Genomic DNA, 57119 nt, shown 5'->3' on the forward strand with positions numbered 1-57119 from the left:
CCCTCGCCGCGCGCCGCCGCGCGCACGTCCGACGGCGGCCGCACCTGGCACCCCGCCACCACACCCCCGCCCGCCTACCGCTCCGGCGTCGCGTGGCTCCCGCACGGCCGCACCGCCGCCCTCGCCGTCGGCCCCACCGGCACCGACCTCACCACGGACGCGGGCCGCACCTGGCGGACCGTCGGCACCGGCTCCTTCGACACCGTCGACTGCGCCCCGGACCACGGCTGCTGGGCCGCCGGCGAGAAGGGGCGGGTGGCCCGCCTGGAGCACTGAGCAGGCGGTGCGCGGTGAGGGTTGGCAGGGTGGGTACTCGTTCACCGCACTCGAAAGGAAGTGAGCGAGCATGCCACGCGGTTCGAGCTCCAAGCGGGAGCGCCAGTACGAGCACATCAAGGAGAGCGCGAAGGACCGGGGCGAGAGCACCGGCCGCGCCAAGGAGATCGCGGCGCGGACGGTGAACAAGGAACGCGCCCGCGCCGGCGAGTCGAAGACCGCCAGCCGCACCTCCACCAAGGACATGTCCTCCGGCGAGCGCGGCGGCCGGCGGTCGGGCCAGGGCTCCCAGGGCCCCACCTACGACCAGCTGTACCAGGAGGCCAAGCGCCGCGGCGTCGAGGGCCGTTCGAACATGAACAAGAGCGAGCTGCAGCGCGCGCTGAACAAGTGAGGCACACGCCGTGCGGGGCCGGCGGGACCGGCTGACCCGCCGGCCTTCGCGCTGCCCGTAGGCTCGGGGCCACCATGACGACCGTACGCATCCCCGAGAACTGGCCCGCCACCGAGGAACAGGCCCGCGCCGTCCAGGACGAGCTGCGCGCCCGCGTGATCCTGGACGAACCGGGACCGCCGCCGGGAGCGGGCCGTGTGACCGGGGTCGACGTCGCCTACGACGACGCACGCGACGTCGTGGCGGCGGCAGCGGTCGTGCTGGACGCCGCCGGCCTCGACGTCGTCGCCGAGGCCACGGCCGTGGGCCGGGTGTCCTTCCCCTACGTGCCCGGGCTCCTCGCCTTCCGGGAGCTCCCCGCCGTCCTCGCCGCGCTCGACGCCCTGCCCTGCCCGCCCGGCCTGGTCGTCTGCGACGGCTACGGCCTCGCCCATCCGCGCCGCTTCGGCCTCGCCAGCCACCTCGGTGTGCTGACCGGCCTGCCCACGATCGGCGTCGCGAAGAACCCGTTCACCTTCACCCACGACGAGCCGGGCACCGCGCGCGGCAGCAGCTCCGCGCTGCTCGCGGGCGCCGAGGAGGTCGGCCGCGCGCTGCGCACCCGGGACGGCGTCAAGCCGGTGTTCGTCTCCGTGGGCCACCGGGTGTCCCTGGCCGGGGCCTGCGCCCACACCCTGGCGCTGGCCCGCGGTTACCGCCTCCCGGAGACCACCCGCCGGGCGGACGCCCTGTGCCGCAGGGCGCTGCGCGAGGCCTGCTCCGCCTGACCTTCCCCAGGCCGGCGGCCCACCTCGCGGTACGGAGAGTCGTGTACGCCCGCCCCGGCTCGCCCGCCCGGGCGCTGCTCAACGCGGTCTTCTCCCCGGTGACTTCGAGAAAAGGAGAGGCGGCGAGTCATCGGACGGAGGGAGAGACGCGCCCGAAGGGAGCGGGCGATCCCGTACCGGCTGAGTACCGGCTCTGAGTACCCGTACGGATGTTCCGCCCACCCGCCCCGGGCAGGCTGAGCGCATGACAACGCACCGTGCTCCGAAGCCTGTTGCCCACCCCACCCAGACCGTGGAGCGGGCCGTCACCGTCGGGCTGGTCCTCGCCGTGCTGGCGGGGCTCGCGTGGATCGCCGGGATGATCTACACCATCGCCGAGTGGCCGCTGTAGGCCGCCCCGCGTCCCCTCAGCGGGCCGCCGCGACGCGGAAGCGGATGCCCGCCGCACGCAGCCGGTCGATCAGTGCGTCGCCCATCGCCACCGCCGTGGTGACCTGGCCGGCCGTCTTCGGCAGCTCGTCGAAGGCCAGGCACAGCGCCGACTCGGCGAGCATCTTCGCCGTCTCGCCGTACCCGGGGTCACCGCCCGAGACCTCCGTGTACACCCGCCGGCCGCCGCCCTCCCCCACGAAGCGCACCGAGAACCAGCTCTTCGCCCGCTTCTCCGGACCGGGCCCGTCGCCGGGCTTGACCCGGTCGGACAGCCACCGCCGGGCGGGGGCCAGTTGGGCCGCCGCGACGAGCGCACCGAGGGCCGCGACCGAGCCCACCGCCACGGGCAGATGCCGCACCGCCGCGTAGTGCCGGTAGCGGAAGTCCGGCCCGTACCGGTCGAGCGCCGCCGCCGAGCGCCGCACGATCTGCGGATCGATGGTCGGCAGCGGCAGCGCCCACGCGCCGACCTCCTTGGCGAACCGGGGCGCGCCCGCCGGCGCCGACGCCCGCCGGCCCACCAGCCGCGGCTCGTGCCGCCGCCGGTCCCGCGCGGCGGCCGCCATCTCCCGCTGCCGGGCGAACTGGTTGAGGGCGGAGGCGAAGGTCCCGCCGGAGAAGGCCCCGCCGGCGCTCACGAAGCCCTCGACGCTCAGCGGCACGCCCTCGGGGAGCTGCCGCACGGTGAAGTACACGCCCAGGTCGTGCGGGACGGAGTCGAAGCCGGCGGCGTGCACCAGACGCGCCCCGGTCTCCCGCGCGCGGGCGTCGTGCCGGACGTACGTCAGGTCCACGAACTCCGGCTCCCCGCACAGGTCCAGGTAGTCCGTCCCGGCGTCCGCGCAGGCGGCGACGAGTCCCTCGCCGTAGGTGACGTACGGGCCGACCGTCGTGGCCACCACGCGCGCGTGCTCGGCGAGGTCGCGCAGCGAGGCCGGATCGGAGACGTCCGCCCGCAGCACGCCGACCTCCGCGCCACCGGGCAGCCGCTGCCGCAGCCGCTCCAGCTTCCCGGCGCTGCGCCCGGCGATCGCCCAGCGCAGTCCCTCCGGCGCATGGGCGGCCAGGTACTCGGCGGTGAGCGTCCCGGCGAAACTGGTGGCTCCGAAGAGCACGATGTCGTACGGACGGTCCGTCCTGCTTTGCCTGTTCATGACACCCCTCGGTCGTCCAGCCCGTGCCCCTGTCGGTGGCCGAGGCTAGCGTGAGGAGTGCGGAGCCCGACAGCAGGGGCTGGTCCGTGTGCCAGATCGCTAAGCGCTTGCTCGTTCAGGCCTTGTGCCGAGTGGAACACGTTCTTAGCATCGCTGGTGTTACATCGGTTGTGTCACAGCGCTGGGGGCTGGATGACCACGGCAAGGACGCCAGGAAACGGCCCGCTCACCGGCGTGCGCGTCGTCGAACTGGCTGGTATCGGGCCCGGCCCGTTCGCCGCCATGCTCCTGGCCGACCTCGGCGCCGACGTCGTGCGCGTGGACCGGCCCGGCGGCCCCGGGCTCGGCATCGACCCGGCGTACGACGTCACCAACCGCAACAAGCGCTCCGTGGTCGTCGACCTCAAGGCACCGGACGGCCCGGGCCGGGTGCTCGCCCTGGCCGCCCGCGCCGACGTCCTCGTCGAGGGCTACCGCCCCGGTGTCGCCGAGCGCCTCGGCGTCGGGCCCGCGGACTGCCATGCACGCAATCCCCGCCTGGTCTACGGCCGGATGACCGGCTGGGGCCAGGACGGCCCGCTCGCCCACCGCGCCGGGCACGACATCGCCTACATCGCCCCCACCGGCGCCCTCGGCCTGACCGGCGGCCCGGACCGGCCGCCGCCGGCCCCCGCCAACCTGCTCGGCGACTACGCGGGCGGCGCCCTCTACCTGGTCGTCGGCGTGCTCGCCGCCCTCCACCACGCGCGCGCGACCGGCACCGGCCAGGTCGTCGACGCCGCCATCGTCGACGGCACGGCCCATCTCACCGCGATGATCCACGGCATGCTCGCCGCCGGCAGCTGGCAGGACCGGCGCGGCGCCAACCTCCTGGACGGCGGCTGCCCCTATTACGGCACCTACGAGACGGCCGACGGCGGGTACATGACCGTCGGCGCCCTGGAGCCGCGGTTTTACGAGGAGTTCCTCACCCTCCTCGGCCTCGGGGACCGGTCCGCCGCCCGCACGGACGTCGCCCTCTGGGGTGACCTGCGCGAGGAGATCGCCGCCCGGTTCAAGAGCCGCACCCGGGACGAGTGGACGGCCGTCTTCGACGGTTCCGACGCCTGCGTGGCACCCGTGCTGTCCCTGCGCGAGGCCCCGCACCACCCGCACCTGGCCGCCCGCGGCACCTTCACCGACCACGGCGGCATCACCCAGCCGGCCCCGGCCCCCCGTTTCTCCGCGACACCGACCTCCGTGCGCACCGGCCCGGCCCGGCCGGGCGCCGACACGGCGGACGTCGCCCGGGAGTGGGACGTTCCCGGGCTGCTTCCCCCGTCCCGCACCCCTCAGTGAAAGGCCTCCTCGTGAGCACCGAAGCGTACGTGTACGACGCGATCCGCACCCCGCGCGGGCGCGGCAAGGCGGGCGGCGCCCTGCACGGCACCAAGCCCATCGACCTGGTCGTCGGTCTCATCCACGAGATCCGCGCCCGCTTCCCGGACCTGGACCCGGCCGCCGTCGACGACATCGTGCTCGGCGTCGTCGGCCCGGTCGGCGACCAGGGCTCCGACATCGCGCGGATCGCCGCCATCGCCGCCGGACTGCCCGACACCGTCGCCGGCGTCCAGGAGAACCGCTTCTGTGCCTCGGGCCTGGAGGCGGTCAACCTGGCCGCCGCCAAGGTCCGTTCCGGCTGGGAGGACCTGATCCTCGCCGGTGGCGTCGAGTCGATGTCCCGGGTGCCGATGGCCTCCGACGGCGGCGCCTGGTTCAACGACCCGATGACCAACCTCCAGGTCAACTTCGTGCCGCAGGGCATCGGCGCCGACCTCATCGCCACCATCGAGGGCTTCTCCCGGCGGGACGTCGACGAGTACGCCGCCCTGTCGCAGGAGCGCGCCGCCACCGCCTGGAAGGAGGGGCGCTTCGAGAGGTCCGTCGTCCCCGTCAAGGACCGCAGCGGACTCGTCGTCCTCGACCACGACGAGCACATGCGCCCCGGCACCACCGCCGACTCCCTCGCCAAGCTGAAGCCGTCCTTCGCGGACATCGGCGAACTCGGCGGCTTCGACGCGGTGGCGCTGCAGCAGTACCACTGGGTGGAGAAGATCGACCACGTGCACCACGCGGGCAACTCCTCCGGCATCGTCGACGGCGCCTCGCTCGTCGCGGTCGGCTCCAGGGAGGTCGGCGAGCGCTACGGCCTCACGCCCCGCGCCCGGATCGTCTCCGCCGCCGTGTCCGGCTCCGAGCCCACCATCATGCTCACCGGCCCCGCCCCCGCCACCCGCAAGGCCCTCGCCAAGGCCGGGCTCACCATCGACGACATCGACCTCGTCGAGATCAACGAGGCGTTCGCGGCGGTGGTGCTGCGCTTCGTGAAGGACATGGGCCTGTCCCTGGACAAGGTCAACGTCAACGGCGGCGCGATCGCGCTCGGCCACCCCCTCGGCGCCACCGGCGCGATGATCCTCGGCACCCTCGTCGACGAACTCGAGCGCCAGGACAAGCGCTACGGCCTCGCCACGCTGTGCGTCGGCGGCGGCATGGGCGTCGCCACGATCGTCGAGCGCATCTGACCCCCTCCCGACGGATCACACGGAGCACCTCCACATGAGCACTGAGCCCACCACCATCCGCTGGGAACAGGACCGCACCGGCCTCGTCACCCTCGTCATCGACGACCCGGACCAGTCCGCGAACACCATGAACCGGGCGTTCCGCGACTCCCTCGCCGCCGTCACCGACCGCCTGGAGGCCGAGAAGGACTCCATCCGGGGCGTCATCATCACCTCCGCCAAGAAGACCTTCTTCGCAGGCGGCGACCTGCGCGACCTCATCCGCGTCACACCCGAGACCGCCCAGGAACTGTTCGACGGCGGCATGGCCATCAAGCGGAACCTGCGCCGCATCGAGACCCTCGGCAAGCCCGTCGTCGCCGCCCTCAACGGCGCTGCCCTGGGCGGCGGTTACGAGATCGCCCTGGCCTGCCACCACCGCGTCGCCCTGGACGCGCCCGGCTCCAAGATCGGCTGCCCCGAGGTCACCCTCGGCCTGCTCCCCGGAGGCGGCGGCGTCGTCCGCACCGTCCGCCTGCTGGGCATCGCCGACGCCCTGCTGAAGGTCCTGCTGCAGGGCACCCAGTACAACCCGCGCCGCGCCCTGGACAACGGCCTCGTCGACGAGGTCGCCGACACCCGGGAGGACATGCTCGCCAAGGCCCGCGCCTTCATCGACGCCCACCCCGAGTCGCAGCAGCCCTGGGACCGGCCCGGCTACCGCATCCCCGGCGGCACCCCCGCGAACCCCAAGTTCGCCGCGAACCTCCCCGCCTTCCCGGCCACCCTGCGCAAGCAGACGGGCGGCGCCCCCTACCCGGCTCCGCGCAGCATCCTCGCCGCGGCCGTCGAGGGCGCCCAGGTCGACTTCGAGACCGCGCAGGTCATCGAGGCCCGCTACTTCGTCGAACTGGCCGCGGGCCAGACCTCGAAGAACATGATCCAGGCGTTCTTCTTCGACCTCCAGGCCGTCAACTCCGGCGCCAACCGCCCCCAGGGCGTCGAACGGCGCCAGGTCCGCAAGGTGGCCGTCCTCGGCGCCGGCATGATGGGCGCGGGCATCGCCTACTCCTGCGCCCGCGCCGGCATCGACGTCGTGCTGAAGGACGTCTCCCTGGAGGCGGCCCTCAAGGGCAAGGGCTACTCCGGGAAGCTGTGCGCCAAGGCCGTCACCAAGGGCCGCACCACCCAGGAGAAGGCCGACGCGCTGCTCGCCCGCATCACGCCCACCGCCGAGGTCCAGGACCTGGCCGGCTGCGACGCCGTCATCGAGGCCGTCTTCGAGGACACCTCCCTCAAGCACAAGGTGTTCCAGGAGATCCAGCACGTCGTCGCGCCCGACGCGCTGCTGTGCTCCAACACCTCCACCCTGCCCATCACGGCCCTCGCCGAAGGCGTCGAGCGCCAGGCCGACTTCATCGGGCTGCACTTCTTCTCGCCGGTCGACAAGATGCCGCTGGTCGAGATCATCAAGGGCGAGCGCACGGGCGAGGAGGCCCTGGCCCGCGCCTTCGACCTGGTCCGGCAGATCAACAAGACGCCGATCGTCGTCAACGACTCGCGCGGCTTCTTCACCTCCCGCGTCATCGGGCACTTCATCAACGAGGGCGTCGCCATGGTCGGCGAGGGCATCGAGCCCGCCTCGGTCGAGCAGGCCGCCGCGCAGGCCGGCTACCCGGCCAAGGTCCTGTCCCTGATGGACGAGCTGACGCTGACCCTGCCCCGCAAGATCCGCGCCGAGACCAAGCGGGCGGTCGAGGAGGCCGGCGGCACCTGGACACCGCACCCCGCCGAGGCCGTCATCGACCGCATGGTCGACGAGTTCGGCCGCACCGGCCGCGGCGGTGGCGCCGGCTTCTACGACTACGACGAGGACGGCAGGCGCGCCGGGCTCTGGCCGGGCCTGCGCGAGCACTTCACCGAGCCCGGCCACCGGATCCCGTTCAGGGACATGCAGGAGCGCATGCTGTTCTCCGAGGCGCTGGACACCGTCCGGCTGCTGGAGGAGGGGGTGCTGACCTCCGTCGCCGACGCCAACATCGGCTCCATCCTCGGTATCGGCTTCCCCGGCTGGACCGGCGGCGTGCTCCAGTACGTCAACGGCTACGACGGCGGACTGCCCGGCTTCGTGGCCCGCGCGCGGGAACTCGCCGAGCGCTACGGCGACCGCTTCACCCCGCCCGCCCTGCTGGTCGAGAAGGCGGAGAAGGGGGAGTGCTTCAGCGACTCAGCCCGGAACTGACCCGTCCGCACCCCCGGTCAGCCACTCGCCCAGCTCTTCCTTCAGCGACCGCTGGAACGCGGTGAGGAGCGCCTGCACCACCAGCGGGTGCATGTGCGCCGACAGCGACCGCACGTCCCGTGCGTCACGCTCGGCCACCTCACCGCGGAAGAGCCGGGACAGTTCCCGGGCCGCGGCGCGCGCGTGCTCGACCAGCACCGTGCGCGCCGCGAAGATCGCGTCCGGGGAGAGCGGCACGTCCAGCAGGCCGGTGCCCAGCCGCAGCAGCCCCAGGTCGGCCTCGTATCCGTCCGCCGCGGGCCGGACGACCCCCATCGCGACGAGCCGCTCGACGTCCTCCTCGCCCAGGGGCCGCCCGGCCCGCCGCTCCAGTTCCTCGCGTGTGACCGTCCGGACGGTGTCGGGCGCCCAGGACGCCACCACCGCCCGGTGGATGGCGAGGTCGTGCGCACTCAGGTCCGGCGGCAGCTGCCGCAGATAGCGCTCGATGCCGGCCAGCGTCATGCCCTGCCGCTGCAGTTCCTCGATCAGCGCCAGCCGGGCCAGATGCTCCCGCCCGTAGTGGCCCACGCGCCGGGGACCGAGCACCGGCGGCGGCAGCAGCCCCTTGGTGCCGTAGAAGCGGACCGTGCGCACCGTGACACCGGCCCGGGCGGCCAGCTCGTCGATCGTGAGGGTCGGCTCCTCGGCGTCGGTCGTCATGTGCAGCAGTATCGCTGTCCCACCAGTGCTGTGACACCTCGTCCGCACCTCCGGCGACCGGGCCGGAACGCCGGACGGCCGCTGTGCGGATCCGGGGTGGATCTTGTGAGAAGTCACGCTCTGTGACGCCGCTCACCGTGTGCGGGTGAACCGGTGTGGCAAGGTGCTGCCCTGGTCTGTACCACCTCACAAGGGCGGTACGGGCCATCGCACTGTACGGACCCGGGCCCACGACGGCCGGGGCGATCCAGAGAGTGGAACCACCCGTGAGCAAGGACGCCGTGAACACGGCTGCGGCCACGCCGCGTACCGACGCGGCCGGGGTGCCCGCGGACGCGGGCGACGCCGGCTACAGCAAGGACCTCAAGGCCCGCCACGTCAACATGATCGCCATCGGCGGCGCGATCGGCACCGGGCTCTTCCTGGGCGCCGGCGGCCGGCTGCACAGCGCGGGCCCGGCGCTCGCGCTGGCGTACCTGGTGTGCGGCGTCTTCGCCTTCTTCGTGGTCCGGGCCCTCGGCGAGCTCGTGCTCTACCGCCCCTCCTCGGGCTCCTTCGTGTCGTACGCGCGCGAGTTCCTCGGCGAGAAGGGCGCGTACGTCGCCGGCTGGATGTACTTCCTGAACTGGTCGACCACCGGCATCGCCGACATCACCGCAATCGCCCTGTACACGCACTACTGGAGCCTGTTCACCGACATCCCGCAGTGGGTGCTCGCGCTGATCGCCCTCGCGGTGGTGCTGGCCGTGAACCTGATCTCGGTGAAGATCTTCGGCGAGCTGGAGTTCTGGTTCGCGATCGTCAAGGTCGCCACGCTGGTCGGCTTCATGCTCATCGGCGTCTTCCTGCTCGCCACCCGGCACGAGGTCGGCGGACAGACCCCGGGCCTGAGCGTCGTCACCGACAACGGCGGCGTCTTCCCGCACGGCATGATGCCCGTCGTCCTGGTGATGCAGGGCGTGATCTTCGCGTACGCGGCGCTGGAGCTGGTCGGTGTCGCCGCGGGGGAGACCGCCGAGCCGGAGAAGGTCGTGCCGCGCGCGGTGAACTCGATCATGTGGCGGGTCGGCCTGTTCTACGTGGGCTCGGTCGTCCTGCTGGCCCTGCTCCTTCCGGGGTCGGTCTACTCGGCCGACCAGAGCCCCTTCGTCACGGTGCTGTCGAAGATCGGCGTCCCGGCCGCGGGCGACGTGATGAACCTGGTGGTCCTCACGGCCGCCATGTCCTCCCTGAACTCCGGCCTGTACTCCACGGGCCGCATCCTGCGCTCCATGGCGATGGCCGGCTCCGCCCCGAAGTTCACCGCCCGCATGAACCGCAGCCAGGTCCCCTACGGCGGCATCCTGCTCACCTGCGCGGTGTGCGTGCTCGGCGTCGGCCTGAACTTCCTCGTCCCGGCCCAGGCCTTCGAGATCGTGCTGAACGTCGCCTCCCTCGGCATCATCAGCACGTGGGTGATCATCATGATCTGCCACCTGGTCTTCGTGCGCCGCGCCAAGGCCGGCCTGGTCGCCCGCCCCTCCTTCCGCCTCTTCGGCAGCCCGGTCACGGAGATCGCCACGATCGCCTTCCTGCTGGCCTGCCTCGGCATGATGGCGAACGACCCCGAGGTCGGCCGCAAGACGCTGCTGCTGGTCCCCGTGATCGGGGTCATGCTGGTCGCGGGCTGGTTCGGCGTCCGCCGCCGGGTGTCGCGGACGGCCGACCGGGAGCTGTCGCAACTGACGCAGTAGCGGGCCGGGGCGCTGTTGGGCGCAGCCCCGGCGCGGACGGGGCCTCGGTGATCGCCAGGTTCCGCACGTCCGGCTCCTTCGCCGGCGGCTCGCTCCACTCCGACGGGCCCGCACGGCCGTTGCGTACGGACCCGCCGTAAGCCGCGGCAGGGAGTTCAACAGGTCAGCTCCGCAGCGGAGCCGTTCAGTGCCGGTGCCCGCCGTGCCCGTGCGCCCCGTCGGTCGCCGCGATCTTCTTCCACGACCTCGGCTCGTGGACGGAGGCGGGCTCCTTCGCGATCGCCGCGGCCCGTGCCGCGGGGGCCGGCGGCTTCGACGGCTGGAACAGCCAGGTGTCGAAGAGGGCGGCCAGGGGCTCGCCCGAGACCTCCTCCGCGTAGCGCCGGAAGTCCGCCACCGACGCGTTGCCGTGGGCGTACTCGCGCGGCCAGCCCTCGAGGACGGCGAAGAACGCCTCGTCGCCGATCGCGTTGCGCAGTGCCTGCACGGCCAGGGCGCCCCGGTCGTAGACGGCGCCGTGGAACTGGTTCTCCGGCCCGGGATCCCCGGGCTTCACCGTCCAGAACGCGTCGTCGGCGGGGTGCGAGGCGTACACGTGGTCGGCGAGTTCCTGCGCGGTGCCCTCGCCCTCGTGCTCGGACCACAGCCACTGCGCGTACCGTGCGAAGCCCTCGTTGATCCAGATGTCCTGCCAGCGCTCGAGGGACACGGCGTCCCCGTACCACTGGTGGGCCAGTTCGTGGACGACGAGGGACACGTTCGACCCGCCAGCGAACTGCCGGGGGCTGTAGAACGGCCGGGTCTGGGTCTCCAGCGCGTACCCGGTGTTCGTGTTCGGCACGTACCCGCCGAGCGCGTCGAAGGGGTAGGGCCCGAAGTACCCGGACAGCCAGTCCGCGATCTCCCCGGTCCGCTCGATGCTCGCGCGCGCCGCGCCCGCGTGCGGGCCCAGGTCCTTGCTGTAGGCGTTGAGGACCGGGACGCCGCTCTCGGTCGTGTCCGTCGTGATGTCGAACCGGCCGACCGCGAGCGTGGCGAGGTACGTGGCCTGCGGTGTGGCGGACCGCCAGTTCCAGCGGGTCCAGCCCAGGCGTGAACTCGTCGACTGCAGCCTGCCGTTGGAGATGGCCTGGGTGCCGTCCGGGACGAGCACGGACACGTCGTAGGTGGCCTTGTCGAGCGGGTGGTCGTTGCTCGGGAACCACCACGCGGCCGCCTCGGGCTCGTTCGCCGCGACACCGCCGTCCGGGGTGCGGTGCCAGCTGGTGAAGCCGTAGGCCCGCTTCGACGACGGGACACCGCTGTAGCGCACGACGACCGTGACCGGCGTGCCCTTGGCCAGCGGCTTCTTCGGCGTGATCTCCAGCTCGTGCTCGCCCGACGTGGTGAAGGACGCCTTCGCGCCGTTGACGCGCACCTCGCCGACGTCCAGGAGGAAGTCCAGGTTGAAGCGGGACAGGTCCTGGGTGGTGCGGGCCAGGAGCGTCGCGGTGCCCTCCAGTTCGTCGGTCGCGGGCCGGTACTTCAGTCGGAGGTCGTAGTGGGAGACGTCGTAGCCGCCGTTGCCGTAGGCCGGGTAGTAGGGGTCGCCGGCACCCGGGGCGCCGGGGGAGTGGGGAGCGGCCGATGCCGGGATCGCCAGCAGGAGAACGGCCGCGGCCAGGGCTCCCGGCGCGATGATGCTGCGGTGCACGCAAGGCTCCAAGTCGTAGGTCCCGAAGTCTGTCCGGAGCCTATTCACTCCCCGTGCCCACCATCATGTCCATGACCGTCGCCGTCACACGATCGCCATTCGGCCGACATGGAGCACCCGGCGCGGCGGCCCTCCCGGGACACGCCGGTGCGTCAGCTGCCCTCTTCTGAACAGGAGTTCACCGATGTAGCGTCCGGCGCATGCCGAAACGCACGCGCTTCACGACCTGGAGACCGCTCGCGACGGCGGCCACGGCCGCCCTGTTGGCCACGCTCGTCACCCCGGCCGCGGCCCACGCCGCCCCGCGCGGCAGCGAACCCGTGTACTCGTACGCGGACGCCGTCCGCGAGGCCGTCTGGGTGGACACCGGACTCGACGGCGACCGCGACGGACGGACCGACCGGGTCGCCGTCGACATCGTCCGCCCCCGCGAACCCGCCCGCCAGGGCCGCAAGGTCCCCGTCATCATGGACGCCAGCCCGTACTACTCCTGCTGCGGGCGCGGCAACGAGAGCCAGAAGAAGACGTACGACGCGAACGGCGACGTCGTGCGGATGCCGCTCTACTACGACAACTACTTCGTCCCGCGCGGATACGCCGTCGTCGGCGTCGACCTGGCCGGAACCAGCCGCTCGGACGGCTGCGTCGACGTCGGTGGCCGCTCCGACGTCCGGTCCGCGAAGGCCGTCGTGGACTGGCTCAACGGCCGCGGCGTGGCCTACACGACCCGCACCGGCCCCACCCGCGCCGACGCCGGCTGGACCAACGGCCGCACCGGCATGATCGGCAAGAGCTGGGACGGCACCATCGCCAACGGCGTCGCCGCCACCGGCGTCAGGGGCCTGGAGACCATCGTCCCCATCAGCGCCATCTCCTCCTGGTACGACTACTACTTCCAGCAGGGCGCCCCGCTCTACGACTCCGGCCCGGACTGGCTCTCGAACTACGTCAACAGCCCCGACGCCCGCGCCAAGTGCGGTGCCGTCCAGCAGAAGCTCGCCGACGGCGCCCCGCGCTCCGGCGACTGGACCCCGCTGTGGAGCGAGCGCGACTACGTGAAGGCCGCGCGCAAGGTCCGGGCCAGCGTCTTCCTGGTGCACGGCATGCAGGACCTCAACGTCCGCATGAAGCACGTGGGTCAGTGGTGGGACGCCCTCGCGCGGCACGGCGTCGAACGCAAGATCTGGCTCTCGCAGACCGGCCACGTCGACCCCTTCGACTTCCGCCGCGCGACCTGGGTCGAGACCCTGCACCGCTGGTTCGACCACGAACTCATGGGCTACGACAACGGCATCGACCGCGAGCCCATGGCCGACATCGAACGCGCGCCCGACCGGTGGACCACCTCCCGGACCTGGCCGCCGAGCGGCACCCGCGCCGCCACCCTGCGCCCCGGCCAGGGCGCCCAGGACGGCGTCGGCACCCTCGGCCTGCGCCGCGGCCACGGCACCGCGTCCTTCACCGACGACCCGGCCCTGAGCGAGACCGACTGGGCCGCGGCGATCGACAGGGCGACACCGGAGAAAGCCGGTTTCGTCACCCGGCCCCTCGTCCGCGACCTGCGCCTGTCCGGCTCCTCCGAGGTCACCGTGACCGCGACGCCCTCCACGTCCGCGGCCCATCTCTCCGCCGTCCTCGTGGACATCGGCCCCGCCACGATCCGCGACTACGCCGACTCCGGTGAGGGCATCACCACCCTCACCGACCGCACCTGCTGGGGAGCGAGCACCACCGGCGACAGCGCCTGCTTCAAGGAGACGAAGGCCAAGACCGCCGACGTCGACTACACGATCGTCAGCCGCGGCTGGGCCGACCTCGGCACCCACGCCTCCGCGCGCAAGGGCGCCCCGCTCACCCCGGGCAAGCGGTACACGATCACCCTCGACCTGGCGGCCACCGACCACGTCGTGCCCAGGGGCCACCGGCTGGCGCTGATCATCGCCGGCACCGACCGGGGCCTCATCGACCCGCCCCAGGCCGACCGGCCCCGGCTCACGCTCGACCTGCCCCGCACCTCGGCCCGCGTCCCCTTCACCGGCGGGGCGGCCGCCTTCGCCCGCGCCACCTCCGGAGCCGCGCCCGCCACGCCCGACGACGCGCTCCTGGACGGCGTACGGGAGCCGCGCACCACCCAGCGCGTCCCGGAGGGAAGCCGGTGAGCGCGGCCAGGACCAGTCCGCGCCCGCGCGCCCTCGTCCTCACCGCCGCCGCCCTCGCCGGGTCCCTGGTCGCGACCCCGGCCCGGGCGGCGGCCGCCGACCCCCTGCCACGCACCGGCTTCGAGCGGACGGACGGCGCCCGCTGGACCACCCAGGCCGAGGAGCAGGACTACCTCCGGGCCGTCGACCGGTCGAGCAGCCGGGTCTCCCTGACCCGCTTCGGCACCACGCGGCAGGGCCGCCCGCTCCAGCTCGTCCGCGTCGGCACCGGCCCGGCCCCCGTCACCGTGCTGCTCGTGTGCAGCCAGCACGGCGACGAACCCGCCGGCCGCGAGGCCTGCCTGACCACCGTCCGCGACCTCGCCCACGCCCGCGACAGCCGCACCCGGCGCCTCCTGGAGCGCACCACCGTCCTGGTCGTGCCCACGGCCAACCCCGACGGCCGCGCGGCCGGCACCCGCGGCAACGGCGACGGCGTGGACATCAACCGCGACCACCTCGCCCTGCGCACCGCCGAGGGCCGCGCCCTGGCCGCCGTCATCCGCGACCGCCGCCCCGACGTGATCTACGACCTGCACGAGTACGGCGCCACGCCCCCCTACTACGACAAGGACCTCTTCGACCTCTGGCCGCGCAACCTCAACACCCACGCGGCGGTCCACCACGAGGCCCGCACCCTCTCCGAGGCGTACGTCCGCCCGGCCGCCCGGCGCGCCGGCCACTCCATCGGCACCTACGGCATCTGGACCGACCCGGCCACCGGCGACCCCCTCAGGCAGGTCGCCGGGGACGGGCAGGAGCGCATCCTGCGCAACATGTCGGGCGTCAAGCACTCCGTCGGCCTGCTCATCGAGAGCCGCGTCGATCCGCTCACCGACGCCGAGAAGGCCGACGAGGCGCTGAACAACCGGCGCCGGGTCACCTCCCAGCTGGACGCGCTCACCGGCCTGCTCCACTACGCCGGCCGGCGCCACGCCCACATCGGGACGGCGACCGCCCAGGCCCGGCTCACCGGGTACGTCACCTCCGGCCCGGTCCACGTCGGCGGCGCCGACAACGACCCGCCCGAACCGTCCGAGACCATCACGAACCCACCCTGCGGCTACCGCCTCACCCCCGAGCAGTACGCCGAGGTCGGCGACGAGCTGGCCCTGCACGGGGTGCGCGTGCGCCGGGACGCCGAGGGCGTGCTCGTACCGCTGCGCCAGTCGCTGCGGGCGCTCGTCCCGCTCCTCCTGGACGACCGGGCCGAGTACCACCTGACGGCGGGCTCACACGAATCTGCATGTTCAGGGGGGTGAAATTCCGCCACACGTGGTAGCAGCGTTACGGAGGAACCTCATCCTCCGTGCTGTTCTGATGAAAGGTGCCGCCCGTGACGCAAGAACCACCCAGCGACAAGGACCTCCATGAGGGACCGGTGCTACCGGGTTCGGAGGCGGGTCTGCCCGGCCGGGAGCGACCTCGGACCGACCGGATCGTGTTCGGCGTCACGGCGGTGCTCACCCTCGCCTTCGTGGTCTGGGGCGCCACCGCGACCGACTCGCTCGAAGACGTCTCCTCCTCCATGCTCAGCGGTCTGATGCACAACGGCGGCTGGGCGTTCATGCTCGCCGCCTCGGGCTTCGTGGTGTTCGCCCTCTGGCTCGCGATCAGCCGCTACGGCCGTATCCATCTGGGCGCCGAGGGCGAGGAACCCGAGTTCCGCACGGTGTCCTGGGTCGCGATGATGTTCAGCGCCGGCATGGGCATCGGCCTGATGTTCTACGGCGTGAGCGAGCCGCTGTCGCACTACGGCACGCCCCCGCCGGGCACCGACCCGGCCGACTCCGGCGACCGCATGGAGACGGCCATGGCCACCACGCTGTTCCACTGGACGCTCCATCCGTGGGCGATCTACGCCGTGGTCGGCCTGGCCATCGCCTACAGCACCTTCCGCAGGCGGCGCCGGCAGACCATCAGCGCCGTCTTCACCCCGCTCATCGGCACGAAGAACGCCAACGGAGGGATCGGCCGGGCCATCGACATCCTCGCGATCATCGCGACCGTCTTCGGCTCCGCCGCCTCCCTGGGGCTGGGCGCGCTGCAGATCGGCTCCGGTGTCCAGGAGCTGAACTGGATGGACGAGGTGAGCACCGGGCTGCTCGTCACGATCATCGCGGTGCTGACCCTGGCCTTCGTGGCGTCCGCGATCTCCGGTGTCGAGAAGGGCATCCAGTGGCTGTCCAACACCAACATGGTGCTGGCGCTGGTGCTCGCCCTGTTCGTGTTCGTGGCCGGCCCGACCATCGTCGTCCTGGACCTGCTGCCCACCTCGGTCTTCGCCTACCTCGGCGACCTGCCCCAGCTGGCCGGGCGCACCGAGGCCAGCGGCGGCGAGGGCGTCGCCGACTGGCTGGGCAGCTGGACCGTCTTCTACTGGGCGTGGTGGATCTCCTGGACGCCGTTCGTCGGCATGTTCATCGCCCGCATCAGCCGGGGCCGGACGATCCGGCAGTTCGTCGGCGGTGTCATCCTCGTGCCCAGCACGGTCAGCCTGATCTGGTTCGCGATCTTCGGCGGCTCCGCCATGAAGATGCAGGAGCAGGGCCGGCTCGGCAAGGAGGCCACCCCGGAGGGCCAGCTCTTCGGCGTCCTGCAGGAGTTCCCGATCGCCACGGTCACGAGCCTGCTCGTGATGATCCTCGTCGGCATCTTCTTCGTCTCGGGCGCCGACGCGGCCTCGATCGTCATGGGCACCCTGTCGCAGAAGGGCGCGCTCGAACCCGGCCGCTACGTCGTGGTGTTCTGGGGCGTGGTGACCGGTGCGGTGGCCGCGATCATGCTGCTCGTCGGCAGCGGCCAGGGCGACGCGCTGACCGGTCTGCAGAACCTCACGATCCTCGCGGCGGCGCCGTTCGTCATCGTGATGATCTTCATGTGTGTGGCCCTGATGCGCGACCTGCGCCGCGACCCGGTGATCGTGCGCGAGCAGATGGGCTCCGAGGCCGTCGAGATGGCCGTGATCGAGGGCCACACGAAGTACGACGGCGAGTTCGAGCTGCGCGTCGGCCCGGGCCGCGGAACGGACGTGGAGGGAGACCCGATCGGCAAGCACTGAACCGCACGGCGGCGGGCGGTCCGCACCTCGGGGTCCGGGCCGCCCGCCGCCGTGTGCGCGCTCCGCTCCGGGCCGCCCGCACCCCGCGCACGGCGCGGGGTGTCCTCAGCCGGTGGCCAGCCGGGCCGCCTCCCGCGCGCAGCCCCACGCCACCGTGACGCCCGCGCCGCCATGGCCGTAGTTGTGCACCAGCAGGCGTCCGTCCGGCAGGACGTCGCGCTCCAGGCGGACCGCCGGGCGGGTGGGACGCAGCCCGACCCGGTGCTCCAGGACCCGCGCCCCGGCGATCTCGGGCCGCAGCCGGGCACAGCGGCGGACGATCGCCTCGGCCGCCGCGGGGTCCGGCTCCAGGGACCACACGTCCTCCTCGGCCGTACCGCCGAGGACGAGACCGCCCGGCTGCGGGAACAGGTAGGCGTGCTCCCCGCCCGCGTCGTCCCCGACCAGCCACGTGTCGATCCCGGGGTTCTCCACCACGACCAGCTGCCCGCGCACGGGCCGTACGGACGGATCCGGCACCAGCTCCCGCGCGGCCAGCCCCGTGCAGTTGACCACCACCGGCGCGTCCGCCTCCGCGAAGGAGGACACCGTACGGGTCTCCACCACCCCGCCCGCCGCCCGCAACCGCTCCCGCAGCCACGGCAGATGCGCCGGCATGTCGATCAGCGGCAGCCGCAGCCGCACACCCGTCCCGTCGAACTCCGCGGCGGTGGCGGCCCGCAGGTCCGGCACCCGCCCCGCCAGCCACCCGTCGACCTCGTCGAGCCGGGTGCCGCCCAGTACCCCTTCGACCAGGCGTACGCCGGACGCCCCGGATTCCGCCGCCAGCTCCTGGTACACCGCCAGCGACCGCAGCGCCCACGCCCGCGCCTGCTCCACCGGCTGGATCCGGTACGGCCACCACAGCGCACCGGCAACGGCGGAGGTGGTCGCCTCGACGGCGTCCCGCGTCCACACCCGCACCCGCCGTCCCCGTTCGGCCAGTGCCAGGGCGGTCGTCAGCCCGACGACCCCGCCACCGACCACCACGATCTCGTCACTCGGCTCGCTCGTCATGGCCGGACCGTAGCGGAATGTGCCATGCCGTGCTCACATCACCCGCAGTGTGGGGATACTCACCCTATGTGTGCCGAGTACGCGACTTTCGGCCTGGCCCCCGCGACGCGGGCCGGGGGAGTCCTCACCGATGGCGGTTACCAGGTCCACCGCGACTTCCTGGACTTCATCGTCGACGGGCGTCCGCTGCTGTTCCGGCTCTCCGACCTGGACGCGGTCTCGCCGCTCGCCGCGGACGTCCCGCCCGCCATCTTCACCGCGCAGGTGCGCAGCCTGCTCCTGGAGAGCCCGGCCCCCCTGCCGGGCGGCCGGTACGTCGTCTACGGCTGCCCCGAGTGCGAGGACCTGGCGTGCGGCGCCGTCACCGCCGCGATCCGGCAGGACGGCGAGGACGTCATCTGGTGCGACTTCGCCTGGCAGACCGACGAGCACGCCGATCTGCGGCTCAACGGCTACCACGGCATCGGCCCGTTCCGCTTCCGCGGCACCGAGTACCGGGCGGCGCTGAACGCCCTGCTGAACGGCTCCGCCCCGGACACCCGGCGCCGCGTCCTGCTGATCGGCGCCCGCGTCGCCGGACTGGCCCGGCTCGCCGCCGCGTTACGCACCATCGGCGTCGGCGCCGACATCGCGCACGACGCCGAGGGCGTGCCCGCCGACGAACTGAGCGGCTACGGCGCCGTCGCCTTCGGCGGGGGCACCGGGGAGCGGGAGCGCGCCGCGGTGCGCCGCGCCTTCGAACGCGCCGGTGTCCCGGTCGTCTGCGTCGACGGTCTGGCGCCGATCGTCCCGCTCCTCGTCGCCCAGATCGAGCAGGCCCTGGAGCGCAGCCCGGCCGGCGGGCGCCGCCTGACCGGCCTGACCGCCGACGGCACCGGCGCGGACATCGAGGTCACCTCCCCCTGCCGGGTCACCCTCACCGCCTACCGCCTCGACCGGCTCTCCCGCACCCGCACCCGCACGCTCTTCGACGGCGTCCTGGAACCGGGCCGCCACCGCGTCCCCCTCGACCCCGGCGCCGTGAAGGGCCGGTCCTTCCTGGTGGCGCGTACGACCGGAAGCGTCCTGGTGACGGCCGTGGCCCACGGAGCGGCGCACTAGGATCGGCGCTCTGATGACTGCCACCCTCGTCGCGAAGAACCTCGCCGCCGGCCACGGCGACCGCACCCTGTTCACCGGGCTCGACCTGGTCGTCGCACCCGGCGACGTGATCGGCCTGGTCGGCGCCAACGGCGCGGGCAAGTCCACCCTGCTGCGGATGCTGGCCGGACTCACCGCCCCCGAGCAGGGCGAGATGCGCCTGTCCCCGCCGGCCGCCACCGTCGGCCACCTCCCGCAGGAGCCGGACCGCCGCCCCGGCGAGACCGTCCGCGCGTTCCTGGCCCGCCGCACCGGCGTCGACCGGGCCCAGCACCTCATGGACGAGGCGACCCAGGCCCTGGTCGACGGGGCGCCCGGCGCCGACGACGCCTACGCCACGAGTCTGGAGCGCTGGCTCGGCCTGGGCGGCGCCGACCTGGACGAACGCGCCGAGGAGGTCGCCGACTCGCTGGGCCTGGCCGTCGACCTGGACCAGCCGATGACCTCGCTGTCCGGCGGCCAGGCCGCCCGTGCCTCACTCGCCTCCCTGCTGCTGTCCCGCTACGACGTCTTCCTGCTCGACGAGCCCACCAACGACCTCGACCTGGACGGCCTGGAGCGCCTCGAACGCTTCGTCAGCGGCCTGCGCGCCGGCACGGTGGTCGTCAGCCACGACCGTGAGTTCCTCGCCCGCACCGTCACCAAGGTCCTCGAACTCGACCTCGCCCAGGGGGAGATCAACCTCTACGGCGGTGGCTACGAGGCCTATCTGGAGGAGCGGGAGGTGGCCCGCCGGCACGCCCGGGGCGAGTTCGAGGAGTACGCCGACAAGAAGGCGGCCCTGCTGGAGCGCGCGCAGACGCAGCGCGCCTGGATGGACAAGGGCGTGAAGAACGCGCGCCGCAAGGCGGGCGCCGACAACGACAAGATCGGCCGCAAGTTCCGCAGCGAGGCCAGCGAGAAGCAGGCCGCGAAGGCCCGCCAGACCCAGCGCATGATCGAGCGCCTGGAGGTCGTCGAGGAGCCGCGCAAGGAGTGGGAACTGCGCATGGAGATCGCGTCGGCCCCGCGCTCGGGCGCCGTCGTCGCGACCCTGCGGGACGCCGAGGTGCGCCGCGGCGGCTTCGTCCTCGGCCCGGTCTCCCTGCAGATCGACTGGGCGGACCGGGTGGCGGTCACGGGCGCCAACGGCGCCGGCAAGTCCACGCTGCTCGCCGCCCTGCTCGGCCGTGTCCCGCTGGACGCCGGGCACGCGGCGCTCGGCTCGGGCGTGCTCCTGGGCGAGGTCGACCAGGCCCGCAAGCTGTTCCACGGGCAGGAGTCACTGCTCGACACGTTCCGCGCGGCCGTCCCCGACACCGAACCGGTCGAGGTCCGCACCCTCCTGGCCAAGTTCGGTCTCAAGACCGATCACGTCCTGCGTCCGGCGGCGACCCTCTCCCCGGGCGAACGCACCCGCGCCGCCCTGGCGCTCCTCCAGGGCCGGGGCGTCAACCTCCTCGTCCTCGACGAGCCCACCAACCACCTCGACCTGCCCGCCATCGAGCAGCTGGAGTCGGCCCTCGACGCCTACGAGGGCACGCTCCTGCTGGTCACCCACGACCGCCGCATGCTCGACGCCGTGCACGTGACGCGCCGCCTGGAGGTGGCGGACGGCAAGGTCACCGAGCGCTGACGCCCCCTCGATGGCGTGAGGGCCGTGGGGAGCCGCGGGGCCCGCCACGACGGGCCCGCGGCTCCCCACGGCCGCTCCGGTTCGGTCGTCAGCGCCTGCCGTTCTTCGGGTCCAGCAGGCCCGCGCGGCGCAACGCGTCGGCCATCGCGTCGTTGGCCGGTGCGGGCGCCTGCCGGGCACCGCCACCGCCACCGCCGCCCCGGCGCCCGCCGGCACCGCCCTGGCGCTGCTGCGGCGGACGCCCGCCGCGCTGCCGGCGCTCACCGGCGCCGCCGCCCTGCCCGGCCTGCGGTGCCGCCTCGTCGTCCAGGCGCAGCGTCAGCGAGATCCGCTTGCGCGGGATGTCGACGTCGAGGACCTTCACCTTGACGATGTCGCCGGGCTTCACCACGTCCCGCGGGTCCTTCACGAACGTCTTCGACATCGCCGAGACGTGCACCAGACCGTCCTGGTGGACACCGACGTCGACGAACGCCCCGAAGGCGGCGACGTTCGTCACCACGCCCTCGAGGACCATCCCGGACGACAGGTCGGAGATCTTCTCGACCCCCTCCTTGAAGGCGGCGGTCTTGAACGCCGGACGCGGGTCGCGGCCGGGCTTCTCCAGCTCCTTGAGGATGTCGGTGACGGTCGGCAGACCGAACGACTCGTCCACGAAGTCCCGCGGCCGCAGCGAGCGCAGCACGGAGGTGTTCCCGATGAGCCCGGCGACCTCCTGCCCCGTCGTCTTCACCATGCGCCGGACCACCGGGTACGCCTCCGGGTGCACGCTGGAGGCGTCCAGCGGGTCGTCCCCGCCGCGGATCCGCAGGAAGCCGGCGCACTGCTCGTAGGCCTTCGGGCCGAGCCGCGCCACCTTCTTCAGCTCGCCGCGGGACCTGAACGGACCGTTCTGGTCGCGGTGCGCCACGATGTTCTCGGCGAGGCCGGAGGTGATGCCGGAGACCCGGGCCAGCAGCGGGGCGGAGGCCGTGTTGACGTCCACGCCCACGCCGTTCACACAGTCCTCCACGACCGCGTCGAGCGAGCGCGAGAGCTTCACCTCGGACAGGTCGTGCTGGTACTGGCCGACGCCGATGGACTTCGGGTCGATCTTCACCAGCTCGGCGAGCGGGTCCTGCAGCCGGCGCGCGATCGACACGGCGCCGCGCAGCGACACGTCCATGTCGGGCAGCTCCTGGGAGGCGAACGCCGACGCCGAGTACACCGACGCGCCCGCCTCGGACACCATCACCTTCGTGAGGTTCAGCTCCGGGTGCCTGGCGATCAGCTCGCCGGCGAGCTTGTCCGTCTCGCGGGACGCCGTGCCGTTGCCGATGGCGATCAGCTCGACCGCGTGCTCCTTCGCCAGCCGGGCCAGCTTGGCGATGGCCTCGTCCCAGCGGTTGGCCGGGACGTGCGGATGGATGACGTCCGTGGCGACGACCTTGCCGGTCGCGTCCACCACGGCGACCTTCACGCCCGTGCGGAAACCGGGGTCGAGGCCGAGCGTCGCGCGGGTGCCCGCCGGGGCGGCGAGCAGCAGGTCGCGCAGGTTCGCCGCGAAGACCCGCACCGCCTCGTCCTCGGCGGCCGTGCGCAGCCGCAGCCGCAGGTCGATGCCGAGGTGGACCAGGATGCGGGTGCGCCACGCCCAGCGGACGGTGTCCTTGAGCCACTTGTCACCGGGGCGGCCCCGGTCGGCGATCCCGAACCGGCCGGCGACGATCCCCTCGTACGACGACGGGCCGTCGGTCGGCTCCTCGGGTTCCAGGACGAGGTCGAGGACCTCCTCCTTCTCGCCGCGCAGCATGGCGAGGACGCGGTGCGAGGGCAGTTCCGTGAACGGCTCGGAGAAGTCGAAGTAGTCGGCGAACTTCGCGCCCGCCTCCTCCTTGCCCTCCCGCACCTTGGCGGCCAGCCGGCCGCGCACCCACATGCGCTCGCGGAGCTCGCCGATCAGGTCGGCGTCCTCGGAGAAGCGCTCGGTGAGGATGGCGCGGGCGCCGTCGAGGGCGGCCTGCGGGTCCGCCACGCCCTTGCCGGCGTCGACGAACGCGGCGGCCGCGGAGAGGGGCTCCACGGTCGGATCCCCGAGCAGCCCCTCCGCCAGCGGCTCGAGACCGGCCTCCCGTGCGATCTGCGCCTTGGTGCGGCGCTTGGGCTTGTAGGGGAGGTAGATGTCCTCCAGGCGCGCCTTGGTCTCGGCGCCGCGGATCCGGGCCTCGAGCTCCTCGGTGAGCTTGCCCTGCTCGCGCACCGACTCCAGGATCGCCGCCCGCCGCTCCTCCAGCTCCCGCAGGTACCGCAGACGCTCCTCGATCGTGCGCAGCTGCGCGTCGTCGAGCATCTCGGTCGCTTCCTTGCGGTAGCGAGCGATGAAGGGCACCGTGGAACCGCCGTCCAGCAGCTCCACGGCGGCCTTGACCTGCCGCTCCCGTACGCCGAGTTCCTCGGCGATCCTTCCTTCGATGGACCCTGCTTCGATGGACCCGGGTGTCGTCACGATCCCGTACCGCCTTCTCACTGAGGTTGCGCGGCAATTGTGGCAGGTGGGACCGACACTCGGGGATCAGGGCGGGGCGGCAGGCCGGGTCGCGGTCAGGCCCTGCGGCTGCGGGTGGAGGACGAGGCGCCGCCGAACAGCCGGGCCAGGGCCCGGAAGGGCAGAGTCACGACGGTGGCGATGGCGCCGCCGATCTGGCGCAGCACGTCAGCGATAGCACGGAACACGAAATTCCCCTTTCCTCACACCGGCCGCTCGGCCGGTGGAGTGCGGGTACCTCGTCAGCGCCTTACTATGCGTGACCCTTCCCGATCAGGTCCGCCGGGAACGCCCCCGCCACCAGCGCCGCGTGCGCGAACGCCCCGCCCAGCTCGGTCAGCCGGGCCACGCCCTGCGCGCCCAGATGCTCGTACGGGGCGCGGTCGAGGCGGTCGGTCTCCTGCTCGATCTCCTGGCGCAGGGCGGCGCCCCGCTCGGTGAGCTCGCCGGTCGCGTCCAGCAGCCCGCGCTCGCGCAGCCTGCCGGCCGCCGCGTCCCAGTCCTCCTGCGTCCAGCCCCGGGTGGTCAGGACCCACTTGGGGGCCATGCCCCTGCCCGTCGCCGTGTGGGTGACGACGGCCTCCAGCCCGTCCAGGCCCGCGGACATCAGGGCGGCCAGGTGCCCGTCGCCCCGGTGCTCGCGCAGCAGGGTCGCCGCGTGCCAGTAGGCGAGGTGCGGCTCCTCGGGGACGGGCAGGTCGGCGTGGGCGGCGTACAGCGGCCTCGCCGCGCGGGAACAGGCCTCTGCCGCCCGCAGCGCCAGCCGCGCGGCCTCCGCCATCGCGGCCGACGCCAGGACCTCCGCGCCGAGCAGCCGGCGCAGGGTCGCGTCGACCGCACGCGCGCGTGCCTCCAGCACCCGGCCCGGCGCGGCGGTCTCCCACACGGCCGGGACGTGCCGGGCGACGAGCTCGTACTTGTAGTTGTAGAAGGCCGCCGTCACGGTTCCGGCGCCGACCGCGCCGAGGGCGGCGGCCCGCACGGCGAAGTTCACGGCCCGCGGGTCGGTGATCCCGACGGCACCCAGCTCCCGTCCCAGGTCGGGCGAGAAGTAGTGCGCGGCGTGCAGGGAGTTGAGCACGTTGTGGCAGCGTCGGCCGGCGCGCGGCTCCAGAGCGGCAGTCGTCATGCCGGGCAGGTTACCAACCGCTTGGTATGCCCTCCAGGGGTCCGTCCGCCCGGCACCCGGCGGCCCGCGACCGCGCCGTGGCAGGAAAGGTGGGGAACTCGTCATTGCCGCCGTGCGCCCGGCCCGCGCACCATCGTCGTCATGGCCCAGCACACGGTTCTCGCCGTGCTCTTCGACGGCGTGCAGAGTCTCGACGTCAGCGGCCCCGCGGAGGTCTTCGCGGGCGCGGACCTGATCTCCCCGGGCGCCTACCGGATCCGCACGGCCTCCCCGGACGGCGCGCCCGTGCGCACCACCAGCGGCCTGACCCTCGTCCCCGACACGTCCCTGGCCACCGCGCCCGCCCCGGACACCCTCCTCGTCCCCGGCGGCACGGGCACCCGGCGGCCGGACCCGCGCCTGGTCGCCTGGGTGCGCGAGCACGGCCCGCGCGCCCGGCGGCTGGTCTCCGTGTGCACCGGCGCGTTCGTGCTCGCCGAGGCCGGGTTGCTGCAGGGCCGCCGGGCGACGACCCACTGGGCGTACTGCGACACGCTCGCCCGCGACCACCCGTCCGTCGCCGTCGAGCCCGACCCGGTCTACGTCCGCGACGGGCACGTCGCCACCTCGGCCGGTGTCACCGCCGGCATCGACCTCGCCCTCGCCCTGGTGGAGGAGGACCTGGGCCGGGACACCGCCCTCACCATCGCCCGCCACCTCGTGGTGTTTCTGCGCAGGCCCGGCAACCAGGCCCAGTTCAGCGCCCAGCTCGCGGCCCAGACCGCCCGTCGCGAGCCGCTGCGGGACGTCCAGCGCTTCATCGCCGAACGCCCCGACGCCGACCTCTGCGTCGAGTCCCTGGCCGCCCGCGCCCGGCTCTCGCCGCGCCACTTCGCGCGGGCCTTCCGCGCCGAGACCGGCATGACGCCGGGCCGGTACGTGGACCGCGTCCGCCTCGAACACGCCCGCCGCCTGCTGGAGGACACGGCCGACGGCGTCGAGGAGATCTCCCGCAGCAGCGGCTACGGCACGCCCGAGGCCATGCGCCGCGCCTTCCTCAAGGCGCTGGGCACCCCGCCCGCCGAGTACCGCCGCCGCTTCCGCCCCGCGACCCCGCCCTGAGCCCCGCCCACCGGCAGGACCGGCAGGACCGGCCCACCGATCAGAAAGGGACGTCCATGCAGATCGCCATCGTCCTCTACGACCGCTTCACCGCCCTCGACGCCATCGGCCCCTACGAGACCCTCGGCCGCCTCCCCGGCGCGCGGACCGCCTTCGTCGCCGAGCAGCCCGGCCCCGTGCGCAACGACGCGGGCGACCTCGCGCTCGTCGCCGGGCACGCCCTGGCCGAGGTGCCGAGCCCCGACATCGTCGTCGTCCCCGGCGGCCCGGGCCCGCTCCCGCTGGCCGCGGACGGACCGCTGCTGACCTGGCTGCGCGCCGCCGACGCCACCAGCACCTGGACGACGTCCGTCTGCACCGGCTCCCTGCTGCTGGCCGCCGCCGGGCTGCTGAAGGGCCGGCGCGCGACCTCCCACTGGCTCGCCCTGGAGGAGCTGAGGCGCCACGGCGCCGAGCCCACCGGGGAGCGGGTCGTCACCGACGGCAAGTACGTCACCGCGGCCGGTGTCTCCGCCGGCATCGACATGGGGCTGACCCTGCTCGGCCGCATCGCGGGCGACGACCACGCGCGGATCGTCCAGCTCGCCACCGAGTACGACCCCCAGCCGCCCTACGACGCCGGATCCCCCGGGAAGGCGCCCGCGCACCTCGTCGACCTGGTCCGCACGCACGCCGGTCTCACTCTGACGTAGGCACGCTCCAGCCGAACTCCGGCTGCCTGCGCTCCAGGAACGCGGCGACGCCCTCCGCGGTGTCGCCGCTGCCGCGTGCCTGCCCGGCCCAGTGGGCGTCGCGGTCCGTACGCCCGTCCGCGAACTCCTTCGCCGCCGCCTGCGTCAGCTGCGAACGCGACGCCAGGATCCGGGTGAACTCGCCCGTGCGCTTGCCGAGTTCGCCCTCGGGCAGCACCTCGTCGACCAGCCCGGTGCGCAGCGCGCGCCCCGCGTCGATCAGCTCGCCGGAGAAGAGCAGGTACTTGGCGCCGGCCGGCCCCACCAGGGACACCAGCCGACGGGTCGAGGACGCCGGGTACACGATGCCGAGCTTCGCGGGCGTCACCCCGAACAGCGCCCCCTCCTCGGCGAACCGCAGATCGCAGGCCGCCGCCAGCTGCGCCCCGCCGCCCACGCAGTGACCGCGGATCGCGGCCAGGGTCGGCTTGGGGAACGCGGCCAGCGCCTCCTCGGCCCGCACGGCCAGGGACTGCGCCTCCTCGGGCGAGCCCCGCAGCGTCGAGATGTCGGCCCCGGCGCAGAACGTCCCGCCCGCGCCGGTCAGCACCAGTGCCTGTACGGCCGGGTCGCCCGCCGCCTCGTCGAGCAGCGGCGGCAGGGCCCGCCACATGGCGGCCGTCATGGCGTTGCGCTTCTCCGGGTGGCGGATGACGACCGTGGCGACCGAGTCGGTCACGCTGTACTGCAGCTGCGGCTCCATGCGCCGGATGCTATCCGCACGGCAAACCCGTACAACCCGAATAGTTCGCCGAGACGGCACAACAGGGACAGGACCAGTCCCACAACTGACCGTGTCATACGCCAACGGTCAGAAGCGTTCGATAGTTGCTGACTTCTGTTCAGCCGTGGGGTGGGGAGCGCATCCTTGCCAACACTCTGGGATGTGGCGACTATCGAGCGCGAGGGTGGCGACCGGACGATGGACGACGACGGGCGAGGGTCCGGCCCACGCCCCCAGGGCGGCGCGGCGCCCCTGAACCCCGGGCCCGCGGATCCGCTGCCGTACGAGGGGGTCTGGAGGTTCACCGCACCGGCGGTCGACGCCTCCGTCCCGCAGGCCCGGCACGCCGTACGGGACCTGCTGCTGCGTCAGGGAGTGCCCCTCCCGGACGACCTGGCCCAAGGGCTGCTGCTGATCGTCTCGGAGCTGGTGACGAACGCCGTGAAGCACGCGGCGGTGCTGTCACCGACGATCGCCGTCGAGGTGGCCGTCGGCGCCGAGTGGCTGCGCCTGTCCGTGGAGGACAACCATCCCTACCGGCCGTCGGCCCTGGAGACCGACCACGGCCGGACCGGCGGGCGCGGGCTGCTCCTGGTGCGCGAGATCACCCGCGAGGCGGGCGGCGTCTGCGAGGTCGATCACACCGCGAGCGGCGGCAAGGTGATCTGGGCCGCCCTGCCGCTCAAGCCCGCGCGCCTGCCCTGAGCCCCGCCGCGGGGCCCCTGCTCACCAGCCGGCCGAGGTGCCCGTCAGCTCCCTGACCGCCGGCCGGGCCGCGTCCAGGACGGTCATGAACCAGGCCGAGAAGGGGTCCCTCGCGTGCCGCTCCGCCAGCTCGGGCGGGGTCACGAACGCCGTCGACGCCACCTCCTGCGGATCCGGGCGCAGCACGGCCTGCACCATGCCGACGAAGAGGTGGTTGTACTCCTGCTCCACCAGCCCCGACTCCGGGTCCGGGTGGTTGTAGCGGACCGTGCCCGCCTCGGCCAGCAGGGACGGGGAGGCGCCGAGCTCCTCGAAGGTCCGCCGCGCCGCCGCCGCGAAGGGCGCCTCACCGGGGTACGGATGGCCGCAGCAGGTGTTGGACCACACACCGGGGGAGTGGTACTTGCCCAGCGCGCGCTGCTGCAGCAGCAGCCGGCCGTACTCGTCGAAGAGGAACACGGAGAACGCGCGGTGCAGCTGTCCGGGCGGCTGGTGGGCGGCGAGCTTCTCCGCGGTGCCGATCGTCACGCCGTCCTCGTCGACCAGTTCCAGCAAAATCGCCTCTGCGGTGCCGCTCGACGGGCTGTGCGTCGCGGTGGCAGGTGTGATCGGCATACCCATCCTTCACATCGGTCTTCGCGCCCCAAGTCTGCCGTACGAATCCGGCACTCCCGGCACTTCGCGGCACGCCCGCATGTCCCGCGCGGCGGGCGCGGGGCGTGGACGGCGCCACCGCGACACCGGAGGAGGCACCCAGGAGGGGATCGTGCCCGGCCCGATGGGCCGAAAATCGCTCCCCGCCGGTGCCGCGAGAGCCAGGGCGCGGGCGTGCGCCGGAGGGCCGCGTTCCCGGCGCACGCGAGGCCCGACGCGCCCCTTCGGCCCCCTGCGCCCCTTCAGTTCCGCAGTTCCGTGGTCCCGGCGGGCGGCGCGTCAGTGGCAGAGGTGCGCCTCGTGCTCCGCGTGCCCGCTCGGCTCCAGCTGGAAGGTGCAGTGCTCCACGTCGAAGTGGTCGCCGAGGCAGGCCTGCAGCTCGTGGAGCATCTTCTCGTGGCCGATGGCGCTCAGCGCCTCCGAGCTGACCACCACGTGCGCCGACAGCACCGGCATGCCCGAGGTGATCGTCCAGGCGTGCAGGTCGTGGACGTCCTCCACCCCGTCGGTGGCGAGGATGTGGGCGCGGACCTCCGCCATGTCGACGCCCTTGGGCGCCGCCTCCAGCAGCACGTCGAGGGTCTCGCGCAGCAGCTTCCACGTGCGGGGCGCGATCATCAGCGCGATGACCAGCGAGGCGATCGGGTCGGCGGGCTGCCAGCCGGTGAGCATGATCACCGCGGACGAGACGATCACCGTGACCGAGCCCAGGGCGTCCGCCGCCACCTCGAGGAAGGCGCCGCGCACGTTCAGGCTCTCCTTCTGGCCGCGCATCAGCAGCGCCAGCGACACCAGGTTCGCGGCCAGGCCGATCACACCGAAGAGCAGGGCGAGCCGGCCCTCGGTCTGCGCCGGGGTGAGGAACCGCTGCACCGACTCGTACACGACGTAGCCGCCGGCGCCGAGCAGCAGCAGGCAGTTGGCCAGGGCGGCGAGGATCTCGGCGCGGGCGTAGCCGAAGGTGGCCCGCTCGCTCGGCGGGCGGCCCGCGAAGTGGATCGCGAGCAGCGCCATACCCAGGCCCAGCGCGTCCGTCGCCATGTGCGCGGAGTCCGCGACGAGCGCGAGCGAGTCGGCGAGGACGCCGCCGACGATCTGCACGACCACGATGCCCAGCGTGATCGCCAGTGCGGCCCGCAGCCGGCCGCGGTACGCCGAGGTCGCCGTACCGGCGGCCACGCCGTGCGCGTGCCCGTGATCGTGCCCAGCCCCCATGGGAAAGTCACCCTCCAGCGTCCGTCCGATCCTGCCCGGCGACCCAAGTGAACTACGGGGAGGGGGTATGTGCAACGCGGCACTGAACACCGTTGTCATCTGCCCTGACCTGCGGAAACGACACGCAGGTCAGGGCAGCGCGCGGCTCACAGGCCGTGGTGCGGCCGCCAGCCCCGCCAGGCCGACTCCACCATCTCGCGCACCCCGCGCCGCGCGGTCCAGCCCAGCTCCCCGGCGGCCCGGGCGGCGGAGGCGACCGCGCGCGGGGCGTCCCCGGGGCGGCGCGGCTCGACGAGCGGCGGGCGCCGGTCGCCGGTGACCTCGCCGATCACCGTGATCAGCTCGCGCACCGAGACGCCCTCCCCGCGGCCGATGTTGACCGTCAGGTCGCCCGTGACGCCGCCCTCCGCGAGCCGCCGGGCCGCCGCGAGATGGGCCTCGGCCAGATCGGCGACGTGAATGTAGTCACGCACGCAGGTGCCGTCCGGCGTGGGGTAGTCGTCGCCGAAGATCCGCGGCGCCTCGTCGCGGGTCAGCCGGTCGAAGACCATCGGGACGATGTTGAACACGCCCGTGTCGGCCAGCTCCGGCGCCGCGGCGCCCGCCACGTTGAAATAGCGCAGGCAGACGGTGGAGATCCCGTGCGCCCGGCCCGCCGCCCGCACCAGCCACTCCCCGGCGAGCTTGGTCTCGCCGTACGGGTTCACCGGCGCACAGGGCGTGTCCTCCGTGATGAGGTCCACACCCGGGTCGCCGTACACCGCCGCGGAGGAGGAGAAGACGAAGCGCCCGATCCCGGCCTGCGCGACCGCGTCGAGCAGGGTCGCCAGGCCGCCGACGTTCTCCCGGTAGTACCGCGTCGGCTGCGCGACGGACTCGGCGACCTGCTTGCGGGCCGCGAGATGCACCACACCCGTCACGGAGTGCTCGGCGAACACCCGCTTCAGCAGCTCCCCGTCCAGCGACGAGCCCTCGATCAGCGGGACGCCGGACGGCAGCCGCGCCGGCACACCGGCCGAGAGGTCGTCCAGGGCGAGGACGCGCTCCCCGGCCTCGGTCATGGCCCTGGCCACATGGGCCCCGATGTAGCCGGCACCGCCGGTGATCAGCCAAGTCATGGTCGCCCACCCTATGCGGCCACCGCCCGCACCGGCGCAATGTCCCCCGATGTCCGGTCTGGAACCGCGGTTTGTGGGGCGGGCCCGGGATCCCCGATGATGATCGCGGCAAAGACTTGTGCGAACTGCGTCGATCGATCCGCCCAACAGCCGGTGAACGCGGCCTTCCCCGCATCCGATAGCCTCTGCCGACATGCCGCCCGGGGAGCTGCCCGCGCGGCCGCCCCCATCATGCACAGCACCGGCGCGGCGCGCCGGTACCCAGGGAGTGAATTCGGTTGTCGACCGCCATCCTCACCGGTCAGCCGGTCCCGGGATCGTCGATCGAGAGTGATCTGCGGTCCCTCGGATTCGACGTCCGGGTCGCGACCGACGCCGCCGAGGCCGAGACCCTCCTCGCCGAGGTGCCCGGCGACGAGCGCGTCGCCCTGGTCGACGCCCGGTTCGTGGGGCACGTGCACGCGCTGCGCCTCGGCCTGACCGACCCCCGCTTCCCCGTGGCCGCGATCCCCGGTGCCGTCACCGCCCGCCCGGCCGGCCGCCAGGCCCTGACCCGGGCGATGGCCCGCGAGAACTCCGCGGGCGGCGGCACCACCCTCGTCGACAGCCTCGCCGACCGCGTCCTCACCGCCCTGGACGCCGACGGCACCGACGTGCACCGCCCCGAGCTGGGCAGCCTCGTCGCCGCCGTCCCCGCCGACCCGCAGGCCCGCAACGAGGCACGGCAGGCCGTGGCGGACGTCGACGACGAGGCCGTACGCCTGAAGTCGGCCGTGAAGTCCCGCGACGGCTTCTTCACCACCTTCTGCATCAGCCCGTACTCGAAGTACCTCGCCCGCTGGTGCGCCCGCCGCGGCCTGACCCCGAACCAGGTCACGACCGCGTCCCTGCTCACCGCGCTCATAGCGGCGGCGTGCGCGGCCACCGGCACCCGGGGCGGCTTCGTCGCGGCCGGCGTGCTGCTGATCGCCTCCTTCGTGCTGGACTGCACCGACGGACAGCTCGCCCGCTACTCCCTGCAGTACTCCACGCTCGGCGCCTGGCTCGACGCCACCTTCGACCGGGCCAAGGAGTACGCCTACTACGCCGGCCTCGCCCTCGGCGCCGCCCGCGGCGGCGACGACGTCTGGGCCCTGGCCCTGGGCGCCATGGTCCTGCAGACCTGCCGGCACGTCGTGGACTTCTCCTTCAACGAGGCCAACCACGACGCCACCGCCAACACGAGCCCCACCGCCGCCCTCTCCGACAAGCTCGACAGCGTCGGCTGGACGGTCTGGGTGCGCCGCATGATCGTCCTGCCCATCGGCGAACGCTGGGCGATGATCGCGGTCCTCACCGCCGTCACGACCCCGCGCATCACCTTCTACGCGCTGCTCGTCGGCTGCGCGTTCGCGGCCGCCTACACCACGGCGGGCCGGGTGCTGCGCTCCCTGACCCGCAAGGCACGGCGGACCGACCGGGCCGCCGCGGCCCTGGCGGACCTCGCGGACAGCGGCCCGCTCGCCGAGGGCCTCGCCGGGGTGCTCAAGAGCCCCGCGCGCGGACTGCCGGGCTTCGCCGTCCCGGCCGTCGCCCTGCTCGGCGCCCTCGCCGTCGTCCTCACGTCCGCGCTGACCGGCTTCGGCGGCCCCTGGCCGGTCGTCGCCGCCGTCGCCTACGTCCTGACCTCGGCCCTCGCCGTCGCCCGCCCCCTCAAGGGCGCCCTGGACTGGCTGGTCCCGCCGTTCCTGCGCGCCGCGGAGTACGGCACCGTCCTCGTCCTCGCGGCGAAAGCGGACGTGAACGGAGCCCTTCCGGCGGCTTTCGGGCTGGTTGCGGCGGTCGCCTACCATCACTACGACACGGTGTACCGCATCCGCGGCAACGCCGGAGCGCCCCCCGCCTGGCTGGTGCGTTCCATCGGGGGGCACGAGGGACGGACGCTGCTCGTCACCGTCCTCGCCGCACTGCTCACCGCCTCGCAGTTCAAGGCCGCGCTCACGGTCCTCGCCGTGGCCGTGGCCCTGGTGGTGCTCGTCGAGAGCATCCGCTTCTGGGTGGCCGCCCACAAGGGTGGCGCGCCCGCCGTACACGATGAAGGAGAAACCGCATGATCGGCCTCGTGCTTGCGGCCGGCGCCGGCCGGCGTCTGCGCCCCTACACGGACACCCTGCCCAAGGCACTGGTGCCGGTGGGCCCCGCGGGCATAGAGGGCGAGCCCACGGTCCTCGACCTGACCCTCGGCAACTTCGCCGAGATCGGCCTCACCGAGGTCGCGGTCATCGTCGGCTACCGCAAGGAGGCCGTGTACGCGCGCAAGGAGGCGCTGGAGGCCAAGTACGGGCTCAAGCTCACCCTGATCGACAACGACAAGGCCGAGGAGTGGAACAACGCCTACTCCCTGTGGTGCGGCCGTGACGCCCTCAAGGACGGCGTGATCCTCGCCAACGGCGACACCGTCCACCCGGTCTCCGTCGAGAAGACGCTGCTCGCCGCCCGCGGCGACGGCAAGAAGATCATCCTCGCCCTCGACACGGTCAAGCAGCTCGCCGACGAGGAGATGAAGGTCGTCGTCGACCCCGCCAAGGGCATGACGAAGATCACCAAGCTGATGGACCCCGCCGAGGCCACCGGTGAGTACATCGGCGTCACCCTCATCGAGGGCGACGCGGCCCCCGAGCTGGCCGACGCGCTGCGGGCCGTCTGGGAGGCCGACCCGCAGCAGTTCTACGAGCACGGCTACCAGGAGCTGGTCAACCGCGGCTTCCGCATCGACGTGGCGCCGATCGGCGACGTCCAGTGGGTCGAGATCGACAACCACGACGACCTCGCACGGGGACGGGAGATCGCATGCCGGTACTGACGCGGCTCATTCCCTCGCCGCTCGTCGTGGACATCCGCCCGGGTGCCCTCGACGACCTCGCGTGCGTGCTCGCCGACGAGCGCATCTCGCACTCCGGCCGTCTCGCCGTCGCCGTCAGCGGCGGCTCGGGCGCCAAGCTGCGCGAGCGCATCACGCCGAGCATGCCCGGCGCCACCTGGTACGAGGTCGGCGGCGGCACCCTCGACGACGCGATCCGGCTGGCGAACGACATCAAGGCCGGGCACTACGACGCGGTCGTCGGCCTCGGCGGCGGCAAGATCATCGACTGCGCCAAGTTCGCCGCGGCGCGCGTCGGCCTGCCCCTGGTCGCGGTGCCCACGAACCTCGCGCACGACGGACTGTGCTCGCCGGTCGCCACCCTCGACAACGACGCGGGCCGCGGCTCCTACGGTGTGCCGAACCCGATCGCGGTCGTCATCGACCTGGACGTGATCCGCGAGGCTCCCGTCCGCTACGTCCGCGCCGGCATCGGCGACGCCGTCTCCAACATCTCGGCGATCGCCGACTGGGAGCTGGCCAACCGCGTCAAGGGCGAGCGGATCGACGGTCTCGCCGCGGCCATGGCCCGCCAGGCCGGCGAGGCCGTGCTGCGGCACCCGGGCGGCATCGGCGAGAACGACTTCCTCCAGGTGCTCGCCGAGGCGCTGGTCCTCAGCGGCATCGCCATGTCCGTGTCGGGTGACTCGCGGCCGTCCTCCGGGGCGTGCCACGAGATCAACCACGCCTTCGACCTGCTCTACCCCAAGCGGGCCGCCGCCCACGGCGAGCAGTGCGGACTCGGCGCGGCCTTCGCCATGTGGCTGCGCGGGGCGCACGAGGAGTCGGCGTACATGGCCGAGGTGCTGCGCCGGCACGGGCTGCCCGTGCTGGCGGACGAGATCGGCTTCAGCACGGACGAGTTCGTCAAGGCCGTCGAGTTCGCCCCGGAGACCCGGCCCGGCCGCTACACCATCCTCGAACACCTCGACCTGAACCCCGAACAGATCAAGGACACCTACACCGACTATGTCAAGGCCATCGGTAGCTGAACTCCGCCCCGTCGTTCACCCCGCAGGGGTGAAGGACCGGCGCAGCGGTGAGCACTGGATGGGGCGCCTCTACATGCGCGAGGTGTCCCTGCGGGTCGACCGCTACCTGGTGAACACCAGGGTCACGCCCAACCAGCTCACGTACCTGATGACCGTCTTCGGTGTACTCGCGGCCCCGGCACTGCTCGTGCCGGGGATCACGGGCGCCGTGCTCGGCGTGGTCTGCGTCCAGATGTACCTGCTGCTGGACTGCGTCGACGGCGAGATCGCCCGCTGGAAGAAGCAGTACTCCCTCAACGGCGTCTACCTGGACCGCGTCGGCGCCTACCTCACCGACGCCGCCGTGCTCACCGGCTTCGGCCTGCGCGCCGCCGACCTGTGGGGCAGCGGCCGCATCGACTGGCTGTGGGCCTTCCTCGGCACCCTGGCCGCCCTCGGCGCCATCCTGATCAAGGCCGAGACCGACCTCGTCGGCGTCGCCCGCCACCAGGCCGGCAAGCCGCCGGTCCAGGAGGCCGCCGCCGAGATGCGCTCCTCCGGCATGGCCCTGGCCCGCAAGGCCGCAGCGGCCCTGAAGTTCCACCGCCTCATCCTCGGCATCGAGGCGTCCCTGCTGATCCTGGCCCTGGCGATCGCCGACCAGATCCGCGGCGACCTGTTCTTCACCCGGCTCGGCGTGGCGGTGCTGGCCGGCATCGCCCTGGTGCAGACCCTGCTGCACCTGGTGTCGATCCTCGCCTCCAGCAGGCTGAAGTGAGCGGCATGAAGGTCGGCGCGGTCATCATCACCATGGGCAACCGCCCCGACGAGCTGCGCGCCCTCCTCGACTCCGTCGCCAAGCAGGACGGCGACCCGGTCGAGGTGGTCGTCGTCGGCAACGGCTCGCCCGTCCCGGACGTCCCCGAGGGCGTCCGCACCATCGAGCTGCCCGAGAACCTCGGCATCCCCGGCGGCCGCAACGTCGGCATCGAGGCCTTCGGCCCGGCCGGCCGGGACGCCGACGTCCTGCTGTTCCTCGACGACGACGGCCTGCTCGCCCGCCACGACACCGCGCAGCTGTGCCGCGAGGCGTTCGAGGCCGACCCGCGGCTCGGCATCATCAGCTTCCGCATAGCCGACCCGGACACCGGCGTCACCCAGCGCCGCCACGTCCCCCGGCTGCGCGCCGCCGACCCGATGCGCTCCTCCCGGGTCACCACCTTCCTCGGCGGCGCCAACGCCGTGCGCACCCGCGTCTTCGCCGACGTCGGCGGGCTCCCGGACGAGTTCTTCTACGCCCACGAGGAGACCGACCTGGCCTGGCGGGCGCTCGACGCCGGCTGGATGATCGACTACCGGTCCGACATGGTGCTGTACCACCCGACGACCGCTCCCTCGCGGCACGCGGTCTACCACCGCATGGTCGCCCGCAACCGCGTCTGGCTGGCCCGCCGCAACCTGCCCGCGCCCCTCGTCCCGGTCTACCTCGGGGTGTGGCTGCTGCTGACCCTCCTGCGCCGTCCCTCCCGCCCCGCCCTGCGCGCCTGGTTCGGCGGATTCCGCGAGGGCTGGACCAGCCCCTGCGGCACGCGCCGGCCCATGAAGTGGCGTACGGTGTGGCGGCTGACCCGTCTGGGCCGGCCCCCCGTCATCTGACAAGCTCGTGTCCGGGAGTACCCGGGAGTGCCCGAGGGGGCCGTACCCTGGCCCCGGCTCATGCAGGCCCGCACAGGCCGCGTATCTCGAAGACGAAAGTTTCAACTGGTGAGTGAGACAACGCACGACGCCACGGTCGCGGTGAGCGCGCCCGCGGCGCCCGACGAGGGCCTCACGGCGAGGGAACTCGCCGCCAAGCACGGGCTGAGCGTGAGCGGCGCCCGGCCCTCCCTCATCGAGTACGTCCGTCAGCTCTGGGACCGGCGGCACTTCATCCTCGCCTTCTCCCGCGCGAAGCTGACCGCCCAGTACAGCCAGGCCAAGCTCGGCCAGCTGTGGCAGGTGGCCACGCCGCTGCTGAACGCGGCCGTGTACTTCTTCATCTTCGGCCTGCTCCTGGAGGCCGACCGGGGCATGACCCGCGACGTGTACATCCCGTTCCTGGTCACGGGCGTGTTCGTGTTCACCTTCACGCAGAGCTCGGTGATGGCGGGCGTGCGGGCGATCTCCGGCAACCTCGGCCTGGTGCGCGCCCTGCACTTCCCGCGCGCCTCGCTGCCGATCTCCTTCGCGCTGCAGCAGCTCCAGCAGCTGCTGTTCTCGATGATCGTGCTGTTCGCCGTCACGGTCGGCTTCGGCCACTACCCGGACCTGTCCTGGCTGCTGATCGTGCCGGTGCTCGTCCTGCAGTTCTGCTTCAACACCGGCCTCGCGCTGATCATGGCCCGGGCGGGCGCCAAGACCCCCGACCTCGCGCAGCTCATGCCGTTCGTGATGCGGACCTGGATGTACGCGTCCGGCGTGATGTTCTCCATCCCCATCTTCCTTGCGGACAAGCCGGCCTGGATCGCGAACGTCCTGCAGTGGAACCCGGCCGCGATCTACATGGACCTGATGCGCTTCGCCCTGATCGACGACTACGGCTCGCGCTACCTGCCCGACCACGTGTGGGCGGTCGCGGGCGGCTGGGCCGTGCTGTTCGCCGTCGGCGGCTTCGTGTACTTCTGGAAGGCGGAGGAGAGGTACGGCCGTGGCTGACCAGAAGCAGGACGAGCGGATCCCCACCGTCATCGCGGACGACCTGCACATCGTCTACCGCGTCAACGGCGCCAAGTCCGGCAAGGGCAGCGCCACCGCGGCCCTCAGCCGCATCCTCAAGCGCGGCGAGGAGCGCGGTGTGCGCAAGGTGCACGCGGTCCGGGGAGTCTCCTTCATCGCCTACCGGGGCGAGGCCATCGGCCTGATCGGCTCCAACGGCTCCGGCAAGTCCACCCTGCTGCGCGCCATCGCGGGTCTGCTGCCCGCCGAGAGCGGCAAGGTCTACACCGACGGCCAGCCGTCGCTGCTCGGCGTCAACGCGGCCCTGATGAACGACCTCACCGGTGAGCGCAACGTCATACTGGGCGGGCTCGCCATGGGCATGTCCCGCGAGGAGATCAAGGCGCGCTACCAGGACATCGTCGACTTCTCCGGGATCAACGAGAAGGGCGACTTCATCACCCTGCCCATGCGCACCTACTCCTCCGGCATGGCGGCCCGGCTCCGCTTCTCCATCGCCGCCGCCAAGGACCACGACGTCCTGATGATCGACGAGGCCCTCGCCACCGGCGACCGCAAGTTCCAGAAGCGCTCCGAGGACCGCATCCGGGAGCTGCGCAAGGAAGCCGGCACGGTGTTTCTGGTCAGTCACAACAACAAGTCCATCCGCGACACCTGCAACCGCGTCCTGTGGCTGGAGCGCGGCGAACTGCGCATGGACGGCCCCACGGACGAGGTGCTCAAGGAGTACGAGAAGTTCACCGGCAAGTGACCCGGCCCGGCCAGGGCCCCGGCGGAACTGTTCCGGCGGGGCCCCGCGTCTGCAAAGGAAACGTCAACTCCGGCGCATGACAGGAATCTTGGGACCGATCGGCATGTTCCCGAAAGGTGCGGGACACCCTGACGAACCCCGACGCGTTGTACAACGTAAGCTGTACCGGTCCCGAAACACGGCAATCAGGGCAATAATGCGCGACACCGCCCGTCGGGGCATCGAGCGGACGGCTGGGCGGCGTGTCCGAAATAGTGCGTATTGGGTCGGCAGTGTAGAACGGGAGATGTGACGGCGATGGCTACGGAAACTCCCCAGCTCCACGCAGCACGTGCCGTCCCCGCTCCGGGCAGCCGGCGGTGACGGGAACCGGCACGGCGCGCGCCCTCGACCCGGAGCGCGCCACCCTCGACAAGGCCGCGGGCGAGAACTTCCCCGTGGCCCCCTTCTTCCTGCCCCGGGCCTGGCGCGACGACCTCATGGCCGTCTACGGCTTCGCCCGTCTGGTCGACGACATCGGCGACGGCGACCTGGCCCCCGACGGCGCCGACGCCCGCCTGCTGGGGGTCTCCCCGCGGGAGGCCGGGGACCGCACGGTCCTGCTGGACGCCTTCGAGACCGACCTGCGCAGGGTCTTCGGCTCCACGCCCCGTCACCCCCTGCTGCGCCGCCTGCAGCCGACCGTCCGCCGCTGCGCGCTGACCCCCGAGCCGTTCCTCGGCCTGATCGCCGCCAACCGCCAGGACCAGCTGGTCAGCCGCTACGAGACCTACGACGACCTGCTCGCCTACTGCGAGCTGTCCGCCAACCCCGTCGGCCGTCTGGTCCTCGCCGTCACCGGCACCTCGACCCCCGAGCGGATCCGCCGCTCCGACATGATCTGCACGGCTCTGCAGATCGTCGAGCACCTCCAGGACGTGGCCGAGGACCTGGCCCGCGACCGCGTGTACCTGCCCGCCGCCGACCTGAAGCGTTTCCACGTCCAGGAGACGGACCTCGCCGCGCGGACCGCCGGGGCGTCGGTCCGCGCGCTGATCGCCTACGAGGCACAGCGGGCCCGTGACCTGCTGGATGAGGGCGCCCCTCTGGTGGGCAGCGTCCGCGGCAGGCTGAAGCTGCTGCTCGCGGGGTTCGTGGCGGGAGGAAGGGCGGCCGTCGGCGCGATCGCCGCCGCCGGCTACGACGTACTTCCCGGCCCGCCCAAGCCCGGCAAGGTCCGGTTGCTGCGTGAGGTGGGCGTGACTCTGCGAGGAGAGGGGTGATCCGGACCGTGGAGTCGGAACCACACGCGTCCCCGCCGGTACTCGCCGCCTACAGCTACTGCGAGGCCGTCACCGGGCGGCAGGCCCGCAACTTCGCCTACGGCATCCGCCTGCTGCCGCTGGCCCAGCGGCGGGCGATGTCGGCGCTCTACGCGTTCTCGCGGCGGGTCGACGACATCGGCGACGGCCCGCTCGCCGACGACGTCAAGGTCGCCCGGCTGGAGGAGACCCGGGCGCTGCTCACCCGGATCCGCGAGGGCGCCACGGAGGAGGACGACACCGACCCGGTCGCCGTCGCCCTCGCGCACGCCGCCGCGCACTTCCCGATCCCGCTGGGCGGCCTGGACGAGCTGATCGACGGCGTCCAGATGGACGTCCGCGGTGAGACGTACGAGACCTGGGACGACCTGAAGGTCTACTGCCGCTGTGTGGCGGGCGCCATCGGGCGGCTCTCGCTCGGGGTGTTCGGCACCCAACCGGGGGCGCGCGGCGTCGAGCGCGCGCCCGAGTACGCCGACACGCTCGGTCTCGCGCTCCAGCTCACCAACATCCTTCGGGACGTCCGCGAGGACGCCGAGGGCGGCCGCACCTATCTGCCCGCCGACGACCTCGCCAAGTTCGGCTGCTCGGCCGGCTTCAGCGGGCCGAGACCCCCGGAGGGCTCCGACTTCGCGGGCCTGGTGCACTTCGAAGTGCGGCGCGCCCGCGCCCTGTTCGCCGAGGGCTACCGTCTGCTGCCCATGCTCGACCGGCGCAGCGGAGCCTGTGTCGCCGCCATGGCCGGCATCTACCGCCGGCTGCTGGACCGCATCGAGCGCGACCCGGAGGCCGTCCTGCGCGGCCGGGTCTCGCTGCCCGGCCGGGAGAAGGCGTACGTCGCGGTGCGCGGACTGTCCGGTCTGGACGCCCGGCACGTGACCCGACGGGCCGTCAGGAGGCGCGTGTGAGCAGCACACCGGTCCAGGAGGACACCACCGTCGGCCGGGTGCCCGTCCGCCGGGGTGGTGCGGTCCCGTCCCGCCGCGAGGCGGCGCGGTGCGCGGTGCGCTATGCCCTCCGTGGCCTCTGGTCGGCACGCCGCGCGGGGCAGAGCAGCGGACCGGTCCACGGGGACACAGACGGCGGCCGGGGTGGTGCCGTCCCGTCCCGCCGCGAGGCGCGGTGCGCGGTGCGCCGTGCCGGCCGTGGCACGGCGCCGGCACGCCGCGCGGGGCGATGCCCCAGGCCCGCCGCGGTGCCGGGCGGCTCCGCCTCCGTGGCCCCGGCGGCAGGGCACCGCTGCGGGACCCCGTTGCGCCGCCCCGTCGCGGAGAACCGGCGGGCAACCCTCCGGCTCGGTACGGCGTCCCTGACTCAGACGGCCCGTGCACCGCGAGGGCGGCACGACCGGGCCGTGGGGGAGGGTGCGCGATGACCCACGGCACACGGTCCCGGGGACCGGTCGCCGACGGACGGCACACCGTCGTGGTGGGCGGCGGGCTCGCCGGCGTCACCACCGCGCTCGCCCTCGCCGACGCCGGAGTGCGCGTCACCCTGCTGGAGGGCAGGCCCCGCCTGGGCGGACTCGCCTTCTCCTTCCGGCGCGGCGAGCTGACCGTCGACAACGGACAGCACGTCTACCTGCGCTGCTGCACGGCCTACCGCTGGTTCCTCGACCGCATCGAGGGCGCGGCACTGGCCCCGCTGCAGGACCGGCTCGACGTACCGGTGGTGGACGTCGCCCGTCCCGAGGGGCGGCGGCTGGGCAGGCTGCGGCGCGACGCGCTGCCCGTGCCCCTGCACCTGGGCCGCAGCCTGGCCACCTATCCGCACCTGTCGCTCGCCGAGCGCGCCCGGGTCGGCCGGGCCGCGCTCGCGCTCCACGGACTCGACCCCGCCGATCCGGCGCTGGACGAGCGGGACTTCGGCAGCTGGCTGACCGCGCACGGCCAGTCGGCGCGCGCCGTCGAGGCCCTGTGGGACCTGGTCGGGGTCGCCACCCTCAACGCGGTCGCCTCCGACGCCTCCCTGGCGCTCGCCGCGATGGTGTTCAAGACCGGTCTGCTGTCCGACCCGGGCGCGGCCGACATCGGCTGGGCCCGCGTCCCGCTCGGCGACCTGCACGACCGCCTCGCCCGCACGGCGCTCGACTCCGCGGGTGTGCGCACCGAGGTCCGCACCCGCGTCACCTCCGTCTCCCGCGGCGCGGACGGCCGGTGGAGCGTGACGGTCCCCGGCGAGACCCTCCGGGCCGACGCGGTCGTCCTCGCCGTACCGCAGCGCGAGGCGCACGGCCTGCTGCCCGCCGGTGCCCTCGACGCACCCGAGCGCCTCCTGGAGATCGGCACCGCGCCGATCCTCAACGTCCATGTGGTGTACGACCGCAAGGTGCTCGGCCGGCCGTTCCTCACCGCCCTCAGTAGCCCGCTGCAGTGGGTCTTCGACCGGACCGAGGCGTCCGGGCTGCGCGCGGGGCAGTACCTCGCCGTGTCGCAGTCGGCGGCCCAGGACGAGATCGACGAACCCGTCGCCGTGCTGCGCGAGCGGTACCTGCCCGAGCTGGAGCGGCTGCTGCCGCTCACCCGCGGCGCCGTAGTGAAGGACTTCTTCGTCACCCGGGAGCGCACCGCGACGTTCGCTCCCACCCCCGGCGTCGGGCGCCTCAGGCCCGGCGCCCGCACCAAGGCACCCGGCCTCTACCTGGCCGGAGCGTGGACCGCCACCGGGTGGCCCGCGACCATGGAGAGTGCGGTCCGCAGTGGTGTGAGCGCGGCGGACGCCGTGCTGGGCGCCCTGGGCCGGCCCCGCCCGCGCCACCTCTTCGAGTTCGAGGAGGCGGCGTGATGCTCGCTCGGCACCACGCGGCGGGCGGCCCCCGCACCCCCGGTACCGCAACAAGAGGAGAGACTGTGCCCACTGTGCCCCCGGCCTCGAGGACTGCCGAGGCGGTGGACGTGACCGCGCTGCTGGAGCGCGGCCGGACCCTGGCCACTCCGGTACTGCGGGCGGCCGTCGACCGCCTGGCACCTCCCATGGACACTGTTGCCGCCTACCACTTCGGCTGGATCGACGCCCAGGGCAGGCCCGCCGAGGGCGACGGCGGCAAGGCCGTGCGCCCCGCCCTCGCCGTGCTGTCCGCCGAGGTCATGTCCGCCGCGCCCGAGACCGGCATCCCCGGCGCCGTCGCCGTGGAACTGGTCCACAACTTCTCCCTTCTCCACGACGACCTCATGGACGGCGACGAGCAGCGCCGCCACCGCGACACGGTCTGGAAGGTGCACGGCCCCGCCCAGGCCATCCTGGTCGGCGACGCCCTGTTCGCCCTCGCCAACGAGGTGCTCCTCGAACTCGGCACCGTCGAGGCCGGCCGCGCCACCCGCCGTCTGACCACCGCGTCCCGCGCCCTGATCGACGGCCAGGCCCAGGACATCTCCTACGAGCACCGCGACCGCGTCAGCGTCGAGGAGTGCCTGGAGATGGAGGGCAACAAGACCGGCGCCCTGCTCGCCTGCGCCAGCTCCATCGGTGCGGTCCTCGGCGGCGCCGACGACCGCACCGCCGACACGCTGGAGAAGTACGGCTACCACCTGGGCCTCGCCTTCCAGGCCGTCGACGACCTGCTCGGCATCTGGGGCGACCCGGTCTCCACCGGCAAGCAGACCTGGAGCGACCTGCGCCAGCGCAAGAAGTCGCTGCCGGTCGTGGCCGCGCTCGCCGCCGGCGGCTCCGCCTCCGAGCGGCTCGGCGAGCTCCTCGCCGCCGACGCCAAGGCCAGCGACTTCGAGAACTTCTCCGAGGAGGAATTCGCGGCCCGCGCCGCCCTCATCGAGGAGGCGGGCGGCCGCGAGTGGACCGCCGACGAGGCACGCCGTCAGCACACCATCGCCATCGAGGCCCTCGACGCCGTGGACATGCCCGACCGGGTGCGGGAGCAGTTCACGGCGCTCGCGGACTTCGTCGTCGTACGGAAGAGATGATCACCATCGGCCGAATAGCCCTCGCGTAGTCGCCGGCCGGTGCCGCGAGACCACTCGGAGCACCGGCCGACGGCGGACCCACAGCAGCTGCACACCTTGCACCACTGCACGAAGGGGAAGCCATGACAGCGACGACCGACGGAAGCACCGGGGCCACCTTGCCGCCCCGCGCCGCCGCGGCCAGCGACACCGACACCCCCGGGGCGGCCGGGGCATCCGAAACCGCCGCCCGCGCCGTCCGGCGCGCCACCGACCACCTGCTCTCCCGCCAGGACGCCCAGGGCTGGTGGAAGGGCGACCTCGAGACCAACGTCACGATGGACGCCGAGGACCTGCTGCTCCGTCAGTTCCTCGGCATCCGCGACGAGAAGACCACACAGGCCGCCGCCCTCTTCATCCGCGGCGAACAGCGCGAGGACGGCACCTGGGCCACCTTCTACGGCGGCCCCGGCGAACTCTCCACCACCGTGGAGGCCTACGTCGCCCTCCGTCTGGCCGGGGACGCGCCCGACGCCCCCCACATGGCGAAGGCCTCGGCGTGGATCCGCGCGCAGGGCGGTATCGCCGCGGCCCGGGTCTTCACCCGCATCTGGCTGGCCCTGTTCGGCTGGTGGAAGTGGGAGGACCTGCCCGAACTGCCGCCCGAGCTGGTCTTCTTCCCGAAGTGGGTGCCGCTCAACATCTACGACTTCGGCTGCTGGGCCCGGCAGACCATCGTCCCGCTGACGATCGTCTCCGCGAAGCGCCCGGTCCGCCCCGCGCCCTTCCCGCTCGACGAGCTGCACACCGACCCGGACCACCCGAACCCGCGCACACCCCTGGCGAGCCCGTTCAGTTGGGACGGGGCCTTCCAGCGGATGGACAAGGGCCTGCACGTCCTGCGCAGGGCCGTGCCGCGCCGGCTGCGCCGGGCCGCCATGAACAGCGCCGCCCGCTGGATCATCGAGCGCCAGGAGAACGACGGCTGCTGGGGCGGCATCCAGCCCCCGGCCGTCTACTCGGTCATCGCCCTGCACCTGCTCGGCTACGACCTCCAGCACCCCGTGATGCGGGAAGGGCTGGCGTCCCTGGACCGCTTCGCCGTGTGGCGCGAGGACGGGGCCCGGATGATCGAGGCCTGCCAGTCGCCGGTGTGGGACACCTGCCTCGCCGCGATCGCGCTCGTCGACGCCGGACTGCCCGCCGACCACCCGCAGTTGGTGAAGGCGGCCGACTGGATGCTGGGCGAGGAGATCGTCCGGCCCGGCGACTGGTCGGTGCGGCGGCCCGGACTGCCGCCCGGGGGCTGGGCGTTCGAGTTCCACAACGACAACTACCCCGACATCGACGACACGGCCGAGGTGATCCTCGCGCTGCGCCGGATCGCCCACCACGACCCGGAGCGGGTCGACCGGGCCATCGGCCGCGGCGTGCGCTGGACCCTCGGCATGCAGTCGAGGAACGGCGCCTGGGCCGCGTTCGACGCCGACAACACCAGCCCCTTCCCGAACCGGCTGCCGTTCTGCGACTTCGGCGAGGTCATCGACCCGCCCTCCGCGGACGTCACCGCGCACGTCGTCGAGATGCTCGCCGCCGAGGGCCTCGCCCACGACCCGCGCACCCGGCGCGGCGTCGAGTGGCTGCTGGCCGAACAGGAGCCGGACGGCTCGTGGTTCGGGCGCTGGGGCGTCAACTACGTCTACGGCACCGGGTCCGTCGTGCCCGCCCTGGTCGCCGCAGGCATCCCCGCCGCGCACCCGGCGATCCGGCGGGCGGTGACCTGGCTGGAGTCGGTCCAGAACGACGACGGCGGCTGGGGCGAGGACCTGCGCTCCTACCGGCATGTGCGGGCATGGAGCGGCAGAGGCGCCTCGACCGCCTCCCAGACGGCGTGGGCGCTGATGGCGCTGCTCGCCGCGGGGGAGCGGGACTCCAAGGCCGTCGAACGCGGCGTCGCCTGGCTCGCGGCCACCCAGAGGGAGGACGGCTCCTGGGACGAGCCGTACTTCACGGGCACGGGCTTCCCGTGGGACTTCTCGATCAACTACCACCTCTACCGGCAGGTGTTCCCGCTGACCGCGCTCGGCCGGTACGTCCACGGTGAGCCGTTCGCCGACCGGCACCAGGGGGGCTGATGAGCGCACAGCCCGCCCCGGCCCCGCTGCTGATCGCCTGCGCGCTCGGCATCGAGCAGGTCGCCCTGCGCGCGGGCGGCCGGGGCGGGGCCGGAGGGCCGGTCACCGTGCTGCGCACGGGCATGGGACCGGCCGCGGCCGAGCGGGCCGTCACCCGCGTGCTGGCCGGGCCCGGCCTGCGCGACGCCGCCGTCCTCGCCACCGGCTTCTGCGCGGGCCTCGCGCCCGGCATGCACCCCGGGGACCTGGTCGTCGCCGAGGAGACCCGCGACCCGAGCGGCACGACCCCCTGCGTCGGGACCGAGCTGCTGGTCGAGGAGCTGGGGCGGGCGGTGCCGGGGCGGACCGTGCACACCGGGCCGCTGACCGGCTCCGACCACGTCGTCCGCGGCCCGGAGCGGTCCGCCCTGCTCGCGACCGGCGCCATCGCGGTCGACATGGAGTCGGCCATCACGCTCCTGAGCGCCGTGCGCGCGGGCGAGCGCCCGGTTGCGGCCGTCCGGGTGGTCGTGGACGCTCCTGAACATGAACTCGTCCGGATCGGCACGGTACGCGGTGGAATATCGGCTTTCCGCGTCCTTCGCTCCGTCCTTCCCGCTTTCTTCGAATGGCACCGTTCCTTGCTGCTCCCCAGGAGGTGAGCCAGATGGCCATGCCGCTCCGACAGTCCATCAAGGTCGCTACGTATTTGGCTGAACAGAAGCTCCGGCGGCGGGACAAGTTCCCGCTGATCGTGGAACTCGAGCCGTTGTTCGCCTGCAACCTCAAGTGCGAGGGGTGCGGCAAGATCCAGCATCCCGCCGGGGTGCTCAAGCAGCGGATGCCGGTCGCCCAGGCCGTGGGGGCGGTCGTGGAGTCCGGTGCCCCGATGGTGTCGATCGCCGGCGGCGAGCCGCTGATGCACCCTCAGATCGACGAGATCGTGCGCCAGCTGGTGGCCAAGCGGAAGTACGTCTTCCTCTGCACCAACGCCATGCTGCTGCGCAAGAAGATGGACAAGTTCCAGCCCTCTCCCTATTTCGCCTTCGCGGTGCACATCGACGGGCTGCGCGAGCGGCACGACGAGTCCGTGGCCAAGGAGGGCGTCTTCGACGAGGCCGTGGAGGCGATCAAGGAGGCCAAGCGGCGCGGCTTCCGGGTCACCACCAACTCGACCTTCTTCAACACCGACACCCCGCAGACCGTCATCGAGGTGCTGAACTTCCTCAACGACGACCTCCAGGTCGACGAGATGATGATCTCGCCCGCCTACGCCTACGAGAAGGCCCCCGACCAGGAGCACTTCCTCGGCGTGGAGCAGACCCGCGAGCTGTTCAAGAAGGCCTTCGCGGGCGGCAACCGGCGGCGCTGGCGGCTCAACCACTCCCCGCTCTTCCTGGACTTCCTGGAGGGCAGGGTCGACTTCCCGTGCACGGCCTGGGCGATCCCGAACTACTCGCTCTTCGGCTGGCAGCGGCCCTGCTACCTGATGAGCGACGGGTACGTGCCGACGTACCGGGAGCTGGTCGAGGACACCGACTGGGACAAGTACGGCCGCGGCAAGGACCCGCGCTGCGCCAACTGCATGGCGCACTGCGGCTACGAGCCCACCGCCGTGCTCGCCACCATGGGATCGCTCAAGGAGTCCCTGCGCGCCCTGCGCGAGACGGTCTCCGGGAACCGGGAGTGACGCCATGACCGCCATCTCGCTGGGCGTGCCCGAGGTGCCGGCGCGACCGGTCGCCGGGCGGCGGCCCTCGCGCCGCATCCAGGTCGGCCCGGTGCCGGTCGGGGGCGGGGCCCCGGTGTCGGTGCAGTCGATGACGACGACCCGCACCGCGGACGTCGGCGCGACGCTGCAGCAGATCGCCGAACTGACCGCGTCCGGCTGCCAGATCGTCCGGGTCGCCTGCCCCACGCAGGACGACGCGGACGCGCTGGCGACCATCGCCCTCAAGTCGCAGATCCCGGTGATCGCCGACATCCACTTCCAGCCCAAGTACGTCTTCGCGGCCATCGAGGCGGGCTGCGCGGCCGTCCGCGTCAATCCCGGCAACATCAAGCAGTTCGACGACCGGGTCAAGGAGATCGCGCAGGCCGCACGGGACCACGGCACGCCGATCCGGATCGGCGTCAACGCCGGGTCGCTGGACCGCAGGCTGCTGCAGAAGTACGGCAAGGCCACCCCGGAGGCGCTCGTGGAGAGCGCGCTGTGGGAGGCGTCCCTGTTCGAGGAGCACGGCTTCCGGGACATCAAGATCTCCGTCAAGCACAACGACCCGGTCGTGATGATCGAGGCCTACCGGCAGCTCGCCGAGCAGTGCGACTACCCGCTGCACCTGGGCGTGACGGAGGCGGGCCCGGCGTTCCAGGGCACGATCAAGTCGGCGGTCGCCTTCGGCGCGCTGCTGTCCCGGGGCATCGGCGACACGATCCGGGTGTCGCTGTCGGCGCCGCCCGTCGAGGAGGTCAAGGTCGGCATCCAGATCCTGCAGTCGCTGGGGCTCAGGGAGCGCCGGCTGGAGATCGTCTCCTGCCCGTCCTGCGGCCGCGCCCAGGTCGACGTCTACAAGCTGGCCGAGGAGGTCACGGCCGGGCTGGAGGGCATGGAGGTGCCGCTGCGCGTCGCCGTCATGGGCTGTGTCGTCAACGGCCCCGGCGAGGCGCGGGAGGCCGATCTGGGGGTGGCCTCCGGCAACGGCAAGGGCCAGATCTTCGTCAAGGGCGAGGTCATCAGGACCGTCCCCGAGTCGAAGATCGTCGAGACGCTGATCGACGAGGCCATGAAGCTCGCCGAGCAGATGGAGCAGGACGGCGTGGGGCCGGGGGAGCCGGCCGTCACCGTGAGCTGAGCAGCACGGAATCGAAGGGGGCCCGAGCGTGACGATTCTGGAGAGCATCCGGGGACCACGCGACCTGAAGGCGCTGTCCGAGGCGGAACTGGGGGAACTGTCCGACGAGATCAGGGAGTTCCTGGTGCACGCGGTCGCCAGGACCGGCGGCCATCTGGGACCCAACCTGGGCGTGGTGGAGCTGACCATCGCCCTGCACCGGGTCTTCGAGTCGCCGGCCGACCGCATCCTGTGGGACACCGGCCACCAGTCCTACGTCCACAAACTGCTGACCGGACGCCAGGACTTCTCCAAGCTGCGCGGCAAGGGCGGCCTGTCCGGCTACCCGTCCCGCGCCGAGTCCGAGCACGACGTCATCGAGAACAGCCACGCCTCCACCGCGCTCGGCTGGGCCGACGGGCTCGCCAAGGCCCGCCGGGTGCAGGGAGGCAGCGGCCACATTGTCGCCGTCATCGGTGACGGGGCGCTCACCGGTGGCATGGCCTGGGAGGCCCTCAACAACATCGCGGCCGCCAAGAACCGCCCGCTGATCATCGTCGTCAACGACAACGAGCGCTCCTACGCGCCCACCATCGGCGGCCTCGCCAACCACCTGGCGACCCTGCGCACCACCGACGGCTACGAGCGGGTCCTGGCCTGGGGCAAGGAGGTGCTCCAGGCGACGCCCCTGGTCGGCCGCACCGTCTACGAGGCCCTGCACGGCGCGAAGAAGGGCTTCAAGGACGCGTTCGCCCCGCAGGGCCTGTTCGAGGACCTGGGCCTGAAGTACGTCGGGCCGATCGACGGGCACGACGTCGGGGCGGTGGAGTCCGCGCTGCGGCGCGCCAAACGCTTCCACGGGCCGGTGCTCGTCCACTGCCTCACGGAGAAGGGCCGCGGCTACGAGCCCGCCCTCGCCCACGAGGAGGACCACTTCCACACCGTCGGCGTCATGGACCCGCTGACCTGCGCGCCCCTCTCACCCGCGGGCGGCCCGTCCTGGACCTCCGTGTTCGGTGAGGAGATCGTCCGCATCGGCGAGGAACGCGAGGACGTGGTGGCGATAACCGCCGCCATGCTGCACCCGGTGGGCCTCGGCGGATTCGCCGAGCGGTTCCCTGACCGGGTCTGGGACGTCGGGATCGCCGAGCAGCACGCGGCCGTCTCCGCCGCGGGCCTGGCGACGGGCGGCCTGCACCCGGTCGTCGCCGTCTACGCCACCTTCCTCAACCGCGCCTTCGACCAGCTCCTGATGGACGTCGCGCTGCACCGCTGCGGGGTGACCTTCGTCCTGGACCGGGCCGGGGTGACCGGCGTCGACGGGGCCTCCCACAACGGCATGTGGGACATGTCGGTGCTCCAGGTCGTCCCCGGTCTGCGGATCGCCGCGCCCCGGGACGCCGACCAGCTGCGCGCCCAGCTGCGCGAGGCGGTCGCCGTCGACGACGCGCCGACCCTGGTGCGCTTCCCGAAGGAGTCCGTCGGCCCGTCCGTCCCCGCCGTGGACCGCGTGGGAGGACTGGACGTGCTGCACCGGTCCCCGCAGCCGCGGGTCCTGCTGGTGGCCGTGGGCGTGATGGCGCCGGTCTGCCTCCAGGCCGCCGAGCTGCTCGAAGCGCGCGGCATCGGCTGCACCGTCGTCGACCCCCGCTGGGTCAAGCCCGTCGACCCGGCGCTCCCGGGCCTCGCCGCCGAGCACGGCCTGGTCGCCGTCGTCGAGGACAACAGCCGTGCCGCCGGGGTCGGTTCGGCCGTGGCGCTGGCCCTCGGGGACGCCGACGTCGATGTGCCGGTGCGGCGGTTCGGGATCCCGGAGCAGTTCCTCGCGCACGCCAAGCGCGGTGAGGTGCTCGCCGACATCGGCCTGACCCCCGTCGAGATCGCCGGACGGATCAGCGCGAGCCTGACCGTCAGGGAAGAGCTGTCCAAGGAGCCACAGGAATGACAACCGCCGAATCCGCGTCGGAGTCGTCGCAGGCCGGGGAGTTCGACCTCGGCAGGCTGCTGGCCGACCGCGGAGCCGAGCGCTACGAGCTGCACAGCCGGTACCTCAACCACCAGCTCCCGCGCATGCTGCACACCATCGGCTTCGACAAGGTCTACGAGCGCGCCGAGGGCGCCTACTTCTACGACGCGGACGGCGACGACTACCTGGACATGCTCGCCGGCTTCGGGGTGATGGGCCTCGGCCGCCACCACCCCGTGGTCCGCAAGGCGCTGCACGACGTCCTGGACGCGCGCCTCGCCGACCTCACCCGGTTCGACTGCCAGCCGCTGCCCGGGCTGCTGGCCGAGAAGCTGCTCGCGCACAGCCCGCACCTGGACCGGGTCTTCTTCGGCAACAGCGGCACCGAGGCCGTCGAGGGCGCCCTGAAGTTCGCCCGGTTCGTGACCGGCCGGCCCAGGGTGCTGTACTGCGCGCACGCCTTCCACGGCCTGACCACCGGCTCCCTGTCCGTCAACGGCGAGTCCGGCTTCCGCGACGGCTTCGCCCCGCTGCTGCCCGACACGGCCGTACCGCTCGGCGACCTCGACGCACTGGAGAGGGAGCTGCGCAAGGGCGACGTCGCCGCCCTGATCGTCGAGCCGATCCAGGGCAAGGGCGTGCTGGAGGCCCCGCCGGGCTATCTGCTCGCCGCCCAGGAGCTGCTGCACCGGCACAAGGCGCTGCTCATCGCCGACGAGGTGCAGACGGGCCTGGGACGGACCGGCGACTTCTACGCCTACCAGCACGAGGACGGCGTCGAGCCCGACCTGGTGTGCGTGGCGAAGGCGCTCTCGGGCGGCTATGTGCCGGTGGGCGCGACGATCGGCAAGGACTGGATCTTCAAGAAGGTCTACTCGTCCATGGACCGGGTGCTGGTCCACTCGGCCAGCTTCGGTTCCAACGCGCAGGCCATGGCGGCCGGGCTCGCGGTGCTGTCCGTGATGGAGAACGACCAGATCGTCGCGGGCGTCCGGGCCACCGGGGAGCGGCTGCGGTCCCGGCTGGCGGCGCTCGTGGACCGGTACGAGCTGCTCGCCGACGTCCGCGGGCGGGGGCTGATGATCGGCATCGAGTTCGGCCGGCCGGATTCGCTGCGGCTGCGCAGCCGCTGGGCCATGCTCCAGGCCGCCCGCAAGGGGCTGTTCGCGCAGATGGTCGTGGTGCCGCTGCTGCAGCGCCACCGCATCCTGACCCAGGTCTCGGGCGACCACATGGAGGTGATCAAGCTGATCCCGCCGCTGATCATCGGCGAGCGGGAGGTCGACCGGTTCGTCGACGCCTTCACGGCCGTGATGGACGACGCGCACCACGGCGGCCTGGTGTGGGACTTCGGCAAGACACTGGTGAAGCAGGCGGTCGCCAACCGCTGACACTCCGAACCCTCGGGTTTTGCCTGTCAGGCAAGAAATTTGCCGTAGAGGCAAGGGTCGGGCTGAATGAAGGCATGAGCTCCTCCGAGGCCGAGCGGCCTCCCGAGACCGACTCGCCGGGCGGGCGGCCCGACGCGCTGCCCGCCGTCGCGCCGCAGCTGAGGGCGCTGCGACGCCAGGCCGCCCTGACCCTGGAGGCCGCGGCCCGCGCCGCCGGGCTGTCGCCCGCCCACCTGTCCCGTCTGGAGACCGGGCAGCGCCAGCCCTCGCTGCCGATGCTGCTCACGCTCGCCCGGGTCTACGGTACGACGGTCTCCGAACTGCTCGGCGAGACGGTCGCCGGCCGGGACGCCGTCGTACGCGCCGCCGACATGGAGCCGACGGCGGCGGGCGGCTGGACCTACTGGCAGGCCGGCGCGTCCGGCCGCGGGATGCAGGCCCTGCGGGTCCACGTCCCGTACGGCTCCCAGGGCGACATCGTGCGCGTCCACCCCGGCGAGGAGTGGCTCCACGTGCTGCGCGGCCGGCTGCGGCTGCGCCTCGGCGACACCGCGCACCGGTTGTCGCCGGGCGACAGCGCGCACTTCGACTCGCTCACCCCGCACCGCATCGCCGCCGAGGACCACGACGGCGTAGACCTGCTCTTCGTCCACACCCTGCTGCAGAGCCCCACGGCCGCGTTGTGCCTGGGGCCCACCCCCGGAGACCTGTCATGAGCGACATCGAGGACAAGTTCCCGCGCGCCCTGTGGGTGCGGCTGTTCATCTACCTCGTGATGGGGCACGTCTTCGCGGCGTTCGTCTACTTCCTGTTCGAGGCGGGCAACCGCTGACCGCGCCTCAGTCGAGGAGCCGCTCGCGCAGCCGCTCCCGGGTCTCGGGAGCGAGCCCCAGCCCTTTCTCCAGGTAGGGACTGACACCGCCCCAGGTCTCCTCGATGGTCTCGAAGGCCGTCGCCAGGTACTCGGCGCGCGCGTCGAAGAGGGGGCTGAGCAGCTCCATGACCTCGGCGGAGTAGGCCGAGGCGTGCGAGCTGCTGCGGTGCACCTTGTAGCGGCGGTGCTTGGCGTTGGACTTCAGGTAGTCGTCGACGATCGCGTCGCGCTCGACGCCCACCGCGAGCAGCGTCACCGCGACCGACAGGCCCGCGCGGTCCTTGCCCGCCGCGCAGTGCATCAGCACCGGCACGCTGTCCTCCGCGAGCGCGTGCAGCACCTGGGAGTGCTCGGCGGTGCGCTCCTTGATGATCATGCGGTAGGAGGCGATCATCCGCTCCGCGCCCTTGCCGTCCGCGAGGATCGCGCGCAGCTGGTCCAGGTCGCCGTCGCGGACCATCTTCCAGAACTCCGCGCCGTCGGCCGGGTCGCTCAGCGGCAGGTTCACATTGCGCACGCCGGGCAGGGAGACGTCCGGCCCTTCGAGCTTCTGGTCGGCCGCGTTGCGGAAGTCGAAGATCGTGTGCAGGCCCAGGGTGGTCAGGAAGGCGGCGTCCTCACCGGTCGCGTGCGCCAGGTGACCGCTGCGGTACAGCACGCCCTGCCGGACCCGCCGTCCGTCCACGGTCGGCAGTCCGCCCACATCGCGGAAGTTGCGCACTCCGGCCAGCTCGGGTTCGGTCGACGGGACCTGCTGTGTCACGGGGGCTCCTCCCAGTCGGCGCCGCCGCCGCGGCTCGTCGGCGGGCACACCCGACCATACGACATGCCTGCCTGGGGCAATGAGTTGTCCACAATGAGTTGTCCACAGGCGTTGCCCGGAGCGCCCGGGCCCCTCGATGATGTTGGTGCCTGGTCGGACCTGGTCGGGCTTGTTCGAATCCGTGGGGGCGTGATGCCGGACATCTCCGAAGACGGTCGTACCTGGGTGCTCTCCGGCCCGGCGAGCAGCTACGCGCTCCACATCACGGAGCGGGACGAACTGCTGCACCTGCACTGGGGCCCGCGCATCGCCCTGGCCGACGCCGAGGCCCTCGCCGCCCGGCCGCTCCCCGATCACTGGCCCTTCGAGTCCTCGCTCGACGGGCGCGAGGAGTACCCGGTCGAGGGTGGCCCCCGCTTCACCCGCCCCGCCCTGTCCGTGCGCGGCGCCGGGCGGCGCGGCACCGAGTGGGTCTACGAGGGGCACGAGGCGGACGACGGCGAGCTGCGGCTGCGCTTCCGCGACGGCGGGCTGCTCATCACGCTGCACTACCGGATGCCCCCGGCCACCGACGTCGTCGAGCGCTGGGTGAGCCTGGACAACCGGGGACCGGCCGTCGAGGTGCTGCGCGCCGACTCCGCCACCTGGACCCTGCCCGAGCGCGACACCTGGCGGCTGTCCCAGCTGCACGGCCGCTGGGGCGCCGAGTCCCGGCTGGCGCGCTCCGAGCTCACGCCCGGCGAGAAGGTCCTCGGCAGCCGCCGCGGCCACACCTCCCACCAGCACCTGCCCTGGGTGGCCCTCGACACCGACGCGACGGAGGAGCGCGGCGAGGTCTACGGCTGCGCCCTGGGCTGGTCCGGGTCCTGGCGGATCGCCGTCGCCCGGCTCCCGGACGCGCGCGTGCAGATCACCGGCGGCGCCGGACACGACGACTCGGGCCTGCTGACGCTCGGCCCGGGGGAGGCGTACACCACACCCGTCTTCGCCGGGCTCTGGAGCGACGGCGGCTTCGGCGGGGCGAGCCGCGCCTGGCACGCCTATCAGCGCGACCACGTCGTCCCGGACGCCGGCCGCGACCGGCCGGTGCTGTTCAACTCCTGGGAGGCCACCGGCTTCGACATCTCCGAGGAGCAGCAGCGGGCGCTGGCCGAGCGGGCCGCCGCCCTGGGGGTCGAGCTGTTCGTGGTCGACGACGGCTGGTTCGGGGCGCGCACCGGTGACCGGGCCGGGCTCGGCGACTGGACGCCCAACCCGGACCGCTTCCCCGGCGGGCTCGGGCCGCTCGCCCGCCACGTGCACGGCCTCGGTATGCGGTTCGGGATCTGGGTCGAGCCCGAGATGGTCAACCCGGACAGCGAGCTGTACCGCGCCCACCCGGACTGGGTGCAGTACCAACCGGGACGAAAGCGGACGGAGTTCCGCAATCAGCTGGTGCTGAACCTCGCCCGCGAGGACGTCCGGGAGTACCTCTGGGAGCGGCTCGACGGGCTGCTGTCCAGCGCCCCGATCGACTACGTCAAATGGGACTTCAACCGCTGCTTCACCGACGCCGGCTGGCCGGACGACCCCTACCCGCAGCGACTGTGGGTCGACCACGTGCGCGCCCTGTACGCCCTGCTCGACCGGCTGCGGGCCGCGCACCCGGGCGTGGCCTTCGAGTCCTGCTCGGGCGGCGGAGGGCGCGTCGACCTCGGTGTGCTGAGCCGCACGGACCAGGTGTGGACCTCGGACAACACCGACCCGCTGGACCGGCTCGCCATCCAGCACGGCTTCAGCCAGATCCACCCCGCGCGCGTGATGGCCGCCTGGGTCACCGACAGCCCGAACGCCATGCTCAACCACCGGTCCAGCTCCCTGCGCTTCCGGTTCGTCAGCGCCATGGCCGGTGTGCTGGGGATCGGCGGCGATCTCACCCGGTGGACCCGGGAGGAGCTCGCCGAGGCGGGCGGGTGGGTGCGGCTCTACAAGGAGATCCGCCCCGTGGTGCAGCGCGGGGACCTCTACCGGCTGCGGCCTCCGGAGGGCGGCCTCAGTGCCGTGCAGTACGTCCTCGGCGACGAGGCGGTCGTCCTCGCCTGGCTCCAGGCGCAGCGCTACGGCGAGCCCGTCCCGGCACTCCGGCTGCGCGGGCTCGACCCGGCGGCGACGTACGAATGCCCCGAAACGGGCGAAGTGCACCGAGGAGGTGTCCTGCTGCATCACGGTTTGCGGGTCGGGCTGCGCGGGGACCTCGACGCCGCGGTCGTCCGCCTTAAGCGGAAGTAGTCGTTCTGTCCGAATGGGGTGCTTAGGGCGCTTCGCCATAACGTGCCCCGTTCGTAAAGGGGTTGTGGACAGGGTGCGTGACCATCGTCATATTCGTGACGATGTGTCGTCGCCATGTGCACGTAATTGCGGCGTCAATCAGGGCTATTGAGGGAAACCGGAGATCCGTAATCCACGCTCGGTGACGGGAAATGTGGCGGCGCGTCAAGGAAAACGCCGTCACGGGCAACCGCAAGCTTGTCCGGTTGCGTCTTGGTCGCTTACGTTCCACACCAATCCGGACGGACGCCTAATCCTGCCGCCGCCCGGAGCCCGCACACACTGACCCGTGTACGGCAGGAGCGGGGGACCCACAGGTACGACGCCTGTTCCGGTTCCCGGAACGGCTTGGGGTTAAGCCACGCCTCGGCGCGGCCGGGCATCTCCAGCCCGCACCCGACAGCTCACCTCGCAGGCGCCGGAGAGGAATTCGCCATGCCCGCGAAGGGTAAGCACCGCCGTCCGAAAACCCAGCGTTTCACCCGCTCCATCGCCGTCGCCGGAACCGGCGGCGCCGCTCTCGCCCTTCCGCTCATGGGTGCCGCCGGCGCCCACGCTGCCACCCCGCAGTCGGCTCCGGAAAAGGCCGTCCAGTCCGCTCCGGCCGCCGGGAAGCAGGGCGCCGAAAAGGCCGCCACCACCCGCACGTACACCGTGAAGGCCGGGGACTACCTGGCGAAGATCGCCGACGACCAGAACGTCAGCGGCGGCTGGAAGAAGCTCTACTCGGACAACCGCGACGCCGTCGGCGACGACCCGTCGCTCATCCACCCGGGTCTGAAGCTGTCCCTCGGCAAGAAGGCGGCGTCCGCGCCGAAGGCCGAGTCGTCCGCGCCGAAGGCGTCGGCCGAGAAGCAGGCGAAGAAGTCCTCCGCCGCCGAGTCCTCCTCCAAGGCCGGCACCGCCGCGAAGCCGGCCGCCGCCAAGCCCGCCGCGAAGCCGGCCGCCGAGACCAGCGCCAGCGGGTACAGCGCCCCGGTGGACGGTGCCACCGTCGGCACCCCGTACCGCATGTCCGGCAGCATGTGGTCCAGCGGCTACCACACCGGTGTCGACTTCGTCGTCCCGACCGGCACCTCCCTGAAGGCCGTCGGCGCGGGCACGGTCGTCTCCGCCGGGTGGGGCGGCGCGTACGGCAACCAGGTCGTCCTCAGGCTCGCCGACGGCAGCTACGCCCAGTACGCCCACCTGTCCCAGCTCTCCGTCTCGGCCGGCCAGGCCGTGACCGCCGGGCAGCAGGTCGGCCTGTCCGGTGCGACCGGCAACGTCACCGGGCCGCACCTGCACTTCGAGATCCGCACCACGCCGGACTACGGCTCGGACGTGGACCCGGTCGCCTTCCTGCGCTCGCACGGCGTCTCCATCGGCTGACCGACCGCACGACCACCTGCCTGACACGCACACCGAAGGCCGGACCCCGATCCCCGGGTCCG

The 57119-nt window shown here is 72.8% G+C and carries 49 protein-coding genes, 1 pseudogene and 1 riboswitch; of the genes and pseudogenes, 38 read left to right on the forward strand and 12 right to left on the reverse strand.

The features are described 5' to 3' along the window. The 4 genes and pseudogenes from ABZY20_RS06440 to ABZY20_RS06455 all read left to right on the forward strand — a co-directional run. Positions 1 to 276: pseudogene (locus tag ABZY20_RS06440) on the forward strand (oxidoreductase); the annotation flags it as partial. Positions 277 to 346: 70 nt separating this feature from the next. Further along, entirely contained in the window at positions 347 to 670 is a 324-nt protein-coding gene (locus ABZY20_RS06445) for a plasmid stabilization protein (RefSeq protein ID WP_356437450.1), read from the forward strand. 74 nt (positions 671 to 744) lie between these two features. Beyond that, on the forward strand, positions 745 to 1437 hold the full coding sequence (locus ABZY20_RS06450) for an endonuclease V (protein WP_356437453.1): 693 nt from the start codon (positions 745 to 747) through the stop codon (positions 1435 to 1437). Between the two features lie 244 nt (positions 1438 to 1681). Next, positions 1682 to 1828 (forward strand): hypothetical protein, encoded by a 147-nt coding sequence (locus tag ABZY20_RS06455; RefSeq protein WP_356437456.1) that lies wholly within the window; start codon positions 1682 to 1684, stop codon positions 1826 to 1828. A gap of 16 nt (positions 1829 to 1844) precedes the next feature. Here the strand turns inward: ABZY20_RS06455 and ABZY20_RS06460 are convergent, their stop codons facing one another. Further along, positions 1845 to 3023, reverse strand: a complete 1179-nt coding sequence (locus ABZY20_RS06460; RefSeq protein ID WP_356437459.1) for a saccharopine dehydrogenase NADP-binding domain-containing protein — start codon at positions 3021 to 3023, stop codon at positions 1845 to 1847. Positions 3024 to 3215: 192 nt separating this feature from the next. On the opposite strand from ABZY20_RS06460, the gene ABZY20_RS06465 reads away from it, so the two are divergent. Genes ABZY20_RS06465 through ABZY20_RS06475 form a run of 3 tightly spaced genes read left to right on the forward strand, consistent with a single transcriptional unit; the run spans position 3216 to position 7808 of the window. After that, on the forward strand, positions 3216 to 4361 hold the full coding sequence (locus ABZY20_RS06465; protein ID WP_356437462.1) for a CaiB/BaiF CoA-transferase family protein: 1146 nt from the start codon (positions 3216 to 3218) through the stop codon (positions 4359 to 4361). 11 nt (positions 4362 to 4372) lie between these two features. After that, positions 4373 to 5587 (forward strand): acetyl-CoA C-acetyltransferase, encoded by a 1215-nt coding sequence (locus ABZY20_RS06470; RefSeq protein WP_356437464.1) that lies wholly within the window; start codon positions 4373 to 4375, stop codon positions 5585 to 5587. 34 nt (positions 5588 to 5621) lie between these two features. Beyond that, positions 5622 to 7808, forward strand: coding sequence for a 3-hydroxyacyl-CoA dehydrogenase NAD-binding domain-containing protein (locus ABZY20_RS06475; RefSeq protein ID WP_356437467.1), 2187 nt, complete (start codon positions 5622 to 5624; stop codon positions 7806 to 7808). On the opposite strand, the gene ABZY20_RS06480 is transcribed toward ABZY20_RS06475, so the two are convergent. Beyond that, complete coding sequence (locus ABZY20_RS06480) at positions 7794 to 8510, reverse strand: MerR family transcriptional regulator (protein WP_356437469.1); 717 nt, start codon at positions 8508 to 8510, stop codon at positions 7794 to 7796. The two genes, ABZY20_RS06475 and ABZY20_RS06480, sit on opposite strands and share 15 nt — an antisense overlap. A gap of 266 nt (positions 8511 to 8776) precedes the next feature. On the opposite strand from ABZY20_RS06480, the gene ABZY20_RS06485 reads away from it, so the two are divergent. Then, on the forward strand, positions 8777 to 10243 hold the full coding sequence (locus ABZY20_RS06485; protein ID WP_356437472.1) for an amino acid permease: 1467 nt from the start codon (positions 8777 to 8779) through the stop codon (positions 10241 to 10243). Between the two features lie 184 nt (positions 10244 to 10427). On the opposite strand, the gene ABZY20_RS06490 is transcribed toward ABZY20_RS06485, so the two are convergent. Next, positions 10428 to 11936 (reverse strand): M1 family metallopeptidase, encoded by a 1509-nt coding sequence (locus tag ABZY20_RS06490; RefSeq protein WP_356437475.1) that lies wholly within the window; start codon positions 11934 to 11936, stop codon positions 10428 to 10430. Between the two features lie 200 nt (positions 11937 to 12136). Here ABZY20_RS06490 and ABZY20_RS06495 point away from each other — a divergent pair, with 200 nt between their 5' ends. From ABZY20_RS06495 to ABZY20_RS06505, 3 genes are all read left to right on the forward strand, one after another. Continuing rightward, positions 12137 to 14095 (forward strand): Xaa-Pro dipeptidyl-peptidase, encoded by a 1959-nt coding sequence (locus ABZY20_RS06495; protein WP_356437478.1) that lies wholly within the window; start codon positions 12137 to 12139, stop codon positions 14093 to 14095. Next, positions 14092 to 15396 (forward strand): M14 family metallocarboxypeptidase, encoded by a 1305-nt coding sequence (locus ABZY20_RS06500; RefSeq protein WP_356437481.1) that lies wholly within the window; start codon positions 14092 to 14094, stop codon positions 15394 to 15396. The genes ABZY20_RS06495 and ABZY20_RS06500 overlap by 4 nt, the downstream gene beginning before the upstream one ends. 74 nt (positions 15397 to 15470) lie before the next feature. Beyond that, positions 15471 to 17195 carry a BCCT family transporter gene (locus ABZY20_RS06505; RefSeq protein ID WP_356437484.1) on the forward strand — a complete coding sequence of 575 codons (1725 nt, stop codon included), beginning with the start codon at positions 15471 to 15473 and terminating at the stop codon, positions 17193 to 17195. A 105-nt stretch (positions 17196 to 17300) separates the two neighbouring features. Here ABZY20_RS06505 and ABZY20_RS06510 read toward each other — a convergent pair whose 3' ends face one another. Further along, on the reverse strand, positions 17301 to 18251 hold the full coding sequence (locus tag ABZY20_RS06510) for an FAD-dependent oxidoreductase (protein WP_356437487.1): 951 nt from the start codon (positions 18249 to 18251) through the stop codon (positions 17301 to 17303). A 66-nt stretch (positions 18252 to 18317) separates the two neighbouring features. On the opposite strand from ABZY20_RS06510, the gene ABZY20_RS06515 reads away from it, so the two are divergent. Together ABZY20_RS06515 and ABZY20_RS06520 are read left to right on the forward strand one after the other, a co-directional pair. After that, entirely contained in the window at positions 18318 to 19352 is a 1035-nt protein-coding gene (locus ABZY20_RS06515; protein WP_356437489.1) for an oxidoreductase, read from the forward strand. 13 nt (positions 19353 to 19365) lie between these two features. After that, positions 19366 to 21006 (forward strand): ABC-F family ATP-binding cassette domain-containing protein, encoded by a 1641-nt coding sequence (locus ABZY20_RS06520; RefSeq protein WP_356437491.1) that lies wholly within the window; start codon positions 19366 to 19368, stop codon positions 21004 to 21006. 88 nt (positions 21007 to 21094) lie between these two features. On the opposite strand, the gene ABZY20_RS06525 is transcribed toward ABZY20_RS06520, so the two are convergent. From ABZY20_RS06525 to ABZY20_RS06535, 3 genes are all read right to left on the reverse strand, one after another. Further along, positions 21095 to 23491 (reverse strand): Tex family protein, encoded by a 2397-nt coding sequence (locus ABZY20_RS06525; protein ID WP_356437494.1) that lies wholly within the window; start codon positions 23489 to 23491, stop codon positions 21095 to 21097. A 95-nt stretch (positions 23492 to 23586) separates the two neighbouring features. Further along, positions 23587 to 23718 (reverse strand): LPFR motif small protein, encoded by a 132-nt coding sequence (locus ABZY20_RS06530; protein ID WP_252100478.1) that lies wholly within the window; start codon positions 23716 to 23718, stop codon positions 23587 to 23589. A 65-nt stretch (positions 23719 to 23783) separates the two neighbouring features. Continuing rightward, positions 23784 to 24659 (reverse strand): hypothetical protein, encoded by an 876-nt coding sequence (locus ABZY20_RS06535; RefSeq protein WP_356437497.1) that lies wholly within the window; start codon positions 24657 to 24659, stop codon positions 23784 to 23786. 141 nt (positions 24660 to 24800) lie between these two features. On the opposite strand from ABZY20_RS06535, the gene ABZY20_RS06540 reads away from it, so the two are divergent. Beyond that, positions 24801 to 25760: a GlxA family transcriptional regulator gene (locus ABZY20_RS06540; protein WP_356437500.1), complete on the forward strand. Its 960-nt coding sequence runs from the start codon at positions 24801 to 24803 to the stop codon at positions 25758 to 25760. A gap of 56 nt (positions 25761 to 25816) precedes the next feature. After that, entirely contained in the window at positions 25817 to 26452 is a 636-nt protein-coding gene (locus ABZY20_RS06545; RefSeq protein WP_356437503.1) for a DJ-1/PfpI family protein, read from the forward strand. On the opposite strand, the gene ABZY20_RS06550 is transcribed toward ABZY20_RS06545, so the two are convergent. Next, positions 26439 to 27194: an enoyl-CoA hydratase/isomerase family protein gene (locus ABZY20_RS06550; RefSeq protein ID WP_356437506.1), complete on the reverse strand. Its 756-nt coding sequence runs from the start codon at positions 27192 to 27194 to the stop codon at positions 26439 to 26441. The genes ABZY20_RS06545 and ABZY20_RS06550 overlap by 14 nt on opposite strands. Before the next feature lie 219 nt (positions 27195 to 27413). Between ABZY20_RS06550 and ABZY20_RS06555 the strand changes: the two genes are divergently transcribed. Next, the gene (locus ABZY20_RS06555; RefSeq protein WP_356438642.1) at positions 27414 to 27920 is read left to right on the forward strand and encodes an ATP-binding protein; all 507 of its coding nucleotides are present in this window, start codon (positions 27414 to 27416) and stop codon (positions 27918 to 27920) included. 21 nt (positions 27921 to 27941) lie between these two features. Here the strand turns inward: ABZY20_RS06555 and idi are convergent, their stop codons facing one another. The 3 genes from idi to galE form a co-directional block, all read right to left on the reverse strand. Next, positions 27942 to 28535 (reverse strand): isopentenyl-diphosphate Delta-isomerase, encoded by a 594-nt coding sequence (gene idi / locus ABZY20_RS06560; protein ID WP_356437509.1) that lies wholly within the window; start codon positions 28533 to 28535, stop codon positions 27942 to 27944. A 318-nt stretch (positions 28536 to 28853) separates the two neighbouring features. After that, positions 28854 to 29789 carry a cation diffusion facilitator family transporter gene (locus ABZY20_RS06565; protein WP_356437511.1) on the reverse strand — a complete coding sequence of 312 codons (936 nt, stop codon included), beginning with the start codon at positions 29787 to 29789 and terminating at the stop codon, positions 28854 to 28856. 146 nt (positions 29790 to 29935) lie between these two features. Continuing rightward, positions 29936 to 30907, reverse strand: a complete 972-nt coding sequence (gene galE, locus ABZY20_RS06570; protein ID WP_356437514.1) for a UDP-glucose 4-epimerase GalE — start codon at positions 30905 to 30907, stop codon at positions 29936 to 29938. Positions 30908 to 31185: 278 nt separating this feature from the next. On the opposite strand from galE, the gene ABZY20_RS06575 reads away from it, so the two are divergent. The 20 genes from ABZY20_RS06575 (at position 31186) to ABZY20_RS06670 (ending at position 52574) form a co-directional block, all read left to right on the forward strand. Beyond that, entirely contained in the window at positions 31186 to 33000 is a 1815-nt protein-coding gene (locus tag ABZY20_RS06575; RefSeq protein WP_356437517.1) for a DUF5941 domain-containing protein, read from the forward strand. Further along, positions 32997 to 33749 carry a phosphocholine cytidylyltransferase family protein gene (locus tag ABZY20_RS06580; protein WP_356437519.1) on the forward strand — a complete coding sequence of 251 codons (753 nt, stop codon included), beginning with the start codon at positions 32997 to 32999 and terminating at the stop codon, positions 33747 to 33749. The genes ABZY20_RS06575 and ABZY20_RS06580 overlap by 4 nt, the downstream gene beginning before the upstream one ends. Next, complete coding sequence (locus ABZY20_RS06585) at positions 33737 to 34798, forward strand: iron-containing alcohol dehydrogenase family protein (RefSeq protein ID WP_356437521.1); 1062 nt, start codon at positions 33737 to 33739, stop codon at positions 34796 to 34798. The genes ABZY20_RS06580 and ABZY20_RS06585 overlap by 13 nt, the downstream gene beginning before the upstream one ends. Beyond that, positions 34776 to 35555: a CDP-alcohol phosphatidyltransferase family protein gene (locus ABZY20_RS06590; RefSeq protein ID WP_078603352.1), complete on the forward strand. Its 780-nt coding sequence runs from the start codon at positions 34776 to 34778 to the stop codon at positions 35553 to 35555. Before ABZY20_RS06585 ends, ABZY20_RS06590 begins: the two co-directional genes overlap by 23 nt. Before the next feature lie 5 nt (positions 35556 to 35560). Beyond that, positions 35561 to 36433: a glycosyltransferase gene (locus ABZY20_RS06595; RefSeq protein WP_356438645.1), complete on the forward strand. Its 873-nt coding sequence runs from the start codon at positions 35561 to 35563 to the stop codon at positions 36431 to 36433. A 108-nt stretch (positions 36434 to 36541) separates the two neighbouring features. Beyond that, positions 36542 to 37471: an ABC transporter permease gene (locus ABZY20_RS06600; protein WP_356437524.1), complete on the forward strand. Its 930-nt coding sequence runs from the start codon at positions 36542 to 36544 to the stop codon at positions 37469 to 37471. After that, entirely contained in the window at positions 37464 to 38243 is a 780-nt protein-coding gene (locus tag ABZY20_RS06605) for an ABC transporter ATP-binding protein (protein WP_356437527.1), read from the forward strand. Before ABZY20_RS06600 ends, ABZY20_RS06605 begins: the two co-directional genes overlap by 8 nt. A 359-nt stretch (positions 38244 to 38602) precedes the next feature. Beyond that, a complete protein-coding gene (hpnC, locus tag ABZY20_RS06610) occupies positions 38603 to 39505 on the forward strand; it encodes a squalene synthase HpnC (RefSeq protein ID WP_356437529.1) in 903 nt (300 codons plus the stop codon). After that, a complete protein-coding gene (gene hpnD, locus ABZY20_RS06615; RefSeq protein WP_356437532.1) occupies positions 39502 to 40452 on the forward strand; it encodes a presqualene diphosphate synthase HpnD in 951 nt (316 codons plus the stop codon). Before hpnC ends, hpnD begins: the two co-directional genes overlap by 4 nt. Before the next feature lie 308 nt (positions 40453 to 40760). Continuing rightward, positions 40761 to 40919 carry a DUF6380 family protein gene (locus ABZY20_RS06620; protein ID WP_356438647.1) on the forward strand — a complete coding sequence of 53 codons (159 nt, stop codon included), beginning with the start codon at positions 40761 to 40763 and terminating at the stop codon, positions 40917 to 40919. Continuing rightward, a complete protein-coding gene (hpnE, locus tag ABZY20_RS06625; protein ID WP_356437535.1) occupies positions 40916 to 42328 on the forward strand; it encodes a hydroxysqualene dehydroxylase HpnE in 1413 nt (470 codons plus the stop codon). Before ABZY20_RS06620 ends, hpnE begins: the two co-directional genes overlap by 4 nt. Continuing rightward, positions 42328 to 43461, forward strand: a complete 1134-nt coding sequence (locus ABZY20_RS06630) for a polyprenyl synthetase family protein (protein ID WP_356437537.1) — start codon at positions 42328 to 42330, stop codon at positions 43459 to 43461. The genes hpnE and ABZY20_RS06630 overlap by 1 nt, the downstream gene beginning before the upstream one ends. A gap of 122 nt (positions 43462 to 43583) precedes the next feature. Beyond that, the gene (shc, locus tag ABZY20_RS06635; RefSeq protein WP_356437540.1) at positions 43584 to 45575 is read left to right on the forward strand and encodes a squalene--hopene cyclase; all 1992 of its coding nucleotides are present in this window, start codon (positions 43584 to 43586) and stop codon (positions 45573 to 45575) included. After that, positions 45575 to 46216: a 1-hydroxy-2-methyl-2-butenyl 4-diphosphate reductase gene (locus ABZY20_RS06640; protein ID WP_356437543.1), complete on the forward strand. Its 642-nt coding sequence runs from the start codon at positions 45575 to 45577 to the stop codon at positions 46214 to 46216. Before shc ends, ABZY20_RS06640 begins: the two co-directional genes overlap by 1 nt. Before the next feature lie 5 nt (positions 46217 to 46221). Next, the gene (hpnH, locus tag ABZY20_RS06645; protein ID WP_356437546.1) at positions 46222 to 47244 is read left to right on the forward strand and encodes an adenosyl-hopene transferase HpnH; all 1023 of its coding nucleotides are present in this window, start codon (positions 46222 to 46224) and stop codon (positions 47242 to 47244) included. A 4-nt stretch (positions 47245 to 47248) separates the two neighbouring features. Then, positions 47249 to 48406 (forward strand): flavodoxin-dependent (E)-4-hydroxy-3-methylbut-2-enyl-diphosphate synthase, encoded by a 1158-nt coding sequence (ispG, locus tag ABZY20_RS06650; RefSeq protein WP_356437549.1) that lies wholly within the window; start codon positions 47249 to 47251, stop codon positions 48404 to 48406. Between the two features lie 28 nt (positions 48407 to 48434). Then, the gene (dxs, locus tag ABZY20_RS06655) at positions 48435 to 50330 is read left to right on the forward strand and encodes a 1-deoxy-D-xylulose-5-phosphate synthase (protein WP_356437552.1); all 1896 of its coding nucleotides are present in this window, start codon (positions 48435 to 48437) and stop codon (positions 50328 to 50330) included. Beyond that, a complete protein-coding gene (locus ABZY20_RS06660) occupies positions 50327 to 51742 on the forward strand; it encodes an aspartate aminotransferase family protein (protein WP_356437554.1) in 1416 nt (471 codons plus the stop codon). The genes dxs and ABZY20_RS06660 overlap by 4 nt, the downstream gene beginning before the upstream one ends. 74 nt (positions 51743 to 51816) lie before the next feature. Beyond that, positions 51817 to 52458 carry an XRE family transcriptional regulator gene (locus tag ABZY20_RS06665; RefSeq protein WP_356437557.1) on the forward strand — a complete coding sequence of 214 codons (642 nt, stop codon included), beginning with the start codon at positions 51817 to 51819 and terminating at the stop codon, positions 52456 to 52458. After that, complete coding sequence (locus tag ABZY20_RS06670) at positions 52455 to 52574, forward strand: DUF6126 family protein (protein ID WP_356437560.1); 120 nt, start codon at positions 52455 to 52457, stop codon at positions 52572 to 52574. The genes ABZY20_RS06665 and ABZY20_RS06670 overlap by 4 nt, the downstream gene beginning before the upstream one ends. Before the next feature lie 7 nt (positions 52575 to 52581). Here the strand turns inward: ABZY20_RS06670 and ABZY20_RS06675 are convergent, their stop codons facing one another. Beyond that, the gene (locus ABZY20_RS06675) at positions 52582 to 53379 is read right to left on the reverse strand and encodes a tyrosine-protein phosphatase (protein WP_356437563.1); all 798 of its coding nucleotides are present in this window, start codon (positions 53377 to 53379) and stop codon (positions 52582 to 52584) included. 192 nt (positions 53380 to 53571) lie between these two features. Between ABZY20_RS06675 and ABZY20_RS06680 the strand changes: the two genes are divergently transcribed. Both ABZY20_RS06680 and ABZY20_RS06685 read left to right on the forward strand, forming a co-directional pair. After that, on the forward strand, positions 53572 to 55647 hold the full coding sequence (locus ABZY20_RS06680; RefSeq protein WP_356437566.1) for an alpha-galactosidase: 2076 nt from the start codon (positions 53572 to 53574) through the stop codon (positions 55645 to 55647). Positions 55648 to 55956: 309 nt separating this feature from the next. Then, a riboswitch (cyclic di-AMP (ydaO/yuaA leader) is annotated at positions 55957 to 56117 on the forward strand. Between the two features lie 4 nt (positions 56118 to 56121). Next, the gene (locus ABZY20_RS06685; protein ID WP_356437569.1) at positions 56122 to 57057 is read left to right on the forward strand and encodes a peptidoglycan DD-metalloendopeptidase family protein; all 936 of its coding nucleotides are present in this window, start codon (positions 56122 to 56124) and stop codon (positions 57055 to 57057) included. The last annotated feature ends 62 nt before the right edge of the window (positions 57058 to 57119 follow it).

The sequence above is a fragment of the Streptomyces sp. NPDC006624 genome, assembly GCF_040611555.1.
Taxonomy (GTDB): Bacteria; Actinomycetota; Actinomycetes; order Streptomycetales; family Streptomycetaceae; genus Streptomyces.

Bases quoted from the DNA above. Each gene is read 5' to 3' on its own strand.
- ABZY20_RS06445 (WP_356437450.1), top strand. From the start codon at position 347: ATGCCACGCGGTTCGAGCTCCAAGCGGGAGCGCCAGTACGAGCACATC.
- ABZY20_RS06450 (WP_356437453.1), top strand. From the start codon at position 745: ATGACGACCGTACGCATCCCCGAGAACTGGCCCGCCACCGAGGAACAG.
- ABZY20_RS06455 (WP_356437456.1), top strand. From the start codon at position 1,682: ATGACAACGCACCGTGCTCCGAAGCCTGTTGCCCACCCCACCCAGACC.
- ABZY20_RS06460 (WP_356437459.1), bottom strand. From the start codon at position 3,023: ATGAACAGGCAAAGCAGGACGGACCGTCCGTACGACATCGTGCTCTTC.
- ABZY20_RS06465 (WP_356437462.1), top strand. From the start codon at position 3,216: ATGACCACGGCAAGGACGCCAGGAAACGGCCCGCTCACCGGCGTGCGC.
- ABZY20_RS06475 (WP_356437467.1), top strand. From the start codon at position 5,622: ATGAGCACTGAGCCCACCACCATCCGCTGGGAACAGGACCGCACCGGC.
- ABZY20_RS06480 (WP_356437469.1), bottom strand. From the start codon at position 8,510: ATGACGACCGACGCCGAGGAGCCGACCCTCACGATCGACGAGCTGGCC.
- ABZY20_RS06495 (WP_356437478.1), top strand. From the start codon at position 12,137: ATGCCGAAACGCACGCGCTTCACGACCTGGAGACCGCTCGCGACGGCG.
- ABZY20_RS06510 (WP_356437487.1), bottom strand. From the start codon at position 18,251: ATGACGAGCGAGCCGAGTGACGAGATCGTGGTGGTCGGTGGCGGGGTC.
- ABZY20_RS06515 (WP_356437489.1), top strand. From the start codon at position 18,318: ATGTGTGCCGAGTACGCGACTTTCGGCCTGGCCCCCGCGACGCGGGCC.
- ABZY20_RS06520 (WP_356437491.1), top strand. From the start codon at position 19,366: ATGACTGCCACCCTCGTCGCGAAGAACCTCGCCGCCGGCCACGGCGAC.
- ABZY20_RS06535 (WP_356437497.1), bottom strand. From the start codon at position 24,659: ATGACGACTGCCGCTCTGGAGCCGCGCGCCGGCCGACGCTGCCACAAC.
- ABZY20_RS06540 (WP_356437500.1), top strand. From the start codon at position 24,801: ATGGCCCAGCACACGGTTCTCGCCGTGCTCTTCGACGGCGTGCAGAGT.
- ABZY20_RS06545 (WP_356437503.1), top strand. From the start codon at position 25,817: ATGCAGATCGCCATCGTCCTCTACGACCGCTTCACCGCCCTCGACGCC.
- ABZY20_RS06550 (WP_356437506.1), bottom strand. From the start codon at position 27,194: ATGGAGCCGCAGCTGCAGTACAGCGTGACCGACTCGGTCGCCACGGTC.
- ABZY20_RS06555 (WP_356438642.1), top strand. From the start codon at position 27,414: ATGGACGACGACGGGCGAGGGTCCGGCCCACGCCCCCAGGGCGGCGCG.
- idi (WP_356437509.1), bottom strand. From the start codon at position 28,535: ATGCCGATCACACCTGCCACCGCGACGCACAGCCCGTCGAGCGGCACC.
- ABZY20_RS06565 (WP_356437511.1), bottom strand. From the start codon at position 29,789: ATGGGGGCTGGGCACGATCACGGGCACGCGCACGGCGTGGCCGCCGGT.
- galE (WP_356437514.1), bottom strand. From the start codon at position 30,907: ATGACTTGGCTGATCACCGGCGGTGCCGGCTACATCGGGGCCCATGTG.
- ABZY20_RS06580 (WP_356437519.1), top strand. From the start codon at position 32,997: ATGATCGGCCTCGTGCTTGCGGCCGGCGCCGGCCGGCGTCTGCGCCCC.
- ABZY20_RS06585 (WP_356437521.1), top strand. From the start codon at position 33,737: ATGCCGGTACTGACGCGGCTCATTCCCTCGCCGCTCGTCGTGGACATC.
- ABZY20_RS06590 (WP_078603352.1), top strand. From the start codon at position 34,776: ATGTCAAGGCCATCGGTAGCTGAACTCCGCCCCGTCGTTCACCCCGCA.
- ABZY20_RS06595 (WP_356438645.1), top strand. From the start codon at position 35,561: ATGAAGGTCGGCGCGGTCATCATCACCATGGGCAACCGCCCCGACGAG.
- hpnE (WP_356437535.1), top strand. From the start codon at position 40,916: ATGACCCACGGCACACGGTCCCGGGGACCGGTCGCCGACGGACGGCAC.
- ABZY20_RS06630 (WP_356437537.1), top strand. From the start codon at position 42,328: ATGCTCGCTCGGCACCACGCGGCGGGCGGCCCCCGCACCCCCGGTACC.
- shc (WP_356437540.1), top strand. From the start codon at position 43,584: ATGACAGCGACGACCGACGGAAGCACCGGGGCCACCTTGCCGCCCCGC.
- ABZY20_RS06640 (WP_356437543.1), top strand. From the start codon at position 45,575: ATGAGCGCACAGCCCGCCCCGGCCCCGCTGCTGATCGCCTGCGCGCTC.
- hpnH (WP_356437546.1), top strand. From the start codon at position 46,222: ATGGCCATGCCGCTCCGACAGTCCATCAAGGTCGCTACGTATTTGGCT.
- ispG (WP_356437549.1), top strand. From the start codon at position 47,249: ATGACCGCCATCTCGCTGGGCGTGCCCGAGGTGCCGGCGCGACCGGTC.
- ABZY20_RS06660 (WP_356437554.1), top strand. From the start codon at position 50,327: ATGACAACCGCCGAATCCGCGTCGGAGTCGTCGCAGGCCGGGGAGTTC.
- ABZY20_RS06665 (WP_356437557.1), top strand. From the start codon at position 51,817: ATGAGCTCCTCCGAGGCCGAGCGGCCTCCCGAGACCGACTCGCCGGGC.
- ABZY20_RS06670 (WP_356437560.1), top strand. From the start codon at position 52,455: ATGAGCGACATCGAGGACAAGTTCCCGCGCGCCCTGTGGGTGCGGCTG.
- ABZY20_RS06680 (WP_356437566.1), top strand. From the start codon at position 53,572: ATGCCGGACATCTCCGAAGACGGTCGTACCTGGGTGCTCTCCGGCCCG.
- ABZY20_RS06685 (WP_356437569.1), top strand. From the start codon at position 56,122: ATGCCCGCGAAGGGTAAGCACCGCCGTCCGAAAACCCAGCGTTTCACC.